This is a genomic window from Nocardioides pini, from assembly GCF_026712185.1.
Classification (GTDB): Bacteria; Actinomycetota; Actinomycetes; order Propionibacteriales; family Nocardioidaceae; genus Nocardioides; species Nocardioides pini.
Genome location: NZ_JAPPUX010000004.1, coordinates 623,191 through 678,984 on the forward strand (window position 1 = coordinate 623,191; position 55,794 = coordinate 678,984).

Genomic DNA, 55,794 nt, shown 5'->3' on the forward strand with positions numbered 1-55,794 from the left:
GGACCTCACCCGAGAGGCCGCGGCGCACGCCGTCGGGCTTGACGAGGACGAGGGAGCGCTGGACGTCGGTCATGGGCGCAGCCTAGCGAGGACGCTCAGTCCTGCTCCGCGCGGTACGCCGCCCACGCGGCGGCCCGCTCGCGCTCGATCTTGCGACCCAGCAGGTCCGCCGCCGTCCACAGCCCGGCGAAGACGAGGCCGAGGGCGAACATCACGGGCACCACGAAGCCGAGGGCGACCGCGGCGACCTGCACCACGTAGCCGGCGACGTAGGCCCACTCGGCCCGCAGCATCCCGGCCAGCAGCAGGCACACGACGGCGAGGCCGAGGCCGACGGCGACCGCGGTGCCGGCCGGGACGTCGGCGATCGTGATCATCACCGGGGTGGTCAGGCCGAGCGTGATCGCCTCGAGGCTCAGGACAGCGGCGGCCATCCCGCGCCGGGGCGAGCGCTCGGTGTTGGTCGGCACCGGGTCGTCGGCGGGGCCGGTGGGCTGCTCGCTCATCGTCGGCCCATCAGCAGGGAGCGGGCCTCGCCCACGGTGACGACGGAGCCGGTGACCAGCACCGCTCCAGCGCCGATCGAGACGTCGATGGCCTCCCCCGCCTCGGCCAGCGTCGCGGCCCGGTCGATGGCGTCGGCCAGGTCGGGCACGACGCTGACGCGGTCCTCGCCGAAGACCTCGGCGGCGGTGCGACCGAGGGCCGCGGCGGACATCGAGCGCGGCGTGGAGTTCTGGGTGCACACGACGTGGGTGAGGTGCGGCTCGAAGGCCGCGAGCAGGCCCTCGTGGTCCTTGTCCTCCATCACGCCCATCACCCCGACCAGCGGGCTGAAGGAGAACGAGTCCTCCAGCGCGGCAGCCACGGCCTCGGCCCCGTGCGGGTTGTGCGCGGCGTCGAGCAGGATCGTCGGGCTGCGCCGGACGATCTCGAGGCGCCCGGGCGAGGTGACCTCGGCGAACGCGGCGCGGACCACGTCGTCGTCGAGGACGCCCGACCCGGCGAACGCCTCGACCGCGGCGAGCGCCACGGCGGCGTTCTGCGCCTGGTGGGCGCCGTAGAGCGGCAGGAACACGTCGTCGTACCTCGCCCGCAGGCCCTGCAGCGAGACGACCTGCCCGCCGACGGCGGGGGTGCGCGCGACGACCCCGAACTCCATGCCCTCGCGGGCGATGGTGGCGCCGGACTCGGCCGCGCGCTCGAGCAGCACCGCCGCCACCTCGGGCGTCTGCTCCGCCAGCACGGCGACGGAGCCGGGCTTGATGATCCCGGCCTTCTCCCCTGCGATGGTCACCGCGTCCTCGCCGAGGTACTTGGCGTGGTCGATCGCGATCGGGAGCACGACGGCGACGTCCGCGTCGATGACGTTGGTGGCGTCCCAGGTGCCGCCCATCCCGACCTCGACCACGGCCACGTCGACCGGGGCGTCCGCGAAGGCAGCGTAGGCCATCGCGACGATCGTCTCGAAGAAGCTGAGGGGGTGCTCCTGCTCGGCGTCGACGAGGTGGGTGTAGGGGGCGACGTCGTTGAAGGCGCGGACGAACGCCTCGTCGTCCAGCGGCTCGCCGTCGATGCTGATCCGCTCGCTCATCCGCTCCAGGTGCGGCGAGGTGAAGCGGCCCGTGCGGAGGTCGAGCGCGCGCAGCAGCGTCTCGATCATCCGGCTGGTGCTGGTCTTGCCGTTGGTGCCGGTGAGGTGGATCGATCGGAAGGAGTGCTGGGGCTCGCCGAGCAGCTCGGTGAAGGCCTGGATCCGGTCGAGGCTGGGCTCGAGCCGGGTCTCCGGCCAGCGGGAGAGCAGGGCGTCCTCGACCTCGTCGAAGGTCTCGGCGAGGCGGGGGGCGTCGGGGGCGTCAGTCATGTTGCCTCGAGTCTATTGACCCGGGTCAGCAGGACACGACCCGACGCCACGGCTCGACGACCTCCAGCGCCCTGCCGTCCAGCGGGCGGGCGCGGAACTGGTCGAGCGCGTCCTCCCAGCGCGGGTCGGCGGCGCCGGTGACGTACATCGACGAGCCCTGGTCGGCGTAGACCAGGCCGTAGCGCTTCATCGCCACGACGATGGTCCGGGCCACGCCGGTGTAGCGGCGCGCGGGGAACGACTCCCTCAGCCGGAACCGGAGGCCGTACGCCGGCAGGTCCCGCGCGGTGTTCCCGCTCGGGCCGCAGTGGCGGGCGGGCCAGGTGTAGGCGTGCCGGGCCGACGGCAGCGTGAAGCGCAGTGCGTGCGTGATCCGCCCCGAGGCCGCCTCCTCGTAGGACAGCAGCCCGGGCAGGATCGGCAGGCCCGCGGCGTCGGCCGAGGTCCAGCCCGCGGGGCGGAGCCGGTTGGACGACAGGTCCCAGCGGGCGGCGGACGCGGCGCGCCACGCGACGACCCGGCCCGAGGCGTCGCGCACCCGCTCGGCGGCGTACAGCTCCACGAGGTCGCAGGTGCCGCGGCGGAGGGTGACCACGTGGCGGTCGCCCTCGCCCGGGTCGGGGTCGCGGGTGCTGCCGCCCTCGATCGCCGCGTCGGCCGGCACGAAGACCGGACCGCGGTCGCTCTCGTCGCGGTAGTCCTCGCCGTCGGTGCCGAACCGGAGCGGCAGCAGCGGCTGGTCGGCGTCGACGACGTTGACCGGGATGCCGTAGTACTCCTCCGTCGTGCCGAGGTCGAGGTGCAGGTCGTGGCCGGCTGCCTGCCTGGCCACGATCGCCGAGGACCACCTCCAGACCGGCCGGCCGTCGATGCGGCGGTTCCACGGGTTGTCGCCCGGGAACAGCTCGCAGCCGCCGACTCTGTGCACGGGCGCCCGGCGGCCCTCGACCCGGTCCTCCTCCGGCGCAGCCCGCGCAGGCAGGGCCGCAGCCGTGACGACGAGGGACAGGACGAGGACCACGCTGGACCGGAGGAGCCGCCGCATCCGACGAGGCTAGGGGGTCGTGGGGAGCGTGACGAGGTGCTCGGCCATGTCCACGACGGGCTCGTAGCCGAGGCCGGCGTAGATCTTGTTGGACGTCGGGTTGGCGCGGTCGGTGAACAGGCACATCCGGTGCCCGGCCTCGAGGCCGCGCCGGGTGAGCTCCCCGACGACGTACGACGCGATGCCGCGGCCACGCAACTCCTTGGGCGTGTAGACCGGACCGATGCGGCCGACGCCGTAGGCCGGCAGCCCCGAGCCGGTCAGGTGGGCGACGGTGCCGTCGGGGAGCTCCCACAGCCACTCGACGCCCTCGCGGACCCGGACCAGCACGCTGTCGAGGGTGTTGTGCTCGCCGGCGGTCGGGTCGGGCTCGCGGCCCGCCTGCTCGTCGGCCTCGGCGTGGAAGGCCTCGAACCACGCGAGCACGAGCTCGGCGTCGTCCTCCGTGGCCTGCCGGAGCCGGCCCTCGGGTGCGGGCGGCACCTCGACGGCCCGGCACTCCCACAGCCGGGTGGCCTTGTCGACGACGAGCTCGCCCCCGGAGAGCGCAGCGGTCGTCCTGGCCAGCACCTCGGCCCCCGGCAGCGCGCCGTTGGCGCCACCGAGGTGCTCGCCCCGCTCGTGCAGCGCAGTCGCCAGGGCACGGGCCGCCCCGTCCGGCATCGGCATCCCGAAGGTGGGGTGCGGCTTGAACGGTGCCGTCCGCATCACCGCGCTGACGACCTCGCCGTCGCCGTCCCGGACGGCCAGCCACCACCGCTCGAACCCGGCGTCCACGTCTGCCCAGGAGTCGATGCCGTCGGCCAGCTCGCGGGCGGTCCGCATGCTCACGCTGGCGATCACGCTGCCCAGGACCGGGTCGGCGGCGAGCAGGTCACCGGCCGCGTCGAGGAAGGGCTGCGGGGCGTCGAAGAACTCGAGGGTGAAGGCGTCGTCCATGGCCGCACGCTAGGGCCCGCGACCGCCGCGTCGATACTCGTTTTCGCAGGCCGGAGGCCCGTCAATAGAATCGGTGCATGACTGAGAACCCCAGCACCCAGGCCCCGGACAGCGGTCCGACGACAGCGAGCACCGACCAGCGTGCCGTCGTCGTACCGGAGCGTCCGGCGCTCGAGGGTCTGGAGGACAAGTGGTCCCGGGCGTGGGCCGAGAACGACACCTACGCCTTCGACCGCACCCAGCCGCGGGAGAACGTCTACTCGATCGACACGCCCCCGCCCACGGTCAGCGGCTCGCTGCACGTCGGCCACGTCTACTCCTACAGCCACACCGACCTGATCGCGCGCTACCAGCGCATGCAGGGCAAGGCCGTGTTCTACCCGATCGGCTGGGACGACAACGGCCTGCCGACCGAGCGCCGCGTCCAGAACTACTTCGGCGTGCGCTGCGACCCGTCGCTGCCCTACGACGCCGACTTCACGCCGCCCGAGAAGCCGGACCCCAAGCGGCAGGTCGCGATCAGCCGGCCCAACTTCATCGAGCTGTGCGAGCAGCTGGTGGTCGAGGACGAGAAGGCCTTCGAGGCGCTGTGGCGCCAGCTCGGCCTGTCGGTCCAGTGGAACCCGACCTACACCACCATCGGCGACCACTCGCGCACGGTCAGCCAGCGGGCGTTCCTGCGCAACTACGCGCGTGGCGAGGCCTACCTGTCCGAGGCGCCGACGCTGTGGGACGTCACCTTCCAGACCGCCGTCGCGCAGGCCGAGCTCGAGGCGCGCGACTACCCGGGCGCCTACCACCGCGTCGCCTTCCACAAGCCGGACGGCAGCCCGATCCACATCGAGACCACGCGCCCGGAGCTCATCCCGAGCGTCGTTGCGCTGATCGCCCACCCCGACGACGAGCGCTACCAGGACGTCTTCGGCACGACCGTCACGTCGCCGGTCTTCGGCGTCGAGATCCCGGTCCTCCCCCACCCGGCCGCCGAGCCCGACAAGGGCGCCGGCATCGCGATGTGCTGCACCTTCGGTGACCTCACCGACGTGATGTGGTGGCGCGAGCTGAGCCTGCCGATCCGCACGGTCGTCGGCCGCGACGGCCGCCTGGTCCGCGAGACCCCCGAGTGGCTGGCCGCCGAGCCCGCCGCGACGGCGTACGCCGAGATGGCCGGCAAGACCACGTTCAGCGCCCGCGAGGCGATGGTCGCGCTGCTGCGCGAGTCGGGCGACCTCGACGGGGAGCCGACGGCGACCCAGCGCATGGCGAACTTCTACGAGAAGGGCGACAAGCCGCTCGAGATCGTCGCCACCCGCCAGTGGTACATCAAGAACGGCGGCAAGGACGCGGCGCTCCGCAAGGAGATGCTGGCCCGGGGTGAGGAGATCACCTGGATCCCCGCCCACATGAAGCACCGCTACGACAACTGGGTCGGCGGCCTCAACGGCGACTGGCTGATCTCGCGCCAGCGGTTCTTCGGCATCCCGTTCCCGGTCTGGTACCCCCTCGACGCCGACGGCGAGCCCGAGCACGACCACCCGCTGATGCCCAGCGAGGCCCAGCTCCCGGTCGACCCGTCGACCCAAGCGCCCGAGGGCTACACCGAGGACCAGCGGGGCAAGCCCGGGGGCTTCATCGGCGACCCCGACGTGATGGACACGTGGGCCACCTCCTCGCTGACCCCGCAGATCGCGGGCATGTGGGAGGTCGACGACGACCTGTTCTCCCGGGTCTTCCCCTACGACCTCGCCACGCAGGCGCACGACATCATCCGCACCTGGCTGTTCTCCCGCGTCGTCCGCGCCGACTACGAGCACCAGGTCGTGCCGTGGTCGCACGCGATGATCTCCGGCTTCATCGTCGACCCGGACCGCAAGAAGATGTCGAAGTCCAAGGGCAACGTCGTGGTCCCGACCGACATCCTCGACAAGTACGGCGCCGACGCCGTCCGCTGGCGCGCCGCCATCGGCCGTCCGGGCCTCGACTCGCCGTTCGACGAGTCGCAGATGAAGGTCGGCCGCCGGCTGGCGATGAAGGTCCTCAACGCCTCGAAGTTCGTCCTCGGCAACGTCGGTGCCACCGAGCTCAGCCCGGCCGCCGTCAGCGCCCCGGTCGACTGCGCCCTGCTGGGCCGGCTCGAGATCGTCGTCCGCCGGGCGACCGAGGCCTTCGACGCCTACGACTACACCACCGCGCTCGAGGTCACCGAGAAGTTCTTCTGGGAGTTCTGCGACGACTACCTCGAGCTGGTCAAGGAGCGCGCGTACGACACCGAGGGCGGCGCCGGCACGGAGTCCGCGCGGGCGACGCTGGCCATCGCGCTGCACGTCCAGCTGCGGCTGCTCGCGCCGTTCCTGCCGTACGCCACCGAGGAGGTCTGGTCGTGGTGGCAGGACGGCTCCATCCACCACGCGTCGTGGCCCACCGCCGCCGACCTCGGCTCCGCCGCCGCCTCCCAGCCGCTGGTCCTCGACGCGGTCGCGGCGGCGCTGACCGGCATCCGTGGCGCCAAGTCGCAGGCCAAGGCCAAGATGCGCGCCCCGCTCGCCCGCGTCGAGATCACCGGCCCGGCGTCCCTCGTCGAGGCCGCGCAGCAGGCGCAGGACGACCTGCGCGCCGTCGGCACCATCGTCGGCGACCTGGACTTCGTCACCGACGAGTCCGCCACCGAGCTGAAGGTCACCTCCGCCGAGCTGGCGCCCACCGAGGACTGAGACGGCCGGATCCCCCTCACGCGCCGCCGGCGGTGTGTGAGGGGGATCCGTGCGTCCGGCCCGGGTCGCCTCGCGTGGGGCGGTCGCGCCACCACGACGGCGCGTCGGACGACAAGAAGTCCTATGAGACGTGCGCGCGCAGCGTGCCTACGACCGCGCGGACGGACATGTGGTCGTCCGACGCGCCGGGGGCTCAGCCCTTGCCGTTGCCGTTGCTGTTGCCGTTGCCGTGCCCGTTGCCGTTGTTGCCCGGGACCGTGGCTGCCTGCTGGGCGGCCTGGGCGGCCGCCTGCTCGGCGGCCCGCTGGGCCTTCTCGGCCTCCCGCTCGGCCGCCTTCTGGGCCTTCGCGGCCTCCCGCTCGGCCGCCTGCTGGGCCTTCGCGGCCTCGCGCTCAGCCTGACGCTGGGCCTTCGCGGCCTCGCGCTCGGCCGCCTGCTGGGCCTTCGCGGCCTCCCGCTCAGCAGCCCGCTGCGCCTTCGCGGCCTCCCGCTCAGCAGCCCGCTGCGCCTTCGCCGCTTCCCGCTCAGCAGCCCGCTGCGCCTTCGCCGCTTCCCGCTCAGCAGCCCGCTGCGCCTTCTCAGCCTCCCGCTGAGCAGCCCGCTGCGCCTTGGCGGCGTCGCGCGCGGCCTTGGCGGCGTCGCGATCGGCGGTCGTGGCGTCGTCGGAGTCGTCTGCCTGGTCGTCTGCCTGGTCGTCCGCCTGGTCGTCCGCCTGGTCGGCGCCCTGGGACGTGGCAGTGCCGGTCGCCGTGTCGCCCGTGGTCGACGAGCCGGGTCCCTTGCCGGGGGTGGGTGCGCCCGACGTCCGGGCGGCCGTGCCGGTGGCCTTCGCGGCGGCGACGACGGCGGCGAGCGGCTGGGCGCTCAGCTCGGCGGGGATCTGGGCGGGAGCGACCTGTCGGGTGGCCTGGGCCGCCGGGGGCGCGTCGTGGGTGCGCTCGACCGGCGCGGCGATGGGCTTGCCGGGGTGGACGAGGTCGCTGAACCCGAACCCACGGTCGACGGAGACCGCCATCAGGACGGCACAGAGCACTGCCACGAGAGCGAAGCCGACGAGCGGCCGCTTCTGGTCAACCCCCACGGGGTCCCCTTCCCACATGCTGACGAGACGCCAGTCTCTCCGGACCATGACGCACGTCCAGCGTCGATGGCCCGGAATAGCCCGAAATGACTAGACCGGAGTAGTCATCGCGGGCCAGGGGTCAGGCTGACTTCTTCTTACGGCCCTCGGCCTCGCGCGGGATGAGCGTCGGGGCGACGTCGTCCTCCACGACCTCCCGGGTGACGATCACCTTCGCGACGTCGCCCCGCGACGGGACGTCGTACATCACGTAGAGGAGGACCTCCTCGATGATCGCGCGCAGGCCGCGGGCGCCGGTGCCGCGCTCGAGGGCCGCCTCGGCGATGGAGTCGATGGCGTCGTCGGTGAACTCGAGCTCGACCCCGTCGAGGTCGAAGAGCTTCTGGTACTGCTTGACGAGCGCGTTGCGCGGCTCGGTGAGGATCTGGACGAGCGCCTCGCGGTCGAGCTTGCTCACGCTGGCGATCAGCGGCAGGCGACCGATGAACTCGGGGATCAGGCCGAACTTGGTGAGGTCCTCGGGACGGACCTGGGCCAGCAGGTCGTCGGCCTCGCGCTCGGCCGCGCCGCGCACCTCGGCGGTGAAGCCGAGCGACTTCTTGCCGACGCGCTGCTCGATGATCTGCTCGAGGCCGGCGAACGCACCGCCGACGATGAAGAGGATGTTGGTGGTGTCGATCTGGATGAACTCCTGGTGCGGGTGCTTGCGCCCGCCCTGCGGGGGCACCGACGCGGTGGTGCCCTCCAGCATCTTCAGGAGCGCCTGCTGCACGCCCTCGCCCGACACGTCACGGGTGATCGAGGGGTTCTCCGCCTTGCGGGCGACCTTGTCGATCTCGTCGATGTAGATGATGCCCGTCTCGGCCTTCTTGACGTCGTAGTCGGCGGCCTGGATGAGCTTGAGGAGGATGTTCTCCACGTCCTCGCCGACGTAGCCGGCCTCGGTCAGCGCGGTCGCGTCGGCGATCGCGAAGGGCACGTTGAGCATCCGGGCGAGGGTCTGCGCGAGGTAGGTCTTGCCGCAGCCGGTCGGCCCGATGACCAGGATGTTGGACTTGGCGACCTCGACGACGTCGTCCTTGGCCTTGCCGGCGACGGGCTGCAGGCCGGCCTGGACGCGCTTGTAGTGGTTGTAGACCGCGACGGCGAGCGACTTCTTGGCGTGCTCCTGGCCGATCACGTAGGAGTTGAGGAACTCGAAGATCTCGCGGGGCTTGGGCAGCTCCTCGAGGCTGACCTCGGCGCCCTCGGCCAGCTCCTCCTCGATGATCTCGTTGCACAGCTCGATGCACTCATCGCAGATGTAGACGTTGGGGCCAGCGATGAGCTTCTTGACCTGCTTCTGGCTCTTTCCGCAGAAATTGCACTTCAGCAGGTCGCCGCCGTCACCGATACGTGCCACGAGTCGTGTCCTCCAGTCTCGCCGGATGGGGGTTCCGGCACTCCACACCTTGCGCTGTGCTGTCTTGCAGTGGGCCGTACGACGGTACCCCGTCCCGGCCCCCGACGGGGGCCGGACACGAGATGTCGTCGGCCGTCATTTCGGGCCTCGGCTCGCCCTCAGGCGAGGACCGGGGCGCCCTTGCGGGACTCGATGACCGCGTCGATGAGGCCGTACTCGACGGCCTGCTCGGCGGTCAGGATCTTGTCGCGCTCGATGTCGCGGCTGACCTGGTCGATGTCCTTGCCGCTGGAGTCGGCGATCATCCGCTCGAGCAGCTCGCGCATGCGGAGGATCTCGTTGGCCTGGATCTCGATGTCCGAGGTCTGGCCGAACGTGCCCTCGGTGTAGGGCTGGTGGATCAGGATGCGGCTGTTGGGCAGCGCCATCCGCTTGCCCTTGGCGCCGGCGCCGAGCAGGATCGCCGCCGCCGAGGCCGCCTGGCCCAGGCACACGGTCTGCACGTCGGGTTTGATGAACCGCATCGTGTCGTAGATCGCCGTGAGCGCCGTGAAGGAGCCGCCGGGGCTGTTGATGTAGATGCTGATGTCGGTGTCGGGGTTCATCGTCTCCAGGCACATCAGCTGGGCGATGACCGCGTTGGCCACGTCGTCGCTGATCGGCGTGCCGAGGTAGATGATGCGCTCCTCGAACAGCTTGGCGTAGGGGTCGATGCGGCGGAAACCGTAGGAGGTCCGCTCTTCCCACTGCGGGATGTAGTAGTTCATGTTCAGTCCTGCTTCCGGGCCGGGCGGCCCTCGTCGGCGGCTTCGCGGGCGCTGGTGATGACCTGGTCGACGAGGCCGTACTCGACGGCCTGGTCGGCGGTGAACCACCGGTCACGGTCGGCGTCGGCGACGACCTGCTCGACGGTCTGGCCGGTGTGCTCGGCGATCAGGTCGAGCAGCACCTTCTTGATGTGCAGCGACTGCTGGGCCTGGATCTTGATGTCGGAGGCAGAGCCACCCATGCCGGAGGACGGCTGGTGCATCATGATGCGGGCGTGGGGCAGGGCGTAGCGCTTGCCCTTGGTGCCTGCGCAGAGCAGGAACTGGCCCATCGAGGCCGCGAGGCCCATCCCCACGGTCGCCACGTCGTTGGGGATGTAGTTCATCGTGTCGTAGATCGCCATGCCGGCGTCCACCGAGCCGCCGGGGCTGTTGATGTGGAGGAAGATGTCGGCCTCCGGGTCCTCCGCGGACAGCAGGAGGAGCTGCGCGCAGATCGCGTTGGCGTTCTGGTCGCGCACCTCCGAGCCGAGGAAGACGATGCGCTCACGGAGGAGGCGCTGGTAGATGTGGTCGTCGAGGCCATACATCCCACCGGCGCCGTTCATCTCGGGCGAGAGGGCTGGGCTGGAGTTCTGGTTCACGCTGGCGACACTAGCCGGAAGGACGGACACTTCCACGCGCTGACCCTCCCTGTTCGCCCACAGCGGATTCGGGGGCACGTCCGCCCACCCCTTCAGCCGAGCGCGACCTCCTCGAGCACCTCGCGGAACACCCGCCACCGCTCGGGACCGACTCGCGCCGCCCACTCCTCGTCGCAGGCCGCCAGCACGGCCGCGGAGCGGGCGAGGGCGTCGCGACCGGCGTCGGTGAGGCGTACGACGCGCGCGCGGGCGTCGTGCTCGGCCACGGAGACCTCCACCATGCCGAGCGCCTCGAGCTGGCGGACGAACTGGCCGCATCCCTGCGTGGTCATGTCGGCACACTCGGCGAGCTCGCTGATGGTGAGCCCCTCGACGGGGAGCCACTCCAGGACGCGCAGCTGGGAGGGCCGCAGGTCCGGCACCTCCGCGGCGAGGCGCTCGCGCAGCCGGCCGAACACCAGGCCCATCAGCATCGGCAGGTGCGGCCGGGCGGCCGGGAGCCTCTTGACGCCAGTCATGAAAGCAACTTACCTTCTTTGACCATGAAAGCAACTTTCACGCCGACGCCCGGCATCGACCGGCGTGAGGTGCTCGGCGCCGACGACGTCACCGACGCCGAGCTCGAGGCGATGGTCGCCGACCTGTGGGGGGAGCCGGCCGTGCGGCTGCTCGCCTCCACGGCCGAGCGCGTCGCCTACGACGTGCCGTCGATGCTCACCGGGGCCCGCACGTGGGTCCGGGGACACGCCGACCCGGGGACGGGCGCCCGGCCGTTCGAGTTCTTCGTCAAGCGCGTGCAGCACTGGCGCCACTCCCCCATGTTCGCCTTCGTCCCACCGGAGCTCGCCGCCTGGGCCGCGACCACCGTGCCGTGGCGCTCGGAGGTCCTCCTCTACGGCTCCGACCTCGCCGCGCGGTTGCCCGACGGGCTCACCATGCCGCGCGCGCTGCGCGTCGAGGACCGGCCCGACGACACCGCCGTGCTGTGGCTCGAGTCGGTCGAGCACGATCCCGCGCCCTGGGTGGCGGACGACGACGCCCGCGCGGCGTACCTCCTGGGCCGCCTGTCCGGGAGCCCGCGCGTGGCCGGGCTCGCCGACATCGACCCGCAACCGTGGCACATCAGCTACTTCGTCGAGGGCCGGCTCGCCCACACCGTCTTCCCGGTGCTCGCCGACGACGCCGTGTGGGCGCACCCGGCGGTGGCCGAGCACTTCGGCGACCTGCGCCCCGACCTGCGGGCCGTCGCCGCACGCCTCGACCGCCTCGCCCAGGAGTACGCCGCGCTGCCGCACCGCGCGTCGCACGGCGACGCCTGCCCGAACAACCTCATGCGACACCTCGACGGGACGGGCTACACGCTCATCGACTACGGGTTCTGGCGCCCCCAGCCCGTCGGGTTCGACCTCTCACAGCTCCTGGTCGGCGAGATCCAGGTGCGACGGCTCGACGCCGACGACCTGCCCGAGCGCGCCGCGACCTGCCTGGAGGCGTACGCCGAGGGGCTGGCGGCGGAGGGCAGCGCCGTCGAGCCCGACGTCCTGCGTCGCTGCCACGCCGTGAGCCTGATGCTGTTCAACGGGCTGCCGAGCATCCCGGTCGAGGCGCTCGGCGAGGACGACCAGGAAGCGGTCGCCCACCACGTCGCGCAGCGCGCCCAGGTGGCGCGCTACGCCTTCGACGTCCTCGCCGCGACGGACTGACCGGGACGACCGGGAAGACCGGGAAGACGGACCGGCGCCCGCCCCGAGGGGCGGACGCCGGTCAGTGTCACGGGCTGGGCGAGGCTCAGGCCTCGTCCTCCGCAGCGGTCTCGTCGCTCGCCTCGGGGGCGGTCTCGGGGGCGGTCTCGTCGACCGGCTCGCCGATGGTGCCGTCGGGGCGCAGGTTCTTCAGCTCGACCACGTTGCCCGAGGCGTCCTTGACGGTCGCCGCCTCGACGATCGTCGCGAGGGCCTTGCCGCGCAGGATCTCCTGCACGAGCTCGGGGATGTGGTTGTGCTCGAACATGTGGTTCGCGAACTCCTGCGGGTCCTGGCCGGACTGCTGGGCGCGGCGCACGAGGTGCTCGGAGAGCTCGGCCTGGTCGATGCCGAACTCCTCCTTCTTGGCGATCTTGTCGAGGATGAACTGCGCGGCGACCGCGTCGCGGACCCGGCGCTCGAGGTCGGCCTCGAACTCCTCCTGGGTCTGGCCCTCGTCCTCGAGGTACTTCTCCATCGTGATGCCGGCGAAGCCGAGCTGCTGCTCGACGTTCTGGCGGCGGGCGTTGAGCTCGTCGGTGACCATCACCTCGGGGAGCGGGATGGAGACCTTCTCCAGCAGGGCCTCGAGGACCGCGTCGCGGGCGGCGGCGGCCTGCTCGAGGCGCTTGCCGCGACCAAGACGCTCGCGCACGTCGGCGGTCAGCTCGTCGACGGTGTCGAACTCGGAGGCGAGCTGGGCGAACTCGTCGTCGTACTCGGGGAGCTGCTGCTCCTGCACGGCCGTCACCTTGACGGTCACCTGGACGGGCTCGCCCACCAGGTCGCCGCCGACGAGCTCGGAGTCGAACGTCGTGTCGTCGCCGGCGGAGAGGCCGACGAGGGCCTCGTCGAGGCCGTCGATCATGCCGCCGCGGCCGACCTTGTAGGACATGCCGGTGACCTCGCCGCCCTCGACGGTCTCGCCGTCCTTGGCAGCGACCAGGTCGATGGTGACGAAGTCGCCGTCGGCGGCGGCGCGCTCGACCGGGACCAAGGTGCCGAAGCGCTCACGCAGCGCCTCGACCTGCTCGTCGACGTCGGCGTCGGTGATCTCGATGTCTTCGACGCTCGCCTCGAGGCCGTCGTAGGCCGGCAGCTCGAAGTCGGGCTTGACGTCGACCTCGGCGGTGAACTCGAGGGACTCGTTGTCCTCGAACTTCGTCACCTCGATCTCCGGCTGGGCCAGCGGCTCGAGGTCGTGCTCCTGCAGCGCAGCCATGTACTGCTGCGGGACGACGGCGTTGATCGCCTCGTCGAGGACCGGGCCGCGCCCGACCTGGCGGTCGATGACCGCCGGCGGGACCTTGCCGCGGCGGAAGCCCGGGACGTTGATCTGCTTCGCGATCTTCTGGTACGCCGCGTCGAGGCTCGGCTTGAGCTCCTCGAAGGGCACCTCGACGGTCAGCTTGGCCCGGGTGGGGCTCAAGGTCTCGACGGCGCTCTTCACAAATGTCTCCTGATGCTGAAGGTCTGTGGGTGGACCACACGGGGAAAGGTGCGGCGCTGCCAGGGCACGGGCCCGGCGACCGCAAACCTCGCCAGTCTATCGAGGGCGGGGGCGCAGACCGAATCACGCCCGGGCGGCCGCCGCGAGGCGCGGGGAGCGCGTGACGGGTGGGACCGGAGGGTCGGGGCGACAGGACTCGAACCTGCGATCTCCTGCTCCCAAAGCAGGCGCGCTAGCCACTACGCTACGCCCCGCCAAACGGGCCCCGGGCGCTCCCCGGAGGGCGCTCGCAGCCTGCTTGGAGCGGATGACGGGAATCGAACCCGCGTAGCCAGTTTGGAAGACTGGGGCTCTACCATTGAGCTACATCCGCGCGCGTCCCGGCGACGTCGTCTCGCCGGTGCGGGTGTCATGGTGCCACACGCGCGAGCGCGCGCCGCAACCCGGCTCAGCGTCGGTGCACGAGGAGCAGCGCCCGGTCGTCGTTGCGCGAGCCGAGCGCCTCGACGAGCCGCGTGGCCCCGCCCTCGAACTCCCCGCGCAGCAGCCGCTCGGCCTGGCCGAGCATCCGGTCGATGCCGAGGGCGATGTCGCGGTTGCGGGTCTCGACCATGCCGTCGGTGTAGAGCAGCAGCGCGTCGCCGCGGCGCATCTCCCCCGAGACGGCGGGGAAGACGGCCCCGTCGACGAGGCCGAGGATGGGGCCCTCCGACTCGAGCACCTCCCACCGGCCCGACCCGGCGTGGCGCAGGGCGGCCGGCGGGTGGCCGGCGCTGCGGATGTCGTACGTGCCGGTCGCGAGGTCGAGCGAGAGGTGGATGGCGGTCGCGAAGCCCTCGTCCCAGTCCTGCTGGAGCAGGAACCGGTTGGCGGCGTCGAGGAAGTCACTGGGCGGCAGCGCGCTCAGCAGGCCACCCAGGGCACCGCAGAGCAGCAGGGCCCGGGTGCCGGCGCCCTGCCCCTTGCCCGAGACGTCGACGACGGCCACCTCGAGCCGGCCCTCGACGCGCGAGGCGACGACGAAGTCGCCGGCGAAGGGTGTGCCCCCGGCCGACCTCAGCTCGCTGGCGGCGTACCACTCCGCGGGGAGGTCGGGGATCCCACCCTGGCGCAGGATCCGGTCGCGCAGGTCGACGAACATCATCTCGCCCTGGATGCCGGCCACCCCGAGGCGCGAGCGGCGGAACGACGACAGGAGGACCACGAAGCCGAGGCCGAAGATGATGACCACGGTGAGGGCGATCCGCAGGGTGATCGGGTTCTGGCTCGGCACGACCAGGGCCAGGACGAGGAGCACGAACAGCACGAACCACGGCAGCTGCCGCGGACCGAGCACCAGGCTCGAGAGCACCATCGGCACCAGCAGGGTGACCAGGGGGAAGTCGTCGGAGAACAGCCAGATGGCGACGCCGATGAGCAGGGTCGCGACGACCAGCAGCGCCAGGGTGCGCGAGCCCCGCGGCACCACTCGGCTCGCGGCTGCGCGGAGCGATGGAGAACTCATGCTCGAGCTCCTCCTGCTCTCCCAGTCCCCTTGGTGGGAGATCGTAGGGCCCGCGACCGGAACTTCGGCTGACATTTGGGGCACCAGAACGAGCTGCGCCCGGCGAGCTCACCCGTCCGGACCGGGGTGCCGCACACCAGGCACGGCTGCGACGTGCGCCGGTAGACGTAGACCTCTCCCCCGTGGTCGTCCTTGCGGGGCGCCCGCCCCATCGCCTCGGGGGTGTGCTCGGGACGCACGGTGTCGATGCGTCCGGTGCGGACGCCTTCGGCCATGAGCTCGACGAGGTCGGCCCACATCGCCCGCCACTGGCCGCTGCGCAGCGTGTTGCCGGGGCGCAGCGGGTGGATGCGGTGCCGGAACAGCACCTCGGCGCGGTAGACGTTGCCGACGCCGGCGAGGACCTTCTGGTCCATCAGGAGGTCGCCGATGGCGCGCGGGCTGGTCGAGATCCGCCGCCAGGCCAGGTCGGGATCGGCGTCGGGCCGCAGCGGGTCCGGGCCGAGCCGGCCGAGGATCTCGGCGCGCCGGGCGGCGCCGACCAGGTCGCAGATGATCGCGCCCCGCAGGTCGGCGTACGCCGCCGGGCGCGGGTCGGTGGGGTCGTCGAGCGTGACCAGGCGCAGCCGCACCGCCCCGACCGGGTCGGGCACGGCGGCCGCGCCGCCCTCGATGCCCGTGTGGACGTCGAGCTGGCCGATGAGCCCCAGGTGCACGTGCACGAACCGCTCGCCCTCGTGCTCCACGAAGAGGTGCTTGCCGGCGGAGTCGGCCCCGACGACCCGGGACCCGTCGAGCTGCTCGGCGTCGGCGGCGAACCGCCCCTGGGGCGAGGTGACCCGGACCCGGCGGCCCGCGAAGGCAGCGGTGAGGTCGTCGGCCAGCTTGCGGAGGGTGTGTCCCTCAGGCATCCGCGCGGTCGGCGTCGGTGTTGGTCTCTGCGCCGGTGTCGGGACCGCGGAGCGCGGACTCCGGGAGCGGCGGCAGCTCGCCCGTCTCGTCGTAGGTGGAGAGCTGACCGATGCGACGCACGTGGCGCTCGTCGCCCGAGAAGTCCGTGGAGAGGAAGATCTCCACGAAACGGGTCATGTCGTCCACCGGGTGCATGCGGCCGCCGACGGAGACGACGTTGGCGTCGTTGTGCTCGCGGGCCAGCGCGGCCGTCTCGTCCGACCAGGCGAGCGCGCACCGGATGCCCTCCACCTTGTTGGCCGCGATCTGCTCGCCGTTGCCCGAGCCGCCGATCACCACGCCCAGGCTGTCGAGGCCCTCGGCCCGGTCGGCGGCGACCCCCTCGGCCGCGCGCAGGCAGAAGCAGGGGTAGTCGTCGAGGGCGTCGTAGACGAACGGACCGTGGTCGACGGCCTCGTAGCCGTGGTCGACCAGCCAGGTCAACAGGTGGTCCTTCAGCTCGAGGCCGGCGTGGTCGGAGCCCAGGTGTACGCGCATGGGAGGAGTTTGGCAGAGCCGGACCACGCGGACCGAGGCGGATGCCCGAGGCTGTGGACACGCCCGAGGAGGCGGGTCGCGTGCGAACACCCGGGCACCTGCGGTGGAGCTCGCGCTCTTGACTCGTGTCGCTTGATCATGAGATAATCGAACACATGTTCGATCAATGAGGAGGACGGATGGCAGGCCGAGCGGAGGGTAACGTGTGGGAGCCCGACGACCTGCACGCGCTTGCCGACCTCGTTGCCGTCCTCGCGCCCGCCACGACGGGAACCGACCTGCTCGACCAGCTCGAGGCCCTCGAACGGATCAAGTCCGCGGCCGCTGCCGCGCAGGCCGTCATCTCGGCCACCTTCGCTGACGCCGCCGACAGCGAGGACCTGCCGGCGTCCGGCCGGCGCACGCCGCCGCGGGCGATGTCGATCGGCGCCGAGGTCGCGCTCGCGACGCTGGCCAGTCCGTACGCCGGTGAGCAGCGGGTGCTGCTCTCTCGCCGACTGCGCGACCACCTCCCACTGACGCTGGCCGCGCTCGCTCGCGGCGAGCTCACCGAGGAGCGAGCCTTCGCGGTGGCCCGCGAGGTCGCCCACCTGACACCCGAGCAGCGCAGGCGCGTCGACGAAGACGTGGCGCCCCGGTTGACCGGTCTCGGTGACGCCCGGCTCCGCGCCGCCGTGCGCCGCTCGTGCCTGACCCACGCCGCCGAGTCCGAGACCCGACGCTGTCGGCGCGCCCGTGCCGATCGCCGGGTCACCTCGCGTCGTCTCGACGACGGCACCGGCCAGCTCATCGCCACCCTTCCCATCGAGGTCCTTGCCGCCGTCCGCTCAGCCCTCGACACCGCCGCCACCACCGCCCGGGCCGCGGGCGACGAGCGCACGTCCGGGCAGGTCCGCGCCGACACCCTCGCCGCCCGGGTCACCGGCAACCAGAGCGTCACCGACGCCGTGCCGGTGCGGGTCAACCTGGTCATCGGGGTCGAGTCCCTCCTCGGCACGGGCACCGAGCCCGGCTTCGTCCAAGGCGAGGGCTTCCTGCCCGCAGCCCTGTGCACGGCGTGGGTGCGCCGCGCCAGCGACTCGGCGAAGACCACCCTGCGCCGGCTCTTCGCCAGCCCCGACGACCGCGCGCTCGTCGCGATGGAGTCCACCAACCGCCGCTTCGACGGCCAGCTCGCCGAGCTGATCGACCTCCGAGACGCCGGGACCTGCCGCACCCCAGGCTGCAACGCCCCCATCCGCCACCACGACCACGTGACCGGGGTGGACGACGGCGGACCGACTGCCACAAGCAACGGCCAGGGGCTGTGCGAGCGCTGCAACTACGTGAAGGAATCGCCCGGGTGGGCCTCCTGGGTCGCCGAGCCCGGCGACACCAGGCTCCACGAGGTCCACGGCGTCACCGAGCACCTCCGCATCCTCAGATCCACGGCACCACCACTCCCCGGCGGACCCGCCGGAACCGTCGACTACTCCCCCTACGAGCTCCGGCTTGCCAGCAACTACACCCTGGCGTCGTAGTCCCGGGCTTTCGCGGCACTGTTCATTCGGTTCGGATCATCCTGCCCGGAGGCACCGGAGGTCACCGGTCGCTCCCACGCGGCAGATCCGTGCGCTCATCGCGACAGATCCGGTCATTCGCCGGGAACGGCAGCGTCCAGCACGCGCTGGATGAGCGACGTCGTGGAGATCGTGGAGGTACGTGCGACGTGCACGAAACGTCCATCGGCGACGGCGGGGCCGTAGACAGCCGACGCTGCCTCGAGTGACAGGTCATCGCCATGCACCACCGTCGAGATCGCGTGTTCCTCCAAGAACTCCGCTGTCACTCGGTCCGGGGAGTCGGCGATCACCTCGTCGACGTACCTGCACGCCTCGATGACCGCGACGCGCTCCGCGAGCGTCATGATCGGACGCCGTTTGTACGAGGCAACCGTCTCGTCGGACAAGACGCCGACCACCAGCCAGTCGCCATGACTGCGAGCCTCTCGAAGGAACGCGACGTGGCCAGGTGGAACAGGTCTCCGACCATGTCGACGTAGACCCTCGACGAGGGTCGCGCTTCAGCGCCGGGGTCATCTGTCATCGGCGCATCCTGGTTCGTCGGGGAGCACGGCTACTTTCAGTTCGTCGAGACGGTACCCGCGCGCACATCGGCATGAGCGGACGCACGGGTCGCGGCAGATCCGGGCGAGCCTGGCCGCCCTCAACGCGGCATAGAAACACGTTCTGAGCGCTGGCTCTGGACGGAGGAACGTCCCCCTGCTGCGCTTGTCGGGCTTGGTGTCCCATCGCAGACAGGAGGACGTTCATGACCAACGGTAATGGCGTGAGCCGGGGTGATCGGAACCGGAATGCTCGGCTCGCTCGGCTCCGTGAGCTGGTGCCGGTGAGCAACGCGATCGTCGGGATCGACCTGGCCGATCGCAAGCAGATGGTCGTGGTGTGCGACCACGACTCCAAGGTGCTGGCCCGCAAGACATTCCGGTGCCGGGCCTGGGATCTCGGTGTCGCGTTGGACTGGGCAGCGCAGCGTGCTGCAGCCAGCGGCTTTGCTGGAGCGACGGTGGCGTGCGAGCCGACCGGTCACCGGTGGCGAGTGCTCGGGCAGCTCGCCGCGGACCGTGACATGTCGTTCGTTTGTGTGCAGCCGATCCAGACGTCCTGGGCTCGGCGCAGCGAGGACCTGACCTTCGACAAGACCGACGACAAGGACGCCATCCTGATCGCCAGGCTCACCGCCCAGCTCCGCTGCTACGACCCCGAACCAGTCGATGAGACGGGCCGGCTCCGTCATCTTGGTGCCCGGCGGGAACGGCTGATCGTCGACGCGGGCGCTCAGGTCCGCCAGATCCGCGACCTGCTCGAGTGCGTGTGGCCGGCGGCGCTGGAGACCGCGAACTACCCGTTCCGGTCCAAGACCTGGCCGGCTGCGCTGTGGGTGATCTTGGACCGTGACGGCGGCGACCTGGCCCGCACCCGACGCCTCGGCCTGGCCCGGTTCGAGAGCGCCGCGCGCCGCGAGGTCCTCAAGCGTGGCGGGCAGAGGCCGTGCCTGCGGATCGTCCGCAAGCTCTACACCGCGCTGGCCGACCCGACCGGCGTCACAGCGCACCGACGCGGCGCGTTGGAGCGGGTGCAGCTGCTGCTGGAGGACTGGGCCGAGACCCAGCGCAAGCTCGCCGACACCGAAACCCGGATGACCACGGTCCTCGACGAGCTCGGCCTCACCGAACTCGCCACCAGCATCCATGGGCTGTCGCCGGTGGGTGCTGCGGCGATCCTCGCCGAGACCGGTGACCCGACCCGGTTCGCCACCGCCCGGGCGTTGGTCAAGCACGCCGGTCTGGCCCCGCGGGAGAAGAAGTCCGGCACCTTCACCGGCAAGAGCAAGCTCACCGGCCAGGGCCGGCCAAAGCTCCGGTTGGCGGCCTGGCGCGCGGTCTGGGGAGCGTTGCAGACCAACACCGTCTACGCCGCCCGCTACCGACACCTCACCACCCGCGAGACCAACAAGCTCACCGCCACCCAAGCCCAAAGCGTCATCGCCGCGGCGATCCTGCGGCACCTGCACGCGGTGATCACCACCGGCCAAGCCTGGGACCCGGTCATCGCCGCTCACGGCACCCGGCGCAGGGAGGCGGTCACGATCGCGGCCTGATCAGTAGGCGGGGCATCAAGTTGACGGTCGGGGCAAGCCCTACGCGGCATTGAGGACCACGAGTACCTCGTCGCTCATCGCGGGCAGCCCCGTCCGTCGTCTCCTCAACCCGATTACACGCTGCCGGGCACAGCCCGATTCACCGCTATGCAGGGACAGACGACGGACGCGGCACCGAACAGATGCTTGACGCAAACCGCCTTACGCTGATGAGCGGACGCTTTGGAGAAGCCGTCCTCCGTCTTCTATCGAGGTCGCTGCTTGCTCTGCGCTGTCAGACCGCGGACGGGCCGCCGGGCCGTCCCGGGGAGGGCTACGGCCCGGCTGCTACCTCACCCGCTGCGGGGCACACGAGACGCGCCTATCGCTGGGTCAGATGCGCTTCTCGCATCCCCGAATCGTCTCGCCCTGGCACACGTCGCGCCCCTTTTGACCCCGCACGCTGTCGTTGCCAGGGCCGCCGATGAGGCGGTCATCGCCGTAGTTCCCGGTGATGTAGTCGTTGCCAGGGCCGCCGTCGATCGTGGCCTCGTAGTCGGAGCACCGAGGCGGGGTCAAAGAGTCTGCGAGATAACTCTTGAGCTTGTAGTCAACGTAGAGTCCGTCCCCGCCCTTCATTCCCTTGAGCGTCGTCCGGCACGCGGCGACCCTGATGAAGTCCGTGCGGTCGGTGCCGATGACGACGGCACGCTTCGCGGCCACGGCGAGGCCATTGAAGTCGCTGACGCGGATCGAGTCCGTGACGCCCGCCTTGGTGGCCGTCACCCGGGAACGGCTCAGGTCGGCGCGCACCCGGTCGTGGCTCTTGAGGTCGAGCAGCAGTGTGTTGCGCCCGATGTCGCCCTTGATCCGCGTCGCCTTTCCGCCCAGGCTGTTCGACTCGTAAAGGTCGTTGCCGCTGCCGAGCGCGATGTCGCGGTCATACGTCCTCGGCGTTGACCTTGATGTGTTCAATGCGGTCGGTTCCGCGGAACGTGAACCGTCCGTACTTGGCCGACGTAGTGAAACCGAGCCGGGCGAACCGGCCCGTCCAGGTGAGTTTCGTGTCGCCCCCCGTCACCGTGCCGCTGGCGTCCATGGTGACGTCGCCGTTGGCGGATCGAACGCTCAAGAGGCCGGTGCCGATGCTGTAGCCGACCGCAGACACCGCGCCCGGGGCGGTTTGGATGCCGCTCCACCTGACGTCGCCGCTGTCGCCGAGGTCGATGATGTCGGCGTTCGGCTGGCCAGGCATGCCGGAGATGACGAGGCCGGCGGTCCAGCTGAGGCGGATGACGTCAGCCTCGGTGTCGGTGCCGTCGACGGTGCCCGCGTGGATCGTGGATCCGCTGCGCTCGGAGGGGATGAACGTGTCGGCCCCCGCGCCGAGGATGACGACGACGAAAGTGGAGGTGCCGGTGACGGAGTCGTAGCTGCTGCGCTCGCCGGTCGCGCACACGAGGTCATCGCCGCCGAGCGCGTCGACTCGCGTCGCATCGTTCGTGACGATGACGTCCGCGTCCTCCGTTCCGGTGATCTGACCCCCGGGCGTCCCGACGATGGTTGCCGCCTGCCCCTGACATGTCTCGCCCGCTGCGGCGGCCGTGCCCACTGGCGCGAGCAGAGCAGCGCCCAGCAACGCGACGGCGCTCAGACTGATCGTCCCCATGATTCCCCTGATCGTTGACGAACCCGTATGACTACGCAACGGATCGAAAGGTTGTCACGACCCGCTGACGGAGACTGGGCCGCCCCGGGGGATGGGTCGACCCGCCCGACGAACACAAAGTCAGCCAGACTCAGTGAAGGCCCTGACGTCGTGAAACGCGGTTGCCGTAGGGGAGGTGGTGTGCACGCCTCACAGTCGGCAATGCGAAGGTGCGCCGACCAAGCATGAGCGGATGCACGTCGCGGCAGATCCGGGTGTCTCGGTCCACCTCATTCGTGCAGCTCGTCATCCTCACCGAGAGCGGGCCGACTCCGACGCGGCGGTTCAGGCAGTCGTGAGGTGCTGGTCGAGCCAGCCGGCCACCTGGCGCACGAGCGGCTCCGACGCCGTGAAGGCCGCGTGCCGCCAGAAGCCGTGGGTCTGGCCCAGGCAGCGGATGCCGACGACCTCGACGCCGGCCTCCGCGACCCGTCGGGCGAGCTCCTCACCCTCGTCGCGCAGCGGGTCGGCCTCCGCGGTGGCGACGAAGGTGGGCGGGAGCGTGTGCAGGTGCTCGGAGAGCAGCGGCGCGAGGTCGGGGTCGTCGTAGTCGGCCTCGGTGCGGGCGTACTGCTCCCAGTACCAGCGCGCCTCGGCCGGGTCGAAGCCCGACTCCTCCCCGTGCCGCCACGACGGGAAGGCCCCTCGCGGGTCGAGGAACGGGTAGACCAGCGCGACCGCGGCGAAGAAGCCGGGGTTGCGCAAGGCAGCGACGAGGGCGAGGTTGGCGCCTGCCGAGTCGCCGTGGGCGGCGTACGGCCCGGGCGGGCCCTCGCGACGGAGCCAGCCCACCACCGTGTCGAGGTCGTCGGGCGCGGCCGGGAACGGGTCCTCGGGCGGTCGGCGGTAGTCCACGTTCAGGACCGCCCGCCGACCACGGTTGGCCATCCGCCGGGCGATGCCGTCGTGGACGTCGATGTCGTTGAGCACGAAGCCCCCGCCGTGCGCGTGCACGACGAGCCCCGGCGCGGGGTCGGCCGGGACGTAGAGCCGGCAGCGCACCCCGTCGGCGTCGACGTCCTCGACCGACGCGACCTCCTCGCGCGGCAGGCGCAGGCTGGCGAGGCGGGCCTCCTCGCGGTGGGCAGCGAGGTCGAAGCCGGGAGCGCTGAGCGTGGGGCTGTCGTCGGCCTCGAGGGCCGCCCGCACCTCTGGGTACATCACGGTCGTCAGCGGGACATGAGGGCGTCGAGGGCGACCGCGACGGCGGCCGCGACCCGGAAGTCGACCCGCTGGTCGGGAACGGTGACGGTGTAGCGGTCACCGAGCGACATCTTGCGCTCGACCGAGAGGAGCGGAGCACCGCCGGCGTCGACGAAGTCGAAGTGGACCGGCATGAAGTCGAGGTCGGTGAAGCGACGCATCAGGCCGACGACCTGGCTGCGCTCCTGGCCGGTGCCGGCGTAGCCGGGGCCCTCGACGTGGAACGTCGAGCGGAGCAGCGATGCGCCGAAGTCCTTCCTGAAGTAGCCGATCTGCGCGCCGGACTCGTCGGTGACGTCGTACCCGGCGTTGAGGTCGAGCTTCTTGCGCGCCTTGAAGCCGAACACCGGGCGCGACTTGCCCGCGTCGGAGTAGAAGGTGACCTGCTCCTTGAACGCCATCCGCTTCTGCTCGGCCAGCGCCATCAGCCGGGTGGGGTTGCCGGACCCGTCGGTCTCCGACACCTCGTAGCGATTGATCATCATGGTGAGCTTCTGCTTCACCACGAAGTGGGGCAGGTACATCTCGGCCGCGCGGGCCGGCTCGTGCGGAGGGTCGCCGGGCGTCGTCATGCCGGCTCACCGGCCGCCCGCGCCAGCTCCTCCTCGACGACCGACGGGTCGAGCTTGGTGAAGACCGGCGTCGGCTTGTCGACCCTCGCGCCGACCACGACCGGTCGCGACTCCCACGCGGGCGTCGAGGTGTACTCGCCGGTGATGACGGCGTACGACGTGTGGCCGGCGCCGTTGTCGGGCTCGAGCTCGTCGACCTGCTCGATGCGCGGCATCGGCATGAGCTCACCCTCCCCGCCGAGCACCGCGTGGACCTTGTTGGCCGCGTGCGGGAGGAACGGCGAGAGCAGCGTGTTGCAATCGCTCACGCACTGCGCGGCCACGTGGAGGACGGTGGCGAGACGCTCGCGCTGCGACTCGTCCTTCATCTTGTAGGGCTCGGTGACGGTGAGGTACTTGTTCACCTCGCCCACCACGCGCATCGCCTCGGCGATCGCCGCCCGGAGCCGGTGCTTCCCGATCAGGTCGCCGACGCCCGTGAAGCCGTCGCGGACCGTCGCCAGCACCTGCTCGTCGACCTCCTCGAGCGGGCCGGCGGCCGGGATCTCCCCGAAGTTCTTGGCGATCATCGTGGCGGTGCGATTGACCAGGTTGCCCCAGCCGGCGACGAGCTCGGAGTTGTTGCGGGTGACGAAGTCGGCCCAGGTGAAGGCGGCGTCGGAGGTCTCCGGGCCGGCGGCGCAGATGTAGTAGCGCAGCGGGTCGGGGCCGTAGCGGGCGAGGAAGTCGCCGACATAGATGACGTTGCCGCGGCTGGTGGAGAACTGCGAGTCACCGAAGGTGAGGAACTCGCTGGAGACCACCTCGGTGGGCAGGTTGAGCGTGCCGTAGGGGCCGGGCTCGCCGCCCTTGTCGCCCTTGCCGTTGTAGGCCAGCAGCTCGGCGGGCCAGATCTGGGAGTGGAAGACGATGTTGTCCTTGCCCATGAAGTAGTAGGACTCCGCCTCGGCGTCGTTCCACCACTCGCGCCACTTCTCGGGCTCCCCCAGCCGGCGCGCCCACTCGATCGAGGCGGACAGGTAGCCGATCACGGCGTCGAACCACACGTAGAGCCGCTTGGTCGGCTGGTCCTCCCAGCCCGGGACCGGGATGCCCCAGTCGATGTCGCGGGTCATCGCGCGCGGCCGGATCTCCTTGAGGATGTTCTGGCTGAACTTGATGACGTTGGGGCGCCACAGGCCGGTGGCCTCGCGCTGGTCGAGCCACTCCCCCAGCGCCTCGGCGAGGGCGGGCAGGTCGAGGAACCAGTGCTGGGTGTCCTTGAACTCCGGCGTCTCGCCGTTGATCTTCGACCGCGGGTCGATCAGGTCGGTCGGGTCGAGCTGGTTGCCGCAGTTGTCGCACTGGTCCCCGCGCGCCTCCTTGTAGCCGCAGATGGGGCAGGTGCCCTCGATGTAGCGGTCGGGCAGGGTACGCCCGGTCGAGGGGCTGATCGCGGTCTTCGTGGTCTCCTCGACCATGTAGCCGTTGCGGCGGCACGTCTCGAACATCTCCTGCACCACGGCGTAGTGGTAGCCGGTGGTGGTGCGGGTGAAGAGGTCGTACGACAGGCCGAGTCCGCACAGGTCGTCGACGATCACCTGGTTGTACTTGTCGACCAGCTCGCGGGCGGGCAGCCCCTCGTTGTCGGCCAGCACGAGGATCGGCGTGCCGTGCTCGTCGGTGCCGCTGACCATCAGGACGTCGTGGCCCGCCATCCGCATGAACCGGCTGAAGACGTCGGAGGGCACGCCGAAACCGGCGACGTGGCCGATGTGGCGCGGGCCGTTGGTGTACGGCCAGGCGACGGCGGACAGGACACGAGTCATGGGCGCAAGCCTAGTGACCGGACGCCACCCGGATCTCCCGGGTCAGCTGAAGTCGAGGTCGCCCGTGCGGGAGCGCTTGAGCTCGTAGAAGTACGGGAACTTCGCGACGGCGACCGCGCCGTCCCACAGCTCGCCGGCCTCCTCGCCGCGCGGGATCTTGGACAGGACGGGGCCGAAGAACGCGGAGCCGTTGATGTGGATGGTCGGCGTGCCCACGTCGTCGCCGACGGCGTCCATGCCCTCGTGGTGGCTCGTGGCGACGGCCTCGTCGAGGGACTCGTCGTCCCAGGCCTCGATCAGGTCGGCAGGCAGGCCCACGTCGGCGAGGGACTTGGCCACGGTCTCGCGGTCGAGCTCCTCACCGTTGTTGTGGCGACGCGTGCCGATGGCGGTGTACCAGTCGCCGAGGGTGGCGTTGTCGTGCTCCTGGGCGATCTTGATCGCGACCCGCACCGGCTTCTCCTTGCCGGCCAGCATGTCGCGGTAGTCCTGCGGGATGTCCTTGTCCTTGTTGAGGTAGGCCAGCGACATCACGTGCCACTGCACCTCGATGTCGCGGACCTGCTCGACCTCGCGGATCCAGCGCGAGGTGATCCAGGCGAACGGGCAGAGGGGGTCGAACCAGAGGTCAGCGGTAGCCATGTCCACCACAATCGACCGGCCGGGCCACCTATTCCCCTCGCCCCCTCACCCGCTCCCACCGATGTGGGCGCCGCCACACGCCGGTGGCAGGATGCCCGCATGCCTGGAACCAACCTCACCCGGGACGAGGCCGCCACCCGCGCCGCCCTCCTGGACGTCACGGCGTACACCGTCGACCTGGACCTGACGTCAGCCACCCAGCCCGAGGAGACCACCTTCGTCTCCACCACCACGCTCGAGTTCACGTGCCGTGAGCCGGGCGCGGGCACGTTCGCCGACCTGGTCGCCCCCAGCGTCCGCGAGATCACCCTCAACGGTCGCAGCCTCGACCCCGCCACGGCGTACGCCGACAGCCGCATCGTGCTCGACGACCTCGAGGCGACCAACACGCTCGTCGTCACCGCCGACTGCGCCTACTCCAACACCGGCGAGGGCCTGCACCGCTTCGTCGACCCGGCCGACGACCGGGTCTACCTCTACAGCCAGTTCGAGGTGCCGGACGCCCGGCGCGTGTTCACCACCTTCGAGCAGCCCGACCTCAAGGCCGTCTTCACCTTCAACGTCACCGCGCCGTCACACTGGGTCGTGGTCTCGAACGCCGCCACCCCGGAGCCGACCGACGCCGGCGACGGTGCGTCGCTGTGGAGCTTCCCCACCACCAAGCGGATGTCGACCTACATCACCGCGATCGTGGCCGGTGAGTACCACGGCGAGCACGACACCTACGAGGGCAAGTTCGGCACCATCCCGCTCGGCCACTACTGCCGCCAGTCGCTCAAGGAGCACATGGACACGGCCGAGCTGGTCAAGCTCACCAAGCAGAGCTTCGAGTGGTTCGAGGAGCAGTTCGACTACCCCTACCCGTTCGGGAAGTACGACCAGCTCTACGTGCCCGAGTACAACGCCGGGGCGATGGAGAACGCCGGCTGCGTGACGCTGCGCGACGAGTACCTCCCCCGCAGCCGCCAGCCGCGCTCGTTCTTCGAGTTCCGCGCGTCGGTCATCACCCACGAGATGGCCCACATGTGGTTCGGCGACCTCGTCACCATGAAGTGGTGGGACGACCTGTGGCTCAACGAGTCGTTCGCCGAGTGGGCCTGCTACTGGTGCGAGGCCAACGCCACCGAGTTCACCGACGCGTGGACCGGCTTCGCCAACGCCCGCAAGCAGACGGGCTACCGCGCCGACCAGCTGCCCTCGACGCACCCGATCGCGGCCGACAACGTCGACCTGCACGCGGTCGAGGTCAACTTCGACATGATCACCTACGCCAAGGGCGCCTCGGTGCTCAAGCAGCTCGTCGCGTGGGTGGGCATCGAGCCGTTCCTCGAGGGCCTGCGCGAGTACTTCAAGGAGTGGGAGTACGGCAACCCGGAGTTCAAGGACCTGCTCGCCACGCTCGAGAAGTCGTCGGGCCGCGAGCTGCAGGGCTGGGCCCAGGAGTGGCTCCAGACCGCGGGCGTCAACACGCTCGCCCCGTCCTTCGAGGTCGACGCCGACGGCGCCTACACGGCGTTCGCGGTCAGCCAGACCGCCCACGAGGACTGGCCGACGCTGCGTCGCCACCGTCTCGGCATCGGCCTCTACGACGAGGTCGACGGCCGCCTGGTGCGCCGCGACTACGTCGAGATCGACGTGGAGGGTGCCAGCACCGAGGTGCCCGAGCTCGTCGGCGTGAAGCAGCCCGCGCTGCTGCTGCTCAACGACGAGGACCACGCCTACGCCAAGATCCGCCTCGACGAGCGGTCGCTGGCGACCGCCGTCGCGTCGCTGTCCACCTTCGAGGACTCGCTCCCGCGCGCCCTCGTCTGGGGTGCCGCGTGGGACATGACCCGTGACGGCGAGATGCGCACCCGCGACTGGGCCGACCTGGTGCTGGCCAACATCGGCCGGGAGACCGACGCGTGGGCGGTGACCCGGATCCCGGCGTCGACCGCGCTGGCGATCAACTTCTACTCCGACCCCGCGCACCGCCCCGAGCTCAAGGCGACGTGGGAGAAGGGGCTGCGCGAGCTGCTGCTCGCCGCCGAGCCCGGCAGCGACCACCAGCTCACCTTCGCCCGCTCCTACGCCGGCGCGGCCCAGAGCGACGCGGCGCTCGACGACCTCATCGGCCTCCTCGACGGCTCGTTCGAGGTCGACGGGCTGGCCGTCGACCAGGACATGCGCTGGGTGCTGATCACGGCGCTCGCCAAGCAGGGTCGCTTCGGCGACGCGGAGATCGACGCGGAGCTCGAGGTCGACAAGACCATCTCGGGCAAGGAGCAGGCCGCCGCGGCCCGCGCCGCGCAGCCGACCGCGGAGGCCAAGGCCGCCGCGTGGGACGCGCTCCTGGACCCGTCGACGCCCAACGAGACGTCGCGCGAGATCGCGTTCTCGATCTTCCGCTTCGGCCAGGAGGACGTGCTCGCGCCCTACCTCGAGAAGTTCCTCGCCGCGTCGGAGACGCTCGTCGACGAGCTGGGCTTCCACAAGGCCTCGACCATCCTCGAGTACGGCTTCCCCAAGCCCCTCGGCTCCGAGGCCACCCTCGGCCGGCTCGACGAGTGGCTCGCGGAGGGCTCGGCGCCCAAGCAGGCGAAGCGCTACGTCGGCGAGGCCCGCGCCGAGATCGCCCGCGCGCTGGCGGCCCAGCAGTACGACGCCCGCTGACGAGCAGGCGCCACCTGCCGCTCAGCGGTGGTCGAGCCGGCGCGTCCTGACCCTCGAGGCCAGGATGCGCCGGCTCGTCGTGGTCTCGGCACCGGATACGCCGGCCCGACGCGTCAGGCGTGGAGGGTGTTCTGCGGGCGCGCGTGCTCGGCGAGCATGGCGATGCCCCGCTGCAGCCCGACCAGCATGTTGCCGGCGGCGAACTCCGACGCCATCTCCAGCACGGCCAGCTCGACCTCGGCGTCGCTGAGGTGGCGGCGCACCTCTCCCCCGGTGACGACCTCGATGACGCGGCGGCGCGGGTCGACCAGCACCAGCACGCTCCGGGCCGGGACCACCAGGCGGTTGTGCAGCCGGGTGGCCCAGGCACGGGTGTCGTCGCCCTCGACGGGCCCGACGTAGACGGAGAACTCGAAGCGGCAGGTCTGCTCGGCGAGACGGATCGTCTTGTCGAGCGCGAGCCGGTCGGTCTCGCTCAGGGTGTCACCAGCGGCCACTTGCGCCACCCGCTCGGGAGTCGGTGCCGTCGGGTGCGGGGAGCTCGGCGACGCCCTGGCGGGGTCCACCGATCCACTGCACCTCACCCGCCGAGTGGTCGGGCAGCAGCTTCTCACCGCGGACCATGGCCGGCAGGTAGACGGCCACCGCGATCAGCACGAACAGCAGCAGGGGGAGGCCCAGGTAGAGCCCCAGCACGTGCAGCGGTTCGGTCTGGTAGGGCTGGGTCTGGTCGCCCCAGCCCTCCGGGACGTCGGCGTGGGCCGGCGCGGCGAGCAGGGCGAGGACGGCGCCGGTGGCGAGGGCCGAGGCACGGCCCGCCCGGCGGACGCGCGTGCTGCGGGACGGACGGGAGGCGCTGACGTGCGTGGTCACGGGCAACAGGGTATCGCCCATACTGGCCGGCATGCCTCACCCCCTCACCACCCCGATCATCGCCATGACCGAGGTCTCCGGGAGCGAGACCAACCCCTGCGACACCAGCGAGAACCTCTGCAACCTGACCTGGGACCAGACCGGCGACGCCACCTTGTCGACGGCCGTCGACTGGGTCGTCGGCAAGCCGTCCGCCCTGCTGGGACTGGTCCTGATCGGACTCGTGGTCCGGTGGCTGCTCCACCGGCTCATCGACCGCATCGTCCGCAAGGCCGAGAACGGGATGCTGCCCAACCGGGTCAGCCGCGCCATCTCGGGCGGGCGGATGGGAGCGGCCCTCAACCTGCGCGACGACCCCGGCTACACGCGACGGGTGCAGCGCGCGGCGACGATGGGCTCCCTGCTCAAGAGCATCGTCACCGGTGTCGTGCTGACGGTCGTCACGCTGATGTTCATCGCCGAGCTCGGCTACGACATCGCGCCCCTCATCGCCAGCGCCGGCATCATCGGCGTCGCGATCGGCTTCGGCTCGCAGGCGCTCGTGAAGGACTTCCTCTCCGGCATCTTCATGATCTTCGAGGACCAGTACGGCGTGGGCGACGTCGTCGACCTCGGTGAGGCGTCCGGCACCGTCGAGGCCGTCAGCCTGCGCGTCACCCGGCTGCGCGACGTCAACGGCACCGTCTGGTACGTCCGCAACGGCGAGATCCTCCGCGTGGGGAACATGAGCCAGAACTGGGCGCGCACCGTGCTCGACGTGACGGTCGGCTACGCCGAGGACCTGGTGAAGGTGCGACGCGTGCTCGAGGAGGTGGCCCACGACCTGTGGGAGGACGAGGACTTCAAGGGCCTCGTCATCGAGGAGCCCGAGGTCTGGGGCGTGGAGTCGCTGGGGGTCGACGGCATCGTGGTGCGCGTGACGCTGAAGACCGCTCCCCTGGAGCAGTGGGGCGTGGCGCGGGCGATGCGCGAGCGGGTCAAGGCGCGCTTCCAGCACGAGGGCATCGAGCTCGCGGTCGCGCAGCGCGTGATGTGGCAGGAGAGCGCCCCATCGGCGGCCTCCGCGGATCCTTCCGACGACGCCTGACCCCGGTCGGGGACGAGTCGGCACCGCACGGGACAATCGGGACGTGACCACCACCTTCTACGAGGACATCGGCGGCGAGGCGACGATCCGCACGATCGTGCACCGCTTCTACGCCGGCGTGGCCGGCGACGAGCTGCTGCGCCCGATGTACCCCGAGGAGGACCTCGGTCCCGCCGAGGAGCGGTTCACGCTGTTCCTCATGCAGTACTGGGGCGGCCCGACGACGTACGGCGATACGCGGGGGCACCCGCGGCTGCGGATGCGTCACGCCCCGTTCCGCGTCACCCCCGACGCCGCCCAGCGGTGGCTGGTGCACTTCCGGGCCGGGCTCGACGAGGCCGACCTCACCGAGGAGCAGGACGCCAGGTTCTGGGACTACGTGACCCACGCGGCCCAGTTCATGGTCAACTCGATGGAGTGACCACGCCGGCGATGTCGCGGAACTCCTCGGGCACGGGCGCGGGCCGCCCGGTGGCGCTGTCGATGCACACGCCGACCACCCTCGCCCGGGCGAGCACCTCGTCGCCGTCACGGACCACGGACTCGAAGACGACCGACGTGCTGCCGATGTGCGAGACCCAGGTGGAGCAGTCGTACGGCTCGGGGCGGAAGAGGATCGGGCGCCGGTAGTCGACGTCGGTCTGCGCGACGACGAGGTGGTGGCCCTGGCCGAGCTCGCGACCGCTGGCGACCATCAGCTGGATGCGCGCCTCCTGGAAGTACTCGAAGTACTTCACGTTGTTCACGTGCCCGTAGACGTCCACGTCGCTGAAGCGCACGTGGACCGGGTAGTGACCGCCCGGCACGTCGACGACCTCGGGTGCGGCCGGCGGCCGCACCGGCTCGTCGGGCTCGAGGAGCCGGCCGAGCGACTCGCGCTCCTCGGCGTGGAGGCGGCGAGGCCGCTCGGTGGCGAAGACGTAGGGGGTGAGCACCGTGCGCGCCCGGAGGAACACGGTGCGCTCACCCGACTCGTCCTCCTCGAAGACCTCGTAGGCCATCGTGAAGCTGGCGGCGCGGATCTCGGTGACCCAGCACTCGATCGACACCGGCTCGAACCCGAAGGTCAGCGAGGAGACATAGGTGACCTCGTGCCGCACCACGACGACGCCCTCGGCGAGGTCCTCGGCACGGCTGTCGGGGGCGTGGGTGCGGAACATGTCCACCCGCGCCTCCTGGAGGTAGTCGACGTAGGTGACGTTGTTGACGTGGCCGAGCAGGTCGAGGTCGGCCCACCGGAGGGGGCAGCGGTACAAGTGGCGCACGCCCCGATCGTCGCAGAAGCGGTCGATCGGGGCGTGGCGGCGTCCGTCACCGGCCCACGGGGACGGTGGTCAGGCGGCGAAGTGCAGGCGGCCGTAGTAGGTGGGGATGGACTCGCGGCGGGCGACACGGTCGTGGCGGGTCTCGCGGAGCGTGGCGGGGAGGACGACCGCAGCCAGGGCGACGGCGGTCAGGGCGGCGATGCCGACGAGGACCATGAGGGCGATGGCGGCGGCGGGGTCGATGAGCTGCATGATCGGTTCCTTTCTACAGGTGTAGAACTTCTACGTATGTAGAAGAATACGCCGCGCTCGGGAGATCGCAAGTCGGGCCGGTAGTGTTCTGCGTCACCGCCGTACAGCGATCCGGGCGGCGCCCGAGGAGGAGTCCGTGAGCCCAGCACGCGAGGAGCTGTCGCCGCGCCGCCGGCAGATCCTGGCGGCGGCGACGACCGTGCTGGCGCAGCAGGGCAACCGCGGGCTCACCCACCGTGCTGTCGACCGCGAGGCCGGACTGTCCGAGGGCAGCTCGTCGGCGTACTTCCGCACCCGCGACGCGCTGCTCCGCGCCCTCGGCGACGTGGTCGCGGACCGGCTGGCCGCGGACGTGGCCGCGCTGGGCACGCGCCTGGCGTCGTGTCCCGGCGACCACGAGCGCGCCGTGGCGGAGGTGTCCCGGCTGTTCTCGCGCTGGCTCGGCGAGCCGGACCTGCTGGCCGCCCGGCTCGAGCTGACGGTGGCCGCGACCCGCGACGCGGCCCTCGCCGAGCGCTTCACCCAGTGGCGTGACGACCTCGTCCGCACCGTGCGCGGGGTGCTGGAGGCGGCGGACCAGGACGGCGGCGACTCGGCCGAGACCCTCGTCGCGGCGCTCGACGGCGTCCTGCTCGCCTCGCTCCTGCTGCCCCCGCGGCGTCGGCGCGCCTTCGTCAGCGCGAGCGTCGAGCAGCTGCTCTCCGGGCTCGGCCCCAACCCTGCGCAGACCTGACCGGGCGGCCGGACTAGGGTGCGCGGAGACCGTGCAACCGCCCAGTGACCCGGAGTTCCCCATGCCCGAGGCAGTGATCGTTTCCGCAGCGCGCACCCCCATCGGGCGCGCCAACAAGGGCTCGCTCAAGGACGTCCGTCCAGACGACCTGACCGTCCTCGCCGTGCAGGCCGCGCTGGACAAGATCCCCGACCTCGACCCCACCACGATCGAGGACCTGCTCCTCGGCTGCGGCCTGCCCGGGGGCGAGTCCGGCAACAACATGGCGCGGGTCGTCACCACCCTGCTCGGCCTCGAGGTCCCCGGCGCGACCATCACCCGCTACTGCTCCTCGTCGGTGCAGACGACCCGGATGGCGTTCCACGCGATCAAGGCGGGCGAGGGCGACATCTTCGTCTCGGCGGGCGTCGAGACCGTGTCCCGCTTCGCCAAGGGCACGTCCGACCACATCCCCGACACCCGCAACCCGCTCTTCGCCGAGGCGGGAGCCCGCACCGACGAGATGGCCCAGGGCGGCCAGGACTGGCACGACCCGCGCGAGGACGGCCGACTCCCCGACATCTACATCGCGATGGGCCAGACCGCCGAGAACGTCGCCCGGCTGCGCGGGCTGGACCGCAAGGAGCTCGACGAGTTCGCCGTCCGCTCGCAGAACCTCGCCGAGAAGGCGATCGCCGACGGCTTCTGGGAGCGCGAGATCACCCCGGTGACCACGCCCGACGGCACGGTCGTGACGAAGGACGACGGCCCCCGCGCCGGGGTGACGTACGACGCCATCGCGGGCCTCGACCCGGTCTTCCGTCCCGACGGCGTCGTCACCGCCGGCAACTGCTGCGCGCTCAACGACGGTGCCGCGGCGGTCGTGGTCATGTCCGACACCAAGGCGGCCGAGCTCGGCCTGACCCCGCTGGCGCGGATCGTGTCCACCGGCGTCTCCGCCCTCTCCCCCGAGATCATGGGCCTCGGCCCCGTCGAGGCCACCAAGAAGGCGCTGGCGCACGCCGGCATGAGCATCGGCGACATCGACCTGGTGGAGATCAACGAGGCCTTCGCCGCCCAGGTGGTCCCGTCCTACCAGGACCTCGGCATCGACCTCGACCGGCTCAACGTCAACGGCGGCGCGATCGCCGTCGGGCACCCCTTCGGCATGACCGGCGCCCGGCTGCAGAACACGATGCTCAACAGCCTCGACTGGCACGACAAGTCGACCGGTCTCATCACGATGTGCGTCGGCGGCGGCCAGGGCATGGCGATGATCCTCGAGCGGCTCTCCTGACGCGTTCGCGGCTCCGGCAGCACTACGCTTGCCCCATGACGGGGACGGCGGAGCCGCGATGGCTCGACGACGACCAGCAGCACTCCTGGCGCGCCCTGATGATGGGGTTCACCCTGCTCGAGGAGCGCCTCGACGACGACCTGCGGCGTGAGTTCAACATGTCCCTGACCGAGTACGAGGTCCTGGTCCGCCTGTCCGAGCGCCCGGGCCGGGCGATGCGGATGGCGCAGCTCGCCGACGCGATGGCGCACTCGCGCAGCCGGGTGACCCACACCGTCGCCCGGATGGAGGCGGTCGGCTATGTCACCCGCGGCACGACGCCCGAGGACGGGCGCGGCGTCGTGGCGACCATGACCGACCAGGGCTACGACCTGCTCGTGCGAGCGGCGCCGTGCCACGTGGAGAGCGTGCGGCGCAACATCGTCGACCTCGTCCCGGCCGAGGACTTCGCCGCCGTCGGCCGGGTCTTCGACCGGGTGGCCGACCACCTCGTCAACCGGCACCCGGAGTCGGAGATCCGCCAGTCCTGAGCGCGCGCCGGGTCTCGATGCCGGCCCGGCCGAGTCCAGCCGGCCGCTGGTTCCCGCGGCCGGCTGCGCGTCACCTCAGTCGCGGGTGAGGCGCCGGTGGGTGACCCGGTGCGGGCGGGCGGCGTCGATGCCGAGCCGCTCGATCTTGTTCTCCTCGTAGGCGGCGAAGTTGCCCTCGAACCAGAACCACTTGGCGGGGTCGTCCTCGTCGCCCTCCCACGCCAGGATGTGGGTCGCCACGCGGTCGAGGAACCACCGGTCGTGGGAGGTGACCACGGCACAGCCGGGGAAGTCGAGCAGCGCGTCCTCGAGCGACGACAGGGTCTCCACGTCGAGGTCGTTGGTGGGCTCGTCGAGGAGCAGCAGGTTGCCGCCCATCTTCAGGGTCAGGGCGAGGTTGAGGCGGTTGCGCTCACCACCGGAGAGCACGCCGGCCTTCTTCTGCTGGTCCGGGCCCTTGAAGCCGAACGACGCGACGTAGGCGCGGCTGTTCATCTCGAAGTTGGCGACCTTGATGAAGTCGAGGCCGTCGGAGACGACCTCCCAGACGTTCTTCTGCGGGTCGATGCCCCCGCGGCTCTGGTCGACGTAGGACAGCTTGACGGTCTGGCCGACGGTGAGGCTGCCCTCGTCCGGCTCCTCCGAGCCGGTGATCATCCGGAACAGCGTGGTCTTGCCGACACCATTGGGACCGATGACGCCGACGATGCCGGCGCGCGGCAGCTTGAAGGACAGGTCGTGCATGAGGGTGCGGCCCTCGAAGCCCTTCCCGAGCTTCTCCGCCTCGAGCACGATGTCACCGAGGCGCGGACCCGCGGGGATGTTGATCTCGGAGGTGTCGATCTTGCGCATGCGGTCGGCCTCCGCCGCCATCTCCTCGTAGCGCGCGAGACGGGACTTGCTCTTCGCCTGGCGGGCCTTGGGGTTGGAGCGGACCCACTCCAGCTCCTTCTCCAGCATCTTGGCGCGCTTGGCGTCCTTCTGCCCCTCGACCTTGAGGCGGTCCTTCTTGGTCTCGAGGTAGGTGGAGTAGTTGCCCTCGTAGGGGTGCGCCTTGCCGCGGTCGAGCTCCAGGATCCACTGGGCGACGTTGTCGAGGAAGTAGCGGTCGTGGGTCACGGCCAGGACGGCGCCGGGGTAGGACGCCAGGTGGCCCTCGAGCCACTGGACGGACTCGGCGTCGAGGTGGTTGGTGGGCTCGTCGAGGAGCAGCAGGTCGGGCTGCTGAAGCAGCAGCTTGCACAGGGCCACGCGGCGGCGCTCGCCACCGGAGAGGTTGTCGACCAGCACGTCCGGCGGCGGGCAGCGCAGCGCGTCCATGGCCTGGTCGAGCCGGCTGTCGAGGTCCCACGCGCCCGCGTTGTCGAGCTCGGTCTGGAGGTCGCCCGTCTCCTGCATGAGCGCGTCCTGGTCGGCGTCGGGGTCGCCCATCTCCATGTAGGCGTCCTCGAGGCGCTTCATCTTGGCCTTGAGGTCGCCGACGGCCTCCTCGACGTTCTCCAGGACGGTCTTGCCCTCGGTCAGCGGCGGCTCCTGCTGGAGCATGCCGACCGTGGCGTCGGGGTCGAGGATCGCGTCGCCGTTGTTGGCGTGGTCGAGCTGCGCCATGATCTTGAGGAGCGAGGACTTGCCCGTGCCGTTGGGTCCGACGACGCCGATCTTGGCGCCGTGGAGGAACGAGAGGGTGACGTTGTCGAGGACGACCTTGTCACCGTGGGCCTTGCGCACGTTGCGCAGTGTGAAGACGTACTCAGCCATGCGGGCGAGCCTACGGTGAAGCGCCCGTGCCCCGACAATCGCAGTGGTCGCACGCGACCGCCCGGCTCACGCCGCCCGGACCGGCTGCTCCACCACGGCCTCCACCACGGCCTCCGCCCCGGCCGCGGACGCGGTGGCCGGGGTGGCCTCCGACGGGGTCGCGGGCGACGTCACCGGGACCGCGCGGGTGAGGACCGTCGTGCCGTGGGCGAGGTCGTGACCCACCGCGCTCGCCACGACCTCGAGGGACGTCTGGGGCTTGCCGTCACGCTCCCAGACGTCGGCGACCAGCCTGCCGTGCACGACGACGGGCTCGCCGCTGGCGAGCGAGCTCGCGACGTGGCGGCCGAGGCGGTTCCACGCCTTGACGGTGTGCCACGACGTGGTGCCCTTGACCCACTCGCCGTCGCGATAGCGCGTCGGGGTGCAGGCCACCCGGAAGGTCGCGACGGCTCGCCCGTCGGTGAGCTCGCGCAGCGTGACCTCGCCGCCGATCCAGCCGGCGAGGGTGATCTGGGTGTCGTTCATCGAGGTGCCTCCTGGTGTCCGCGGCAGCGGGCCCGCCGCGCTGCTCCAAGGTTCGGCGGCCGGGCCGACAGCACACGCCGATCGGACGACCGGCCTGTGGAGAACCCGCCGGCGCAGCAGGGTGTGGATGCCTGGTGGCCCCCGACCACCCGTGCCGGTCACGACCGCCGCACGTGCGCGGGCTCGGCAGGCGCTCAGCGCAGGGCGGTCGCCAGTCCCTCGCGGACCGTGGCGTAGGAGGCGAGCTCGGCCTGGATCGGCTGCACGACCATCTCCTCGGAGACCTCGGAGATCGCGTCGCGCAGCCGCTTGTCGGCCGCGCGGGCGCGCGACCTGGCCGTGAGCGCGACCAGCCAGCGGCAGACCAGGGCGAGGAGCACGCCGAGGACGATCCCGCCGAGCAGCAGCAGCGTGGGCAGCGGGAAGGCGCCGACCTCCGGCGTCGGGGGCTCGGGCAGCCGGGCGTAGGACCCCAGGGCGAGGAGCGCGAGCCATCCCGCACCGACGAGCGCGGCGAGGACGAGGAGGTACTGCAGGACGCGCACCAGGCCGGCCCAGGCGGGGATCTTCGTCGCGCCGAGGTCGGTGGAGGCGACGGCGCGGTCGAGGCGGTCACCGAGGTCCGGCAGCCGGGACACCGAGGCCGCGCGCACGGCGCTGGCCCAGGACGGCGCCATCCCCTCCCCCACCTGGTCGGCCAGCGCCCGCACCTCGGTGTCGACGCGAGCGCGCTGCACGCCGGTCGCGTGCGGCACGGACGTGCGGGCGGTGCCGGTGAGCTCCTTGCCGGCCGCACCGAGGTCGAGGTGGAGACGTTTGAGCGGGTCGGGCTTGAGGCGCGAGAACCACGCCGTGACGGGCCAGCCGGTCGCGCGGTTGGCACGCATCCGGGTCGAGTCGGCCACCGCCTTCACGACCGTCGGGACGCCGGCCGCCTCGGCGAAGGCGTCGTCGAGCGCGGCGACGCGCTCCTTGGACAGGGTCGGCACCTTGCCCGTGCCGGTCGCGGCCTCGAGGCGCTGGGCCGCGGACCGCACGTCGGCCTCGAGCCTGGAGCGGGTGACCTTCTTCTCCGCCACGCGCTTGGCGATCATCGCGCGGAGCTCCTGGATGCCCCAGCCCTGGCGGGCGCTGACCGGCAGCACCGGGACCCCGTGGAGGCCGTCGGCCTCGAGCAGGCGGCGCACGTCGTCGACCATGCCGGCGCGACGGTCCTCGGGCACCGTGTCGATGTGGTTGAGCACCACCAGCATCACGTCCTCGTGCCCGGCGAGGGGCTTGAGGAACCGGTCGTGGATGGCGGCGTCGGCGTACTTCTGCGGGTCGAGGACCCACACCATCATGTCGGCGAGCTGCACGAGCCGCTCGACCTCGAGGTGGTGCGACACCTCCGTGGAGTCGTGGTCGGGCAGGTCGAGCAGCACCACGCCGCGCATCTCGACGTCCTCGTCGGCCTTCGACAGCATCGAGTCGCGCGTCACCTGGTGGCGGGCGGGGATGCCGAGCCACTCCAGCAGCTCCTCGGCGCCCTGCTTGCCCCACACGACTGCGGTGGCCCACGAGGTGGTGGGACGGCGTACGCCGACCGCGGCCAGCTCGAGGCCGCTCAGCGCGTTGAAGGTGGAGGACTTGCCGGAGCCGGTGGCGCCGCCGAGGGCGACCACCGTGTGCTCGGCGGACAGCTTGAGGCGGCTGGAGGCGCGGGCGGCCACGGCGGTGGCGTCGTCGACCACGGCGTCGTCGACCCGGCCACGGGCCGCCTCGGCGGCGCGCTCGAGTCCCTCGACGCGCGCGCCGATGTCAGAGCTCCTGGTGACCAGCTTCTTGGCCCCTTCGAGCAACGACGTCATGTGTTCCCCATCGTCTCTCCGCGTGGTGGTGCTGTGCCCCAACCCTAGGGGGCGTCACCCTCGCCGCCCGACACCCGGGGAGGCTCGTCCGTCGCGGCCGCTGCCACGTCCGGGGCCCGGCGTGCCGAGGCGAAGCGCAGGTCGTCGACCTTGCGCGCGGCGGCGCGCATGCGCTCCGGCGTCTCGGGCGAGACCTCGAGAGTGTCGAGCAGGTCGGTGTAGCGGCGGCGCTCGGCGTCGAGCAGGTCGCGCATGGACGCCTCGAGCCGCTGGCGGGCGCGCTCGGCCAGCGAGCGCACGGCCTGGTCACCGAAGACGGCCTCGAGCAGCTTCTGGCCGAGGATCGCGGACCCGCCGGCGATGCCGGCCTCCGCGCCCGTCACCCCCGCGGTGTGGGCGAACACGACGACCATGAGGGCCACGGACAGGCCGTTGACGCCGAAGGCGAGGAACCGTGCGGTCGAGCGCTTCTCGGCGCCCTCGGTGCGGACCATGTCGAGCACGTCGGACTGCCAGTCGCGGACCGCGCGCTCGGCGCGGCGGCGGAAGTCGCGCGACGCCCGCCCGAGGTCCTCCCCGGCGTCGCGCAGCAGGATCTGCCCCGCGGCGGTGCTGCGCCACGAGGCCTCGGCGCGCTCGGCGGCGGCCTCGGCGTGCTCGAGGATGAGCGTCTCGAGACCCGACTCGACCGCCACGGTGACCCGCTCGGCCTGTTGCGGCTTGCCCTTCACGGCGTTGACGACGCGGTCCCTGATCCAGCCGACGCGGGTCTCCAGAGAGCGCAGCAGCTCGCCGGTGCCGACGAACTCCTGCCAGCGCGCGAGCACCTCGCCGCGCAGCAGGGTGCCGTCGGCGGACGCCTCGCCCACGGCCGTCACGGCCCGGTCGTAGGCGTCGTTGGCGTCCTCGCGCAGGCGGCGCACGGAGTCGACCTGCTCGGTCGCGGCATCCGCCACCGAGTGCGTACGACGGGCGAGCGTGCGGATCGCGCCGTCGAGGGTCTGCTGCACCACCGACTGGCGTGCCTCCTGGTCGTCGGCCAGCGCGCGGAGCCACTGTCGGATCTCCATCACCGACGACGAAGGGAGCAGTCCCATGTCGGACACCTCGCCCTCCTCGACGACGAAGAGCGGGGAGTCCTTGAGACCACGGCTGGCGAGCATGCGGGCCAGGTGGGTGGTGATGGTGTCGACGGCCTCGGGCGGGGTGCGGTCGAGGACGATGGCGACGGCCGCCGAGCGGTCCGCGGCCTTGCGGAGGAAGTCCCACGGCACCTGGTCGGCGTAGCGCGCGGCCGAGGTGACGAAGAGCCACAGGTCGGCGGCGGCGAGCAGCTGCGCCGCCAGGACCCGGTTCTGCTCCTCCACCGAGTCGATGTCGGGGGCGTCGAGGACGGCGAGGCCCGGCGCCATGACGGGCGACGGCACGAGCTGCAGGGCGCCGGGGTCGTTGGTCTGGCGGCTGACCCGCTCGAGCTCGGGCAGCAGGCGGTCCTGGCCGAACCACTTCGCGTCGTCGGGGTGGTGCACGAGGACGGGCGAGCGGGTGGTGGGGCGCAGCACCCCGGGCGTGGTGACGCGGGTGCCGACGAGGGAGTTGACCAGGGTCGACTTGCCGGCCCCCGTGGAGCCGCCGACGACCGCGAGCAGCGGGGCCTCGAGGGTCATCAGTCGCGGGATGACGTAGTCCTCGAGCTGGTCGACCATCTCGGCACGCGCGGCCCGCTGCTCCTCGGCGCCCGGCAGCTCGAGCGGCAGCCGCGCCTCCTGCAGGGCACCTCGCAGGCGCACCAGCGCGGTGACCATCGCGGTCGTGGCGTCGGACTCGCGGCGCTGGTCGGGAGCCGGACCGGAAGCCGGTTCGGGCGCCGGGCCCGGGGCCCGGCCGGAGGTCGCGTCGTCGTCGGGGCTCATCGCGTGGGCACCACCTGTCCGGGGAAGGAGATGTAGGGGCGGATCCGACGCAGGTCCTCGACGTGCTCCTGGCCGCGCAGGGAGAAGTCGGGCGGCGCCGTGCCGCGCAGGTAGCGGTGGTGGAGGTAGCCGAGCTCGATGGCGGCGGCCTGGTACTCGCGCATGGCCCGCTCGGCGAGCGGGCCTCCCCGCTGGCGGGCCCAGCGGCGGGCGTGCCGGCGCGCGCGCAGGTCGACGAGCCACGGGATGTCCGTGGCCGGCAGCAGGCCGCGGTCCGCGGCGTCCTGCAGTGCCTCGGCGAGCAGGGGGCCCTCGGACCGGCGCCGGTAGACCGCGAAGGCCACGACGCCGAGGAAGACGGGGAACATCAGCGTGCCGTAGACGACCAGGAAGTGGCCGGTGCCGGACACCGTCGAGGAGTTCCAGACGCCGTGGAGGAGGGCGGCCAGCGCCAGCCCGACGACGGGCGCGAGGAGTCGCACCCACAGGCGTCGCGAGGCGATCGCGAGACCCACCCCGATGCCGATGAACGCGGTGAAGAACGGGTGGGCGAACGGGCTGATCAGGCAGCGCACGACGAAGGTCGAGGTCAGTGCGGTGGTGCCGCCCGGACCCAGCCCGTCGGTGCCGTCGTAGGCGGCCGCGAGGTAGAGGATGTTCTCGGTGTAGGCGAACCCGATGCCCACCATCCCGGCGTAGACGATGCCGTCGAGCACGCCGTCGAGCTCGTGGCGGCGCCACCACAGGAGCAGGAAGAGGAAGGCCCCCTTGGTGACCTCCTCGCTGACGGGGGCGACGACGCCGAGGACGTCACGCTCGGTGGCGCCGCCGGCGAAGCCGATGCCCTGGAACACGATGGCGGCACCGGTGGCGGCGAACGCGCCCCAGAGCAGGCCGGCGACGAGGAGGTTGCGCGGCTCGGGCTCGTAGCGGTCGAGCCACATGAAGCAGCCGACGAGCGGACCGACCGGGACCGCGGCGAGGAGGGCGGCCAGCGCGAGGGAGCCGGGGGCGCCGGACAGCGCGACGACGACCGCCATGACGACCCCACCGAGCAGCACCAGTGCGGCCACCACGACGGTGAACGCGACACTGTCGCGGCGGCCTCGTCTCATGCTCCGACCCTAACGGAGCGGCCACTTCCGACCGGCCCCGCCGCACCCCTTCGGGGGACGCCCGATCGGCTCCGTACGGGCCGGTGCCCCGGCGTACAGTGACCGCGTGAGCGAGCCGACTGCCGAGAACCCCGCCGAGACCGCCCAGACCGCCGACCAGGCGGGCGAGCAGCCCAGGACCGAGTCGCACGACCCGGCGGTGCCGGCTGCGTACGCCGCCTTCATGCGCGAGGGCTGGGGCGACCGTGGGCTCGACATGCCGCGGCACCCGGTCGCCGACCGGGCTGCCGAGCGCCGGGCCAGGCTCGCCGCGGCGTTCCCCGACGACCGGCTCGTGCTGCCGGCTGGCACCTACAAGGTGCGCGCCAACGACACCGACTACCGCTTCCGTCCCGACACCGCGCACGCCTACTTCTCGGGCAACCAGACCTCCGACGCCGTGCTGGTGATCGAGGACGGCGAGTCCGTCCTCTACGCGCGCCCCCGCTCCGAGCGCGACACCGACGAGTTCTTCCGCGACCGCCAGTACGGCGAGCTGTGGGCCGGCCGCCGCCCGTCGGCGCAGGAGATCTCGGACTCGCTCGGGATCGAGGTGCGGCACGTCAAGGACCTCCCGTCCTTCGACGACGACCGCAAGACCCGCGACGTCACCCGCGACGAGGACCTCGGCCGCGTCGCCGACGAGCTGCGGCTCGTCAAGGACGAGTGGGAGGTCGCCGAGCTCCAGGAGGCGTGCGACATCACCACCCTCGGCTTCGAGGACTCGGTGCGCGAGTGGGACCGCGTGCGCGAGTTCGGCGAGCGGTGGATCGAGGGCACCTTCTTCCGGCGCGCCCGGGCGATGGGCAACGACATCGGCTACGACTCGATCTGCGCCGGCGGCTCGCACGCCACGACGCTGCACTGGATCGACAACACCGGTGCCATCGAGCCCGGCAAGCTCGTCCTGCTCGACATGGGCGTCGAGGGCCACAACCTCTACACCGCCGACGTCACGCGCACGCTGCCGGTCGACGGCAGGTTCACCCCGCTGCAGCGCGAGCTCTACGACCTGGTGCAGCAGGCGCAGCAGGCCGGCATCGACGCCGTACGTCCCGGGGCGCCGTTCCTTGCCGCGCACAACGCCGCGATGAAGGTCCTCGCCCACGGCCTCGAGGACATGCAGCTGCTGCCCGTGTCGGCGGAGGAGGCCCTCGACCCGGAGTCCAAGGTCTACGCCCGCTGGACCCTCCACGGCACCTCGCACATGCTCGGCATGGACGTCCACGACTGCGGTCGCTCGTCGGTCGACATCTACCCCAAGGGCGACCTCGCCGAGGGCATGGTGCTCACCGTCGAGCCCGGCCTCTACTTCCAGGAGGACGACCTGCTCGTCCCCGAGGAGCTGCGCGGCATCGGCATCCGCATCGAGGACGACATCCTGGTCACCGCCGACGGCAACCGGAACCTCTCGGCCTCGCTCCCCCGCACCTCGGCCGACGTCGAGGAGTGGATGGGCTCCCGCCTCGGTGGCTGACCGGGCGCCGGCGCCCAGCCTCACCATCGTCGACGGGGTGCCGCGCTGCCACCACTTCGACGCGTTCCGCTGCCGTTCCTGCACCCTCCTCGGCACCCCGCGCGACCGGCAGCTCTCCGACAAGGAGGCGCACGCGCGCTCGCTGGTCGGCTCGCCGGTGTGGCTGCCCACCGTCGCGGGCGCGGACGCGCGGTTCCGCAACAAGGCCAAGATGGTGGTCGGCGGCACCGTCGACGCGCCGACCCTGGGGATCCTCGACCGCGACCTGGCGGGGATCGACCTGCACGACTGCGGCCTGCACTCCGACGGCCTGCGGGCGACCCTCGACCGCCTGGCCGGCTGGATCCGCGACGCCGGCCTGGTGCCGTACGACGTCGCGGCGCGCGCCGGCGAGCTCAAGCACGTCCTGCTCACCGAGTCGCCCGACGGCGAGATGATGCTCCGGCTCGTGCTGAGGTCGACGGCCCTGGAGGCGCGCGTCCGGTCCCGCCTGCCCGCGCTGCTCGAGGCGGTGCCGGCGCTGCGGGTGGTGACGATCAACGTCCAGCCCGAGCACAAGGCCGTGCTGGAGGGGGAGCGCGAGATCGTGCTGACCGAGGCCGCGACGCTGCCGATGCGGCTGGCCACCGGGGTCACGCTCCGGCTGGGCCCACGGTCGTTCTTCCAGACCAACACCGCGGTCGCCGAGGCCCTCTACGACCAGGCGTGGACGTGGGTGCGCGACCTGCCGGAGGTACGCACCGTCTGGGACCTCTACTGCGGCGTCGGGGGGTTCGCGCTGCACCTCGCCGGGCCGGGGCGGGACGTGCGCGGCGTCGAGGTCTCCGCTGACGCCGTCGCGGCCGCCGGCGCCACGGCGTCCGAGCTCGGCGTCTCGGCGGAGTTCGTCGCCGCCGACGCGACGGCGTACGCCCTCGCTTCCGACGTCGTCCCGGACCTCGTCGTGGTCAACCCGCCCCGCCGCGGCATCGGCCCCGACCTCGCCGGCTGGCTCGAGAGGTCAGGCGTGCGTCATGTCGTCTACTCCTCGTGCAACGCCGAGTCGCTGGCACGCGACCTCGCGCTGATGCCGTCGCTCCGCCCGGTCGAGGCACGGGTGCTCGACATGTTCCCGCACACCACGCACTACGAGGTGATGGTGCTGCTCGCGCGGTGAGGCTCAGCCGCGGCGGATCCTGGGGCCCACGGCCACCCGGAACACGCGGTACGTGTCGCTGTGGCCGTCGTCGACGGTGGACGCGAGGACGGCGGGGTCGTCCGCGGGGAGCGGGGCGAACGCCTTGAGGCCCAGCCGGACCCAGCGGGGCGAGGAGAGGCACGCGGTGGGCACGGACACCGCGGCAGTGTCGGCGCCGGTGTCGTACCGCGCGCGGAGGGCAGGGCAGCCGACGGGCTCGCGCCTGCGGGTGATCGTCGTCCGCGCCCGCCGTCCTTCGTCCTTCTCGACCTCGACGCGGTAGGCACCCGACGGAGTCCGGATGAGCACCTGGATCGAGTGCTCCCGCACGCCGGCGAGCTCGGTGAAGTGGACCGTGATGCTCAGCCGCCGGTCCCCGTGCGCCGCCACCGTGCGCACGATGTCCGCAGGCGACGGGTCGGGAGTCGGCGGGAGCTCGGCGTCCTCCTCGGCGACGAAGCCCACGACCCCGGCGTCGCCGGCCGGGTCGTGCGTGACGACCTTCTCGGCGTGCGCTCCGGTCGGCGCGAGGAGGGCGAGGGGCACGACGAGCGCGACCAGGCGCGGCCCGAGACGTGACGACATGTGACGCAGCGTAGGGCCGGGCGGCCGCCGGCGCCCTCAGCCCCGGCGGACCTTCGGGCCGAGGGCGATCCTCTCGCGGACCTCCCCGGACCGGTGGGCGTCGTCGGCGAGCACCACCATCTCCTCGGCGCCGTCGACCGACGTCACGGTCTCGACCGTGGCGACGCCCGCGCCGACCTGCACCCACCGCGGGTCGCCGAGGCACGACGTCGGGATCGTGACGGTGACTCGCGACGATGCCTGGTCCCCGACGGCGCGCAGCCGCCGGCACTCGATCGCGCGGCTCCGGCGCGTCATGTCGACCTCGGGTCGACGACCGAGGTTCTCGGTCTCGACCTCGAACCTGCCGTCGGGAGTGCGCACCTCGAGCACCGCGAAGTAGGTCCGCGAGCGGCCCAGGTCGCGCAGGTCGAGGCGCACCCGGAGGCGCGACGCGCGGTGGTCGACGGTCGTGCGCACGACGTCCGCGGTGAGGTTCTCGGGCGCAGGCAGGAGGTTGTCCAGGTCGCCACCGCCCTGCTCCGTCGGGCCGAGGGCCACCACGTCGGCGGCCGGGTCCTCGGTCACGACCTCCTCCGCGTGGGCGGCAGCCGGGAGGAGGAGGGCGGTCGGCAGCAGGACCGCAAGGAGAGAGGTGGCAAGTCGGGTCACCCGGCGAAACCTAGGGGTGAACCGCGTCCGGTGTGAGGCGAACCACGGAATCGACCGGACGGACCCCCGGTTGTGCCAGGCGTGCGCCCTTCCTCCCCCGTCCCCGCGACCGTCGGCGAGCTGCTGACGCAGCGTCGCGCCGTGGACCTCGCGCGCACCCAGAGCGCCCTCTGTCGCTGACGGCGCGCCCCGACCGTACGTCCTGCACCCCCGGTCCCGGCGCCCCGCGTGACGCGGCGCCACTCGGAAAGGTTACCTTTTCAGTATGAATACATCTGTTACGGCGGAGAAGAAGCACACCCGCTTCCGAACGCCCTCGTTCGCCGTCCAGGTCCTGATCGGCCTGGCCCTCGGTGTCGTCCTCGGTCTCGTCGCCCGCAGCATGGGTGCGGACGGCGTGGACGCCACGACCGGCGAGGTGGACCCCAACTGGCTCACCGAGACGCTCGGCACCATCGGCAGCACCTTCGTGACGCTGCTGCGTGCCGTCGTGCCGCCGCTGGTCTTCCTCGCGATCGTCGCCTCGATCGCCAACCTGCGCGACGTCACCGGCGCTGCCCGCCTCGCGTGGCGGACGCTGGCGTGGTTCGCCATCACCGCGCTCATCGCGGTCAGCATCGGCATCGTCCTCGGCCTCGTGCTGCAGCCGGGTGACCACACGAGCGTCACCGCCGACGCGGCCTCGGCGCCGTCGACGACCGGCTCGTGGCTCGACTTCCTCACCGGACTGGTGCCGGCCAACGTCCTCGGCCTCGAGGGGTACGACAACGGCGACGGCTCCGTCGGCTTCTCCTTCAACGTGCTCCAGATCCTGGTCATCTCGATCGCCGTCGGCATCGCGACGCTCAAGGTCGGCGAGGCGGCCGAGCCCTTCCTCGCGTTCGTCCGCTCCGCCCTGGCCGTGGTGCAGAAGGTCCTCTGGTGGATCATCCTGCTCGCCCCGATCGCCACCGTCGGCCTCCTCGGCAACGCCGTCGCGAGCTACGGCTGGGACGCCCTCGGCTCGCTGGGCATGTTCACCGTCGCGATCTACGCCGGTCTCGCCCTGGTCGTCGCCGGCGTCTACCCGACCCTGCTCCGCCTGCACGGCCTCTCGGTGCGCCAGTTCTTCTCCGGCGCGTGGCCGGCGATCTCGCTGGCCTTCGTCTCGCGGTCGTCGATCGGCACCATGCCGGTCACCGAGTCGGTGACGGAGCGCAACCTCGGCGTGCCCCGGTCGTACGCCTCGTTCGCCGTGCCGCTGGGCGCCACCACCAAGATGGACGGCTGCGCCTCGATCTACCCGGCGATCTCGGCGATCTTCGTCGCGCAGTTCTTCGGCCTCGACCTGTCGGTCACCGACTACCTGCTCATCGCGTTCGTCTCGGTGATCGGCTCGGCCGCCACGGCCGGCGTCACCGGCGCGACCGTCATGCTGACGCTGACGCTCTCGACGCTCGGCCTGCCGCTCGAGGGCGTGGGCCTGCTGCTGGCGATCGACCCGATCCTCGACATGGGCCGCACCGCGGTCAACGTCGCGGGTCAGGCGCTGGTCCCGACCATCGTCGCCAAGCGCGAGGGCATCCTCGACCAGGCGGCGTACGACGCCCCGCGCGGGCGCGACGCCTGGCGCGAGGACGCGGACAGCACCCGCGAGGCAGCACCCGCCGTCGCCTGAGGGCGGACATCCCTCGACGCCGGCCCCGGTCCCCGTGACCGAGGCCGGCGTCGGCGCGTTCGGGAGGTGGCACCAGAACCGGTCTGGACTGGTCTGGACCCATACCGACCCTGTCCGGATCCTTGACCGAAGTGCCACGACTTCCGGTGAAGTGCACGGGAAACATGACGCTCGCCAGAAGGCACCCTTTCGGGTGGGGCGACACGATCGGACGAGGCGCACGACGACCCTTCACATCCGGCTCCACGCACCCCTGCAGCCGCGTCGCTGGCGGCGGACACGTCCGGCCGGGGTCTGTCCGGCCGGCGCGATGCCTTCCGCCGGCCCTGTTCCGGGCCGGTCCCCCCGGAAGAGAAGAGTTCGCCATGCCACGAAGCACATCTGCCTCCGGTAGCAACCCACGGCGTCGTCCCTGGCGCCGACTCAGCCCCCGCCTGGCCGCCGTCGGCGCACTGGTGGCCGCAGCGGTCGTCACGCCGCTGGCGGCGTTCGCAGCCGACGGGCCGTACACCATCGACGGCAACATCCCCGACGCCGGCGCCACCGAGCTGCCCGACCCGTTCGGGAGCGTCAAGGAGCTCGGACCGAAGAACTCGAACACGACGAAGATCGGCGTCATCAACTCGGCTGCCGTCCCGATGCTCGACAGCACGAACCCGAACGCCCAGGTGGATCTCCGGCGAGCCTGGCTGGACACCGAACGGGACACCGCCGCCCCCAACCACGACTGGCTCTACTTCGGCTGGGAGCGCGACTCCAACAGCGGCAGCGGCTTCATCGCCTACGAGTTCATGCAGGATCCGGCGCCCGCGGCCTGCGCCTACGACACCGCGACCGATGCCCAGCTGATTGCCGGCTGCAACCCCTGGGCGAACCGCAGGGCGGGCGACTTCATGATCCTGTGGGACCAGCAGGGCGGGAGCAGGGACCTCTACCTCCGCACCTGGTCCGGCACCGCACCGAACCTGACCCTCGGTGCGCCGGCGCTCCTCGACAGCACGGTCTCCCAGGCGCAGTACAGCGCCGACGGCTTCCGCGGTGAGGCAGCGGTCGACCTGACGGCGACCATCTTCGGCGGCTCCACCGCATGCAAGACCTTCGCCAACACCATCCCCAGCACGGTGACGGGCAACTCCGACACCGCCGACTACAAGGACACCATCCTCAAGAACGCACCGCCCATCACCAACTGCACCTCGACCACCGTGACCACGCCGCAGACCAGCACGGGCGGCAGCACGGCCGGAGGCCTCTCGATCGGCTCCGGGGTCGTGGCAGTCCGCGACCAGGCCGTCGTGGACGTCGTCGGCGGCACGGCGGACCCGGCCGGCTCGGTCGCCTTCTCCCTCTGCAAGGTCGACGCTCCGGGACTGTGCACCAGCCCAGCGGGCACGTCGGTCGGATCGACGAACCTGCCGGCCGCGGCCACGACGTACCCCGTCACGGTCGTGTCCCCGACGGCGTACGTCACCTCGGCCGGCCGCTACTGCTGGCGGGCGGTCTTCAGCGGTGACTCGGCCAACGGCATCCCCGGCTCGAGCGACGCCAGCGCGTCGGAGTGCTTCACCGTCGACCCGGTGACACCGACGCTGGCAACGACTGCCGGCGCCGACGTGAACCTCGGCAGCCCCGTGACCGACACGGCGACCCTCAGCGGTCTCGCCACCCAGCCGGCGAACCCGGTCATCAACCTGACCGGCACGGGTGGTGCCGCCGCGGGCGGGACGATCACGTTCAAGCTGTACGGCCCGAGTGACACGGGCTGCGGCCCCCTCGTCCACACCGTGACGCCGGCGACCCCGGTCAGCGGCAACGGGACCTACGGGCCGGTGTCCTTCACCCCGACCGCACCCGGTACCTACCACTGGGTCGCCGAGTACAGCGGCAACGCCCCGAACACCAACGGGACGACGCACAACGCCAGCTGCGCCGACACCAACGAGGACGTCGTCGTCTCCACCGTTCCCTCGTCACTGACGAGTGCCCAGCGCTGGGTCCCGAACGACTCGGTGACCGTCTCGGCCCCGGCCGGCAGCGGCAACCTGGCCGGCACTGTGTCCTTCGACCTGTACGCCAGCAGCGACTGCACCGGCAACGCCGTCTACTCGACCACCGAGAGCGTCTCCGGGGCCTCCCCGAGGACCGTGTCGACGTCGAACACGACCGCGCAGACGGCCTCCGGCTCGTTCTCGTGGAAGGTGAGCTACGACAGCACCAACCCGGCCCAGCGCGACATCGGGGCGAGCTGTCACGAGACCTCGGCCCTGACGATCGCGAACGGGGGCACCGTCAGCAGCAACTGACCTGGCGAACCAGCCCAACCCTCTGGAGCGCCCCGGGCACCACCCGGGGTGCTCCTGCGCGCGGGCTGGGATACTGCTCCCCGCTGGCCCCCGTGGCGCAATGGATAGCGCAACGGCCTTCTAATCCGTGGGTTGCAGGTTCGAGTCCTGCCGGGGGCGCAAAGAGGCTGCGTTGCGCGACACGCCCGGCGTGCCTCCCCGACGAGGCGGCGACGCCCCATCAGGATGTGGTCAGGCCCCGCCACGTATGAGGTAGCGGGGCCGAATGCTTGCCTGCGGTGCGACACGTACGACGGCCCGGAGCGGGAGGCCTCGACCTCCCGGCCCGGGCCGTCGCCTGTCAGCTGTCCGTGACGTCCTCAGACGCCCAGGTTGAGGGCGGCCAGGATCTGGTTCAGCAGGGTCCCGAGCTGGCCCAGGAGCCCGGCGAGCGGGGTGCCGTCGAGGAGCCCGGCCACCGAGCACAGCAGGTTGCCGAGCAGGTTGCCGGCACCCGGCACGGCCGTGATGTCGAGCACCACCTGGTTCAGCTGGACCCGCAGCCCGAGGATGTTGAGGTCCAGCGGACCGAGCACCAGGTTGAGGATGTCGCAGGCGGCCGCGTTGGCGGCGACGCGCCCGTTGACGAGCGGGCTTCCGTTGATCTTCTTGATCGGGATGGTCTGGACGCCCGAGAACTTGGTGTTGGGGCCGGCGTCCTTGATCACGCCCTTCAGGAAGCCGGTCATGTACAGGACGCCGTCCTGCTCGACGACCTCGATCGGCGTGAACGTGCCCCCGACCTTGTCGCCGGTGGACGTCTTGCCGACGACCTTGCTGGTGATCTTGCCGAGGTCGGACTTGCCGACGACCGACTTGCCCGATGTCGCGGCCGCCGACGATCCGGCCACGGTGAACGTCGTCAGCCCGACCGTCATGGCCAAGGCGACAATGGCTCCTGCAACAAGCCGTCGTGCCACGTGCGTGAACTGGTTCATGGTTCCCCTCCGAGTGGTGGATCCCTCCCGCAGGGCAGCAGGCGCCGCCCCTCCGTCGGACGCTAGGCACGCTGACCACCGACGGTCATACCCCAACGGGTAAGACAGGTGTGCCAACTCGCAGTTACCCCCTGCATCACCGCCCTGCGGGTGGGGCTGTGCTCATGCCACCGCCGGTCGGGGGTACGGGCCTGTCGTCCCCCTCCCCCCAACCAGATCGGACCCCCGATGTACCAGGACTTGGGCCTGAGCCTCCTGACGGTGCTCGGCGTGCTCGCCGGCATCGGAGCCCTGCTCTACGTGATGACCGCGCTCGACCCGACCAACGTCCGCGCAGCACGGCAGCTGCCGGCCCACCGGGCGGCGCGGGGGCGCACGGACACCTGAGGCGGGCCCCTCAGCGCGTGGCGTAGGCCTCGATCTCGGCGGTGATCCGCTCCTTGACGTCGACGGGGGCGAACGACGCGTCCACGGCTGCCCGCGCCAGGTCGGCCACGCCCCGCTCGTCGAGGTCGAGGAGGCTCGCTGCGACCGCGTAGTCGTGGTTGAGCGAGGTGGCGAACATCGGCGGGTCGTCGGAGTTGATCGTCACCGCCACGCCCGCCTCGACGAACGTCCGCAGCGGGTGGTCCTCGATGCGGTCCACGGCCCGCGTCGCGATGTTGGAGGTCGGGCAGACCTCCAGCACGACGCCGCTGTCCGCCAGGTGCGCCAGGAGCTCGGGGTCCTGCGCGGCCGAGACGCCGTGCCCGATCCGCTCGGCACCGAGCAGCCGCAGCGACTCCCAGATCGTCTCCGGCCCCGTGGTCTCCCCCGCGTGCGGCACCGACCGCAGCCCGGCGGCGCGGGCGGTGTCGAAGTGCCGGCCGAACTGCGCACGCGGCACCCCGATCTCCGGACCGCCCAGGCCGAAGCCCACCAGTGCGTCGGTGCGGTGCTCGAGGGCGTACTCCAGCGTCGCGTCGGCGGCCGGGACGCCCGACTCGCCCGGGATGTCGTAGATCCACTGCAGCACCAGGCCGAAGTCGCGCTCCGCCGCGACCCGCGCGTCCTCGATCGCCTCGGTGTAGGCCTGGATCGGGATGCCGCGGACCACGGAGGTGTACGGCGTGCAGGTGAGCTCGGCGTAGCGCAGGTTCTGGCCCTCCGCCATCTCGCGGGCGACCTCGTAGGTCAGCAGCCGGACGTCCTCCGGGGTGCGGACCAGGTCCACCACCGCCAGGTAGACCTCGATGAAGTGGGCGAAGTCGCGGAACGTGAAGAACTCGCGCAGCGCCTCGAGGTCGGACGGGACGCCGGCCGCCGGGTGGCGCGCCGCGAGCTCGGAGACGATCCGCGGCGACGCCGACCCGACGTGGTGGACGTGCAGCTCGGCCTTGGGCAGGCCGGCGATGAAGGACTGGAGGCTCACGCCCCGCAGTGTGTCAGGACGCGTCCGCCCCGCTGGTGCCGGCGAGCATCTCGGTGGCGATCTGGTCCATCGTCTGGCCCTCGACCTTCTTGCCGTCGACGAGCACCGTCGGGGTGGCGTTCACGCCGGCCTTGGACGCGGCCTCACCGGCGGCCTCGACCCAGCCCTCGAAGGTCATGTCCTCGATGCCGGGCCGGACCGCGTCCTCGTCAGCCCCGGCCTCGACGGCCCACTCGACCAGCTGGTCGCTGTCGGGGAACGGTCCCGACTCCGCCGGCTGGTTGTCGAAGAGCAGGTCGTGGAACTCCTTCGCGACCTCCGGGCCGGACTCCTCGAGCACGACGGCGAAGGCGTTTGCGGCCTGCGGCGAGTAGTCGCTGATCCGCTCCAGGAACGGGAGCGGGCGGTACTCGACCTTGACCTCACCCGCCTCGACAGCGGCGTCGAGCTTGTCGCCAACCGTCTGCTCGAGCTGGCCGCAGAAGGGGCACAGGAAGTCCTCGTAGATGACGATCGACTTGGCTGCGTCGGCGTCGCCGACGACCATGCCGTAGTCGCCCGAGGCGCCGGCAGGCGCGGTGTCGGGCTTGTCGGAGCCGAGGTTGGTGACGAGGAAGTAGCCGCCGACGACGAGGACCAGCAGGGCACCGACGAGGCCGAAGCGGGTGAGCTGCTCCTTGCGCTTGGCCTTCTTGCGGCGCTCCTCGGCCTCGACCCGCGCGCGCTCGGTGCGCGCCCGCCGGGCCTCGCGCTTGGCCGCGGTCGCCGCCTTCTCCTCAGCGGTCCTGTGCGAGCTCTTCTTCTGCGCCATCGCGGCTTCTTCCTTCGTGATCGGTCGTGTCATCGGTGGACTGGTCGTGGTCGGAGCGGAACAGCACGTTGTCGAGCGCGAGGCGCGACGACGGGCGCACGACGAGCCACAGGCTCAGTGCCAGCAGGCCGACGTCGCGCGCGATCTCACCGGGATAGGCGGCCGCCGCGTCGGGGATCTCCCCGCCGCCGCCGAAGCAGCCGCACTCGATCGACAGCCCGCGCGCCCAGGCGGTCGAGATGCCGACGATGAAGGCCAGGAAGAGCAGCGCCGACACCAGGGAGGCCCCCCGCACCAGCACGCCCAGGACCAGGCACAGGCCCACGACGATCTCGACGACGGGCAGGAGGTGCCCGATCGTCGGGACGACCGCCTCCGGCAAGAGGTCGTACGCCCGCACGGCTCGCACGCTGTCCGCGGGGTGGGGCAGCTTGAGCGCCCCTGCCGCGATCCACACGCCGCCCGTCACCAGGCGGGCGACGAGACCGAACCAGTCCTTCACGCCCCCGACCTTATGAGGCGAGGCTGAGTCGAGCCTGAGAGCGTCCGGCAGGGCCAAGTAGGGTGGCCCGTCGTGAGCGACAGACTGGTGTGGATCGACTGCGAGATGACCGGCCTCGACCTGGGAGCCGACGCGCTCGTCGAGGTGGCGGCGCTCGTCACCGACTTCGAGCTCAACGTCCTCGGCGAGGGCATCGACGTGATCATCAAGCCGTCGCAGGAGGCGCTCGACCAGATGGTGGAGTTCGTGCGGAGCATGCACGAGAAGTCGGGCCTGCTCGACGAGCTCGCCAGCGGTACGACGCTCGCCGACGCCGAGCAGCAGGTGCTCGCCTACATCAGGGAGCACTGCCCCGACGGGAGCCGTCCGCCGCTCGCCGGCAACACCGTCGCCACCGACCGCTCGTTCCTCGCGCGCGACATGCAGGAGCTCGAGTCCTTCCTGCACTACCGGATCGTCGACGTCTCCTCGATCAAGGAGCTCTCGCGCCGGTGGTACCCCCGCGCCTACTTCGCGGCGCCCACGAAGCGGGGCAACCACCGGGCGCTCGCCGACATCCAGGAGAGCATCGAGGAGCTGCGCTACTACCGCGAGGCCGTCTTCGTCCCGCAGCCCGGCCCCGACAGCGTCCGCGCCAAGGAGATCGCCGCGCGCCACGGCGGCCAGCTGACCGGCCTCGGCCCGGACACGGACGCCGATTCCGGCTCCACGGACTGAGTGCCCTACACTTCTCGTCGTCCACAGCGGCAACGCTGCGGGACATGGTGGGTATAGCTCAGCTGGTAGAGCGCCGCCTTGTGGTGGCGGATGTCGCGGGTTCAAGTCCCGTTACTCACCCCAACCGATGGAGCCCCCGGCAGCAGCCGGGGGCTCCGTCGCGTTCACGGCGCAGCAGCGTCAGGCGTCGGCGACGCGGCCCATCGGAAGCCGGATCGGCACGCGCGAGCGCCCGATCGGGTTGGCTGCGGCGACCCGGTCCATGGCGTCGATGATGTTGCGCAGGTTGATGATCAGCGCGCCGTAGATCGGCCACTCCGGGGAGCGCTCGGTGGACCGGAGCTCCTCGGTGAAGACCTCCAGCCGGCGGCGTACGTCGAGCAGGGCCTCGGGGTCGGCGGCGCTGGTCGCCCGCCCCGTGTCGCCGAGCATCGAGATCCACGGCTCGGCGAACGCCTCGCCCCACGCCTCGCGGTGCGCCTGCTGCCCACCGAGGGTGCGCGCGAGGCTGCGGGTCTCGGCGATGGCCTGCTCCATGCGGCGGAGCAGCTCGTGCCACTCGCGGGGGTTCTTCATCACCTTCGCCGAGCGTCGGGGGTTCATCCGAGCGCTCTCCTCGGCCTGCCGCACGAGGGACCAGGCCTGGTCGAGGTCGCCGTCGAGGTCGCGGCTGCGGTCGATCCACCCGTCGACGTCCTCGTCCTGACACCCCTCACCGAGCCCTCCGGCCATGTCCGTGAGGAGCTCACCGATGCCGTCGTCGACGCGGTCGAGGGCCTTCGCCGCGGTGTGCCGACGCAGGGGCGGCCACACGATGACGTTGACCAGCAGGCCGACCGCGACGCCGATCGCGGTGTCGAGCAGCCGGGCGATGAGCATGACGTCGTCGTCGAAGCCCGTGGTCAGCACCACCAGACCGGTGGTCGCGATGGTCGTCGCCTCCGCACCCAGCCAGGGCACGGTGCCCAGCACCAGCGCCACCACCAGGAGCAGGGCGATCGCCCCCGTGCTCAGGCCGAGGGCCTCCCCCACCACGGTGGCGAGCAGCACGGCGACGACGGTCGCGGCGACCTGCTGCATGCCCTTGGAGAAGGTGCGGTAGACGGTCGCGTGCACCACGAGCAGCGCTGCCCACGGCGCCAGGAAGGGCTGCGGCAGGTCGAGGACGCTCGCTGCGAGCACCCACGCCGCCACGGCCGCCAGCACCGTCTTGGCCAGCTGCAGGACGTCGTTCCACCAGATCGGGTCACCGAGCCGGTCGTCGACGCGCTGCCTCCACCTCTCCCACGGGCTCTCCCTCACGACGTGCTCCTCTCCCTCACCGACCGACACTACGGACGCGCGGGGGAGGTGCAAGTCGGGACGACCCCTCCGGGCGGGACGACCTCACGCGAGGGAGAGGAAGAGCTTCTCCATCTTCTTCACGTCGATGCTGTCGATGTCGCCGTCGCCCGCGACGAGGCACTGCTGGAGCCCGGACGCCAC

General features: G+C 71.5%; 53 protein-coding genes, 4 tRNA genes and 1 pseudogene (2 of these 58 cut by a window edge). 18 read left to right on the plus strand and 40 right to left on the minus strand.

Annotation, left to right across the window (positions count from 1 at the left end; all coding sequences use genetic code 11):
- The 5 genes in view from ndk to NYO98_RS16300 are tightly spaced (at most 25 nt apart) and all read right to left on the minus strand, a layout consistent with a single transcriptional unit that may run on beyond the window.
- Positions 1-73: the 5' end (the start) of a nucleoside-diphosphate kinase gene (gene ndk / locus NYO98_RS16280; protein WP_268112782.1), read on the minus strand. 359 nt of this gene lie to the left of the window's left edge; 73 of the gene's 432 nt are visible here — the first part of the coding sequence; it begins with the start codon at positions 71-73; its stop codon lies off the left edge, out of view.
- A gap of 22 nt (positions 74-95) precedes the next feature.
- Entirely contained in the window at positions 96-506 is a 411-nt protein-coding gene (locus tag NYO98_RS16285) for a DUF4233 domain-containing protein (RefSeq protein ID WP_268112783.1), read from the minus strand.
- Positions 503-1,864 carry a bifunctional tetrahydrofolate synthase/dihydrofolate synthase gene (gene folC, locus NYO98_RS16290; RefSeq protein ID WP_268112784.1) on the minus strand — a complete coding sequence of 454 codons (1,362 nt, stop codon included), beginning with the start codon at positions 1,862-1,864 and terminating at the stop codon, positions 503-505. The genes NYO98_RS16285 and folC overlap by 4 nt, the downstream gene beginning before the upstream one ends.
- A 25-nt stretch (positions 1,865-1,889) precedes the next feature.
- Entirely contained in the window at positions 1,890-2,909 is a 1,020-nt protein-coding gene (locus tag NYO98_RS16295; RefSeq protein WP_268112785.1) for a hypothetical protein, read from the minus strand.
- 9 nt (positions 2,910-2,918) lie between these two features.
- Positions 2,919-3,848, minus strand: coding sequence for a GNAT family N-acetyltransferase (locus tag NYO98_RS16300; RefSeq protein WP_268112786.1), 930 nt, complete (start codon positions 3,846-3,848; stop codon positions 2,919-2,921).
- 77 nt (positions 3,849-3,925) lie between these two features.
- Here NYO98_RS16300 and valS point away from each other — a divergent pair, with 77 nt between their 5' ends.
- Positions 3,926-6,559 carry a valine--tRNA ligase gene (gene valS, locus NYO98_RS16305; RefSeq protein WP_268112787.1) on the plus strand — a complete coding sequence of 878 codons (2,634 nt, stop codon included), beginning with the start codon at positions 3,926-3,928 and terminating at the stop codon, positions 6,557-6,559.
- 193 nt (positions 6,560-6,752) lie between these two features.
- Here the strand turns inward: valS and NYO98_RS16310 are convergent, their stop codons facing one another.
- The 5 genes from NYO98_RS16310 to NYO98_RS16330 all read right to left on the minus strand — a co-directional run bounded on the left by NYO98_RS16310 (position 6,753) and on the right by NYO98_RS16330 (position 10,971).
- Positions 6,753-7,640 carry a hypothetical protein gene (locus NYO98_RS16310; RefSeq protein WP_268112788.1) on the minus strand — a complete coding sequence of 296 codons (888 nt, stop codon included), beginning with the start codon at positions 7,638-7,640 and terminating at the stop codon, positions 6,753-6,755.
- 121 nt (positions 7,641-7,761) lie between these two features.
- Positions 7,762-9,042 carry an ATP-dependent Clp protease ATP-binding subunit ClpX gene (gene clpX, locus NYO98_RS16315; protein ID WP_268112789.1) on the minus strand — a complete coding sequence of 427 codons (1,281 nt, stop codon included), beginning with the start codon at positions 9,040-9,042 and terminating at the stop codon, positions 7,762-7,764.
- 158 nt (positions 9,043-9,200) lie between these two features.
- The gene (locus tag NYO98_RS16320) at positions 9,201-9,809 is read right to left on the minus strand and encodes an ATP-dependent Clp protease proteolytic subunit (RefSeq protein ID WP_268112790.1); all 609 of its coding nucleotides are present in this window, start codon (positions 9,807-9,809) and stop codon (positions 9,201-9,203) included.
- A gap of 2 nt (positions 9,810-9,811) precedes the next feature.
- Entirely contained in the window at positions 9,812-10,417 is a 606-nt protein-coding gene (locus NYO98_RS16325; protein ID WP_211732383.1) for an ATP-dependent Clp protease proteolytic subunit, read from the minus strand.
- 128 nt (positions 10,418-10,545) lie between these two features.
- The gene (locus NYO98_RS16330; RefSeq protein WP_268112791.1) at positions 10,546-10,971 is read right to left on the minus strand and encodes a MarR family winged helix-turn-helix transcriptional regulator; all 426 of its coding nucleotides are present in this window, start codon (positions 10,969-10,971) and stop codon (positions 10,546-10,548) included.
- A gap of 24 nt (positions 10,972-10,995) precedes the next feature.
- Here NYO98_RS16330 and NYO98_RS16335 point away from each other — a divergent pair, with 24 nt between their 5' ends.
- Positions 10,996-12,156 (plus strand): phosphotransferase, encoded by a 1,161-nt coding sequence (locus NYO98_RS16335; protein WP_268112792.1) that lies wholly within the window; start codon positions 10,996-10,998, stop codon positions 12,154-12,156.
- 85 nt (positions 12,157-12,241) lie between these two features.
- Here NYO98_RS16335 and tig read toward each other — a convergent pair whose 3' ends face one another.
- The 6 genes from tig to NYO98_RS16365 form a co-directional block, all read right to left on the minus strand.
- Entirely contained in the window at positions 12,242-13,645 is a 1,404-nt protein-coding gene (gene tig / locus NYO98_RS16340) for a trigger factor (RefSeq protein ID WP_268112793.1), read from the minus strand.
- A gap of 181 nt (positions 13,646-13,826) precedes the next feature.
- Positions 13,827-13,899, minus strand: a tRNA-Pro gene (locus tag NYO98_RS16345).
- A gap of 45 nt (positions 13,900-13,944) precedes the next feature.
- Positions 13,945-14,018, minus strand: a tRNA-Gly gene (locus tag NYO98_RS16350).
- A 75-nt stretch (positions 14,019-14,093) separates the two neighbouring features.
- A complete protein-coding gene (locus NYO98_RS16355; RefSeq protein WP_268112794.1) occupies positions 14,094-15,149 on the minus strand; it encodes a PP2C family protein-serine/threonine phosphatase in 1,056 nt (351 codons plus the stop codon).
- On the minus strand, positions 15,146-16,060 hold the full coding sequence (locus NYO98_RS16360; protein WP_268112795.1) for an Fpg/Nei family DNA glycosylase: 915 nt from the start codon (positions 16,058-16,060) through the stop codon (positions 15,146-15,148). Before NYO98_RS16360 ends, NYO98_RS16355 begins: the two co-directional genes overlap by 4 nt.
- On the minus strand, positions 16,053-16,598 hold the full coding sequence (locus NYO98_RS16365) for a ribose-5-phosphate isomerase (protein WP_268112796.1): 546 nt from the start codon (positions 16,596-16,598) through the stop codon (positions 16,053-16,055). Before NYO98_RS16365 ends, NYO98_RS16360 begins: the two co-directional genes overlap by 8 nt.
- 179 nt (positions 16,599-16,777) lie before the next feature.
- Here NYO98_RS16365 and NYO98_RS16370 point away from each other — a divergent pair, with 179 nt between their 5' ends.
- Positions 16,778-18,118, plus strand: coding sequence for an HNH endonuclease (locus NYO98_RS16370; protein ID WP_268112797.1), 1,341 nt, complete (start codon positions 16,778-16,780; stop codon positions 18,116-18,118).
- A gap of 113 nt (positions 18,119-18,231) precedes the next feature.
- On the opposite strand, the pseudogene NYO98_RS16375 reads toward NYO98_RS16370, so the two are convergent.
- Positions 18,232-18,606: pseudogene (locus tag NYO98_RS16375) on the minus strand (adenylyltransferase/cytidyltransferase family protein); the annotation flags it as partial.
- A gap of 380 nt (positions 18,607-18,986) precedes the next feature.
- Here NYO98_RS16375 and NYO98_RS16380 point away from each other — a divergent pair.
- Positions 18,987-20,258: an IS110 family RNA-guided transposase gene (locus NYO98_RS16380; protein ID WP_268112798.1), complete on the plus strand. Its 1,272-nt coding sequence runs from the start codon at positions 18,987-18,989 to the stop codon at positions 20,256-20,258.
- 372 nt (positions 20,259-20,630) lie between these two features.
- On the opposite strand, the gene NYO98_RS16385 is transcribed toward NYO98_RS16380, so the two are convergent.
- From NYO98_RS16385 to NYO98_RS16410, 6 genes are all read right to left on the minus strand, one after another.
- Positions 20,631-21,212 carry a hypothetical protein gene (locus NYO98_RS16385; RefSeq protein ID WP_268112799.1) on the minus strand — a complete coding sequence of 194 codons (582 nt, stop codon included), beginning with the start codon at positions 21,210-21,212 and terminating at the stop codon, positions 20,631-20,633.
- Complete coding sequence (locus NYO98_RS16390; protein WP_268112800.1) at positions 21,178-21,906, minus strand: hypothetical protein; 729 nt, start codon at positions 21,904-21,906, stop codon at positions 21,178-21,180. The genes NYO98_RS16385 and NYO98_RS16390 overlap by 35 nt, the downstream gene beginning before the upstream one ends.
- 324 nt (positions 21,907-22,230) lie before the next feature.
- Positions 22,231-23,106: an alpha/beta hydrolase gene (locus NYO98_RS16395; RefSeq protein ID WP_268112902.1), complete on the minus strand. Its 876-nt coding sequence runs from the start codon at positions 23,104-23,106 to the stop codon at positions 22,231-22,233.
- A gap of 8 nt (positions 23,107-23,114) precedes the next feature.
- On the minus strand, positions 23,115-23,720 hold the full coding sequence (locus NYO98_RS16400; RefSeq protein WP_268112801.1) for an LURP-one-related/scramblase family protein: 606 nt from the start codon (positions 23,718-23,720) through the stop codon (positions 23,115-23,117).
- Positions 23,717-25,528: a methionine--tRNA ligase gene (metG, locus tag NYO98_RS16405; RefSeq protein WP_268112802.1), complete on the minus strand. Its 1,812-nt coding sequence runs from the start codon at positions 25,526-25,528 to the stop codon at positions 23,717-23,719. Before metG ends, NYO98_RS16400 begins: the two co-directional genes overlap by 4 nt.
- 42 nt (positions 25,529-25,570) lie before the next feature.
- Positions 25,571-26,170 carry a mycothiol-dependent nitroreductase Rv2466c family protein gene (locus NYO98_RS16410; RefSeq protein WP_268112803.1) on the minus strand — a complete coding sequence of 200 codons (600 nt, stop codon included), beginning with the start codon at positions 26,168-26,170 and terminating at the stop codon, positions 25,571-25,573.
- Between the two features lie 99 nt (positions 26,171-26,269).
- Between NYO98_RS16410 and pepN the strand changes: the two genes are divergently transcribed.
- Positions 26,270-28,822, plus strand: coding sequence for an aminopeptidase N (gene pepN, locus NYO98_RS16415; RefSeq protein ID WP_268112804.1), 2,553 nt, complete (start codon positions 26,270-26,272; stop codon positions 28,820-28,822).
- Between the two features lie 113 nt (positions 28,823-28,935).
- On the opposite strand, the gene NYO98_RS16420 is transcribed toward pepN, so the two are convergent.
- Together NYO98_RS16420 and NYO98_RS16425 are read right to left on the minus strand one after the other, a co-directional pair.
- A complete protein-coding gene (locus NYO98_RS16420; RefSeq protein ID WP_268112805.1) occupies positions 28,936-29,319 on the minus strand; it encodes a DUF5130 family protein in 384 nt (127 codons plus the stop codon).
- Positions 29,306-29,695: a hypothetical protein gene (locus NYO98_RS16425; protein WP_268112806.1), complete on the minus strand. Its 390-nt coding sequence runs from the start codon at positions 29,693-29,695 to the stop codon at positions 29,306-29,308. Before NYO98_RS16425 ends, NYO98_RS16420 begins: the two co-directional genes overlap by 14 nt.
- Positions 29,696-29,726: 31 nt before the next feature.
- On the opposite strand from NYO98_RS16425, the gene NYO98_RS16430 reads away from it, so the two are divergent.
- Entirely contained in the window at positions 29,727-30,782 is a 1,056-nt protein-coding gene (locus tag NYO98_RS16430; protein WP_268112807.1) for a mechanosensitive ion channel family protein, read from the plus strand.
- 43 nt (positions 30,783-30,825) lie between these two features.
- Positions 30,826-31,203, plus strand: coding sequence for a globin (locus tag NYO98_RS16435; protein WP_268112808.1), 378 nt, complete (start codon positions 30,826-30,828; stop codon positions 31,201-31,203).
- Here the strand turns inward: NYO98_RS16435 and NYO98_RS16440 are convergent.
- Positions 31,187-32,047 (minus strand): acyl-CoA thioesterase, encoded by an 861-nt coding sequence (locus tag NYO98_RS16440; protein WP_268112809.1) that lies wholly within the window; start codon positions 32,045-32,047, stop codon positions 31,187-31,189. The genes NYO98_RS16435 and NYO98_RS16440 overlap by 17 nt on opposite strands.
- Before the next feature lie 69 nt (positions 32,048-32,116).
- Positions 32,117-32,299, minus strand: coding sequence for a hypothetical protein (locus tag NYO98_RS16445; RefSeq protein WP_268112810.1), 183 nt, complete (start codon positions 32,297-32,299; stop codon positions 32,117-32,119).
- Between the two features lie 136 nt (positions 32,300-32,435).
- On the opposite strand from NYO98_RS16445, the gene NYO98_RS16450 reads away from it, so the two are divergent.
- From NYO98_RS16450 to NYO98_RS16460, 3 genes are all read left to right on the plus strand, one after another.
- The gene (locus tag NYO98_RS16450) at positions 32,436-33,032 is read left to right on the plus strand and encodes a TetR/AcrR family transcriptional regulator (protein ID WP_268112811.1); all 597 of its coding nucleotides are present in this window, start codon (positions 32,436-32,438) and stop codon (positions 33,030-33,032) included.
- Positions 33,033-33,093: 61 nt separating this feature from the next.
- Positions 33,094-34,308, plus strand: a complete 1,215-nt coding sequence (locus tag NYO98_RS16455; protein ID WP_268112812.1) for an acetyl-CoA C-acetyltransferase — start codon at positions 33,094-33,096, stop codon at positions 34,306-34,308.
- A 35-nt stretch (positions 34,309-34,343) separates the two neighbouring features.
- Entirely contained in the window at positions 34,344-34,838 is a 495-nt protein-coding gene (locus NYO98_RS16460; protein WP_268112813.1) for a MarR family winged helix-turn-helix transcriptional regulator, read from the plus strand.
- 75 nt (positions 34,839-34,913) lie between these two features.
- On the opposite strand, the gene ettA is transcribed toward NYO98_RS16460, so the two are convergent.
- The 5 genes from ettA to NYO98_RS16485 form a co-directional block, all read right to left on the minus strand.
- Positions 34,914-36,596: an energy-dependent translational throttle protein EttA gene (gene ettA / locus NYO98_RS16465; protein ID WP_268112814.1), complete on the minus strand. Its 1,683-nt coding sequence runs from the start codon at positions 36,594-36,596 to the stop codon at positions 34,914-34,916.
- 66 nt (positions 36,597-36,662) lie between these two features.
- On the minus strand, positions 36,663-37,124 hold the full coding sequence (locus NYO98_RS16470; RefSeq protein WP_268112815.1) for a single-stranded DNA-binding protein: 462 nt from the start codon (positions 37,122-37,124) through the stop codon (positions 36,663-36,665).
- Positions 37,125-37,318: 194 nt separating this feature from the next.
- Positions 37,319-38,974: a GTP-binding protein gene (locus NYO98_RS16475; protein ID WP_268112816.1), complete on the minus strand. Its 1,656-nt coding sequence runs from the start codon at positions 38,972-38,974 to the stop codon at positions 37,319-37,321.
- 44 nt (positions 38,975-39,018) lie between these two features.
- Complete coding sequence (locus NYO98_RS16480) at positions 39,019-40,887, minus strand: dynamin family protein (RefSeq protein WP_268112817.1); 1,869 nt, start codon at positions 40,885-40,887, stop codon at positions 39,019-39,021.
- Complete coding sequence (locus NYO98_RS16485) at positions 40,884-42,002, minus strand: PrsW family intramembrane metalloprotease (protein WP_268112818.1); 1,119 nt, start codon at positions 42,000-42,002, stop codon at positions 40,884-40,886. The genes NYO98_RS16480 and NYO98_RS16485 overlap by 4 nt, the downstream gene beginning before the upstream one ends.
- Before the next feature lie 106 nt (positions 42,003-42,108).
- On the opposite strand from NYO98_RS16485, the gene NYO98_RS16490 reads away from it, so the two are divergent.
- Both NYO98_RS16490 and rlmC read left to right on the plus strand, forming a co-directional pair.
- Complete coding sequence (locus NYO98_RS16490) at positions 42,109-43,518, plus strand: aminopeptidase P family protein (RefSeq protein ID WP_268112819.1); 1,410 nt, start codon at positions 42,109-42,111, stop codon at positions 43,516-43,518.
- Positions 43,511-44,674 (plus strand): 23S rRNA (uracil(747)-C(5))-methyltransferase RlmC, encoded by a 1,164-nt coding sequence (gene rlmC / locus NYO98_RS16495; RefSeq protein ID WP_268112820.1) that lies wholly within the window; start codon positions 43,511-43,513, stop codon positions 44,672-44,674. The genes NYO98_RS16490 and rlmC overlap by 8 nt, the downstream gene beginning before the upstream one ends.
- Before the next feature lie 3 nt (positions 44,675-44,677).
- Here rlmC and NYO98_RS16500 read toward each other — a convergent pair whose 3' ends face one another.
- Together NYO98_RS16500 and NYO98_RS16505 are read right to left on the minus strand one after the other, a co-directional pair.
- A complete protein-coding gene (locus NYO98_RS16500; protein ID WP_268112821.1) occupies positions 44,678-45,280 on the minus strand; it encodes a hypothetical protein in 603 nt (200 codons plus the stop codon).
- A 36-nt stretch (positions 45,281-45,316) separates the two neighbouring features.
- Positions 45,317-45,931, minus strand: coding sequence for a hypothetical protein (locus tag NYO98_RS16505; protein ID WP_268112822.1), 615 nt, complete (start codon positions 45,929-45,931; stop codon positions 45,317-45,319).
- A 265-nt stretch (positions 45,932-46,196) separates the two neighbouring features.
- On the opposite strand from NYO98_RS16505, the gene NYO98_RS16510 reads away from it, so the two are divergent.
- The 3 genes from NYO98_RS16510 to NYO98_RS16520 all read left to right on the plus strand — a co-directional run bounded on the left by NYO98_RS16510 (position 46,197) and on the right by NYO98_RS16520 (position 50,050).
- Positions 46,197-47,588: a dicarboxylate/amino acid:cation symporter gene (locus NYO98_RS16510; protein WP_268112823.1), complete on the plus strand. Its 1,392-nt coding sequence runs from the start codon at positions 46,197-46,199 to the stop codon at positions 47,586-47,588.
- Positions 47,589-48,043: 455 nt separating this feature from the next.
- On the plus strand, positions 48,044-49,891 hold the full coding sequence (locus NYO98_RS16515) for a hypothetical protein (RefSeq protein WP_268112824.1): 1,848 nt from the start codon (positions 48,044-48,046) through the stop codon (positions 49,889-49,891).
- An 86-nt stretch (positions 49,892-49,977) separates the two neighbouring features.
- A tRNA-Arg gene (locus tag NYO98_RS16520) sits at positions 49,978-50,050 on the plus strand.
- A gap of 200 nt (positions 50,051-50,250) precedes the next feature.
- Here NYO98_RS16520 and NYO98_RS16525 read toward each other — a convergent pair.
- On the minus strand, positions 50,251-50,808 hold the full coding sequence (locus NYO98_RS16525; protein WP_268112825.1) for a hypothetical protein: 558 nt from the start codon (positions 50,806-50,808) through the stop codon (positions 50,251-50,253).
- Between the two features lie 288 nt (positions 50,809-51,096).
- Here NYO98_RS16525 and NYO98_RS16530 point away from each other — a divergent pair, with 288 nt between their 5' ends.
- On the plus strand, positions 51,097-51,255 hold the full coding sequence (locus tag NYO98_RS16530; protein ID WP_268112826.1) for a hypothetical protein: 159 nt from the start codon (positions 51,097-51,099) through the stop codon (positions 51,253-51,255).
- Between the two features lie 10 nt (positions 51,256-51,265).
- On the opposite strand, the gene NYO98_RS16535 is transcribed toward NYO98_RS16530, so the two are convergent.
- From NYO98_RS16535 to NYO98_RS16545, 3 genes are read right to left on the minus strand one after another with little or no spacing between them, the layout of a single operon-like run.
- The gene (locus NYO98_RS16535; RefSeq protein ID WP_268112827.1) at positions 51,266-52,279 is read right to left on the minus strand and encodes an adenosine deaminase; all 1,014 of its coding nucleotides are present in this window, start codon (positions 52,277-52,279) and stop codon (positions 51,266-51,268) included.
- Positions 52,280-52,292: 13 nt separating this feature from the next.
- Positions 52,293-53,090, minus strand: a complete 798-nt coding sequence (locus NYO98_RS16540) for a DsbA family protein (protein WP_268112828.1) — start codon at positions 53,088-53,090, stop codon at positions 52,293-52,295.
- Positions 53,056-53,592: a DoxX family protein gene (locus NYO98_RS16545; RefSeq protein ID WP_268112829.1), complete on the minus strand. Its 537-nt coding sequence runs from the start codon at positions 53,590-53,592 to the stop codon at positions 53,056-53,058. The genes NYO98_RS16540 and NYO98_RS16545 overlap by 35 nt, the downstream gene beginning before the upstream one ends.
- A 72-nt stretch (positions 53,593-53,664) precedes the next feature.
- On the opposite strand from NYO98_RS16545, the gene orn reads away from it, so the two are divergent.
- Together orn and NYO98_RS16555 are read left to right on the plus strand one after the other, a co-directional pair.
- Positions 53,665-54,309, plus strand: coding sequence for an oligoribonuclease (gene orn / locus NYO98_RS16550; RefSeq protein ID WP_268112830.1), 645 nt, complete (start codon positions 53,665-53,667; stop codon positions 54,307-54,309).
- A gap of 47 nt (positions 54,310-54,356) precedes the next feature.
- Positions 54,357-54,432 (plus strand) — tRNA-His (locus tag NYO98_RS16555).
- Between the two features lie 57 nt (positions 54,433-54,489).
- On the opposite strand, the gene NYO98_RS16560 is transcribed toward NYO98_RS16555, so the two are convergent.
- Both NYO98_RS16560 and NYO98_RS16565 read right to left on the minus strand, forming a co-directional pair.
- Positions 54,490-55,611: an FUSC family protein gene (locus tag NYO98_RS16560; RefSeq protein WP_268112831.1), complete on the minus strand. Its 1,122-nt coding sequence runs from the start codon at positions 55,609-55,611 to the stop codon at positions 54,490-54,492.
- A gap of 84 nt (positions 55,612-55,695) precedes the next feature.
- Positions 55,696-55,794: the end of a metal-sensitive transcriptional regulator gene (locus NYO98_RS16565; RefSeq protein WP_268112832.1), read on the minus strand. It continues 168 nt past the right edge of the window; 99 of the gene's 267 nt are visible here — the last part of the coding sequence; its start codon lies off the right edge, out of view; its stop codon occupies positions 55,696-55,698.

Excerpts from the sequence above, each read along its gene's own strand:
- NYO98_RS16365 (WP_268112796.1), bottom strand. The coding sequence starts at position 16,598 with ATGCGCGTACACCTGGGCTCCGACCACGCCGGCCTCGAGCTGAAGGAC.
- metG (WP_268112802.1), bottom strand. The coding sequence starts at position 25,528 with ATGACTCGTGTCCTGTCCGCCGTCGCCTGGCCGTACACCAACGGCCCG.
- NYO98_RS16400 (WP_268112801.1), bottom strand. The coding sequence starts at position 23,720 with ATGACGACGCCCGGCGACCCTCCGCACGAGCCGGCCCGCGCGGCCGAG.
- NYO98_RS16410 (WP_268112803.1), bottom strand. The coding sequence starts at position 26,170 with ATGGCTACCGCTGACCTCTGGTTCGACCCCCTCTGCCCGTTCGCCTGG.
- NYO98_RS16480 (WP_268112817.1), bottom strand. The coding sequence starts at position 40,887 with ATGAGCCCCGACGACGACGCGACCTCCGGCCGGGCCCCGGGCCCGGCG.
- NYO98_RS16370 (WP_268112797.1), top strand. The coding sequence starts at position 16,778 with ATGGCAGGCCGAGCGGAGGGTAACGTGTGGGAGCCCGACGACCTGCAC.
- NYO98_RS16355 (WP_268112794.1), bottom strand. The coding sequence starts at position 15,149 with ATGAGTTCTCCATCGCTCCGCGCAGCCGCGAGCCGAGTGGTGCCGCGG.
- NYO98_RS16360 (WP_268112795.1), bottom strand. The coding sequence starts at position 16,060 with ATGCCTGAGGGACACACCCTCCGCAAGCTGGCCGACGACCTCACCGCT.
- NYO98_RS16390 (WP_268112800.1), bottom strand. The coding sequence starts at position 21,906 with ATGGGGACGATCAGTCTGAGCGCCGTCGCGTTGCTGGGCGCTGCTCTG.
- valS (WP_268112787.1), top strand. The coding sequence starts at position 3,926 with ATGACTGAGAACCCCAGCACCCAGGCCCCGGACAGCGGTCCGACGACA.
- NYO98_RS16460 (WP_268112813.1), top strand. The coding sequence starts at position 34,344 with ATGACGGGGACGGCGGAGCCGCGATGGCTCGACGACGACCAGCAGCAC.
- folC (WP_268112784.1), bottom strand. The coding sequence starts at position 1,864 with ATGACTGACGCCCCCGACGCCCCCCGCCTCGCCGAGACCTTCGACGAG.
- NYO98_RS16395 (WP_268112902.1), bottom strand. The coding sequence starts at position 23,106 with ATGTACCCAGAGGTGCGGGCGGCCCTCGAGGCCGACGACAGCCCCACG.
- NYO98_RS16445 (WP_268112810.1), bottom strand. The coding sequence starts at position 32,299 with ATGCAGCTCATCGACCCCGCCGCCGCCATCGCCCTCATGGTCCTCGTC.
- NYO98_RS16475 (WP_268112816.1), bottom strand. The coding sequence starts at position 38,974 with ATGACGTCGTTGCTCGAAGGGGCCAAGAAGCTGGTCACCAGGAGCTCT.
- NYO98_RS16295 (WP_268112785.1), bottom strand. The coding sequence starts at position 2,909 with ATGCGGCGGCTCCTCCGGTCCAGCGTGGTCCTCGTCCTGTCCCTCGTC.
- NYO98_RS16500 (WP_268112821.1), bottom strand. The coding sequence starts at position 45,280 with ATGTCGTCACGTCTCGGGCCGCGCCTGGTCGCGCTCGTCGTGCCCCTC.
- NYO98_RS16470 (WP_268112815.1), bottom strand. The coding sequence starts at position 37,124 with ATGAACGACACCCAGATCACCCTCGCCGGCTGGATCGGCGGCGAGGTC.
- NYO98_RS16525 (WP_268112825.1), bottom strand. The coding sequence starts at position 50,808 with ATGACGGTCGGGCTGACGACGTTCACCGTGGCCGGATCGTCGGCGGCC.
- NYO98_RS16530 (WP_268112826.1), top strand. The coding sequence starts at position 51,097 with ATGTACCAGGACTTGGGCCTGAGCCTCCTGACGGTGCTCGGCGTGCTC.
- NYO98_RS16510 (WP_268112823.1), top strand. The coding sequence starts at position 46,197 with ATGAATACATCTGTTACGGCGGAGAAGAAGCACACCCGCTTCCGAACG.
- NYO98_RS16335 (WP_268112792.1), top strand. The coding sequence starts at position 10,996 with ATGAAAGCAACTTTCACGCCGACGCCCGGCATCGACCGGCGTGAGGTG.
- NYO98_RS16485 (WP_268112818.1), bottom strand. The coding sequence starts at position 42,002 with ATGAGACGAGGCCGCCGCGACAGTGTCGCGTTCACCGTCGTGGTGGCC.
- NYO98_RS16325 (WP_211732383.1), bottom strand. The coding sequence starts at position 10,417 with ATGAACGGCGCCGGTGGGATGTATGGCCTCGACGACCACATCTACCAG.
- NYO98_RS16330 (WP_268112791.1), bottom strand. The coding sequence starts at position 10,971 with ATGACTGGCGTCAAGAGGCTCCCGGCCGCCCGGCCGCACCTGCCGATG.
- pepN (WP_268112804.1), top strand. The coding sequence starts at position 26,270 with ATGCCTGGAACCAACCTCACCCGGGACGAGGCCGCCACCCGCGCCGCC.
- NYO98_RS16455 (WP_268112812.1), top strand. The coding sequence starts at position 33,094 with ATGCCCGAGGCAGTGATCGTTTCCGCAGCGCGCACCCCCATCGGGCGC.
- NYO98_RS16285 (WP_268112783.1), bottom strand. The coding sequence starts at position 506 with ATGAGCGAGCAGCCCACCGGCCCCGCCGACGACCCGGTGCCGACCAAC.
- ettA (WP_268112814.1), bottom strand. The coding sequence starts at position 36,596 with ATGGCTGAGTACGTCTTCACACTGCGCAACGTGCGCAAGGCCCACGGT.
- NYO98_RS16540 (WP_268112828.1), bottom strand. The coding sequence starts at position 53,090 with ATGGCGCAGAAGAAGAGCTCGCACAGGACCGCTGAGGAGAAGGCGGCG.
- NYO98_RS16300 (WP_268112786.1), bottom strand. The coding sequence starts at position 3,848 with ATGGACGACGCCTTCACCCTCGAGTTCTTCGACGCCCCGCAGCCCTTC.
- NYO98_RS16430 (WP_268112807.1), top strand. The coding sequence starts at position 29,727 with ATGCCTCACCCCCTCACCACCCCGATCATCGCCATGACCGAGGTCTCC.
- NYO98_RS16320 (WP_268112790.1), bottom strand. The coding sequence starts at position 9,809 with ATGAACTACTACATCCCGCAGTGGGAAGAGCGGACCTCCTACGGTTTC.